The organism is Nonomuraea sp. NPDC049480 (genome assembly GCF_044465905.1).
Lineage (GTDB): Bacteria > Actinomycetota > Actinomycetes > Streptosporangiales > Streptosporangiaceae > Nonomuraea.
Window position 1 is genome coordinate 755,435 of sequence record NZ_JBITMD010000001.1, and the last position, 57,671, is coordinate 813,105.

Annotated in this window: 48 protein-coding genes (2 of these 48 running past the window's edge); 17 read left to right on the forward strand and 31 right to left on the reverse strand. The window is 70.7% G+C overall.

The window, feature by feature from the left end:
- On the forward strand, positions 1-661 hold the 3' portion of the coding sequence (locus ACIBX3_RS03545; RefSeq protein ID WP_397112649.1) for a winged helix-turn-helix domain-containing protein. The gene continues 533 nt to the left of window position 1, outside the view; only the last 661 of its 1,194 coding nucleotides appear in the window; the start codon falls outside the window, past its left edge; it ends in the stop codon at positions 659-661.
- Positions 662-955: 294 nt separating this feature from the next.
- Here the strand turns inward: ACIBX3_RS03545 and ACIBX3_RS03550 are convergent, their stop codons facing one another.
- The 6 genes from ACIBX3_RS03550 to mtrA all read right to left on the reverse strand — a co-directional run bounded on the left by ACIBX3_RS03550 (position 956) and on the right by mtrA (position 8,325).
- On the reverse strand, positions 956-1,654 hold the full coding sequence (locus tag ACIBX3_RS03550) for a response regulator (protein WP_397112651.1): 699 nt from the start codon (positions 1,652-1,654) through the stop codon (positions 956-958).
- Positions 1,655-1,881: 227 nt separating this feature from the next.
- Positions 1,882-2,550, reverse strand: a complete 669-nt coding sequence (gene hpf / locus ACIBX3_RS03555; RefSeq protein ID WP_397112653.1) for a ribosome hibernation-promoting factor, HPF/YfiA family — start codon at positions 2,548-2,550, stop codon at positions 1,882-1,884.
- Positions 2,551-3,177: 627 nt separating this feature from the next.
- Positions 3,178-3,861, reverse strand: a complete 684-nt coding sequence (locus ACIBX3_RS03560; protein WP_397112654.1) for a ComF family protein — start codon at positions 3,859-3,861, stop codon at positions 3,178-3,180.
- 311 nt (positions 3,862-4,172) lie between these two features.
- Entirely contained in the window at positions 4,173-5,900 is a 1,728-nt protein-coding gene (locus ACIBX3_RS03565) for an LpqB family beta-propeller domain-containing protein (RefSeq protein ID WP_397112656.1), read from the reverse strand.
- Positions 5,887-7,629, reverse strand: coding sequence for an MtrAB system histidine kinase MtrB (gene mtrB / locus ACIBX3_RS03570; RefSeq protein WP_397112658.1), 1,743 nt, complete (start codon positions 7,627-7,629; stop codon positions 5,887-5,889). The genes ACIBX3_RS03565 and mtrB overlap by 14 nt, the downstream gene beginning before the upstream one ends.
- 18 nt (positions 7,630-7,647) lie before the next feature.
- A complete protein-coding gene (gene mtrA / locus ACIBX3_RS03575) occupies positions 7,648-8,325 on the reverse strand; it encodes an MtrAB system response regulator MtrA (protein ID WP_026213951.1) in 678 nt (225 codons plus the stop codon).
- A gap of 489 nt (positions 8,326-8,814) precedes the next feature.
- On the opposite strand from mtrA, the gene ACIBX3_RS03580 reads away from it, so the two are divergent.
- Genes ACIBX3_RS03580 through ACIBX3_RS03600 form a run of 5 tightly spaced genes read left to right on the forward strand, consistent with a single transcriptional unit; the run spans position 8,815 to position 14,418 of the window.
- A complete protein-coding gene (locus tag ACIBX3_RS03580; RefSeq protein ID WP_397112660.1) occupies positions 8,815-9,846 on the forward strand; it encodes a glycerophosphoryl diester phosphodiesterase membrane domain-containing protein in 1,032 nt (343 codons plus the stop codon).
- Positions 9,843-10,772: a DUF4129 domain-containing protein gene (locus tag ACIBX3_RS03585; protein WP_397112662.1), complete on the forward strand. Its 930-nt coding sequence runs from the start codon at positions 9,843-9,845 to the stop codon at positions 10,770-10,772. The genes ACIBX3_RS03580 and ACIBX3_RS03585 overlap by 4 nt, the downstream gene beginning before the upstream one ends.
- The gene (locus ACIBX3_RS03590; protein WP_397112664.1) at positions 10,769-12,031 is read left to right on the forward strand and encodes a DUF4350 domain-containing protein; all 1,263 of its coding nucleotides are present in this window, start codon (positions 10,769-10,771) and stop codon (positions 12,029-12,031) included. The genes ACIBX3_RS03585 and ACIBX3_RS03590 overlap by 4 nt, the downstream gene beginning before the upstream one ends.
- Before the next feature lie 13 nt (positions 12,032-12,044).
- A complete protein-coding gene (locus ACIBX3_RS03595) occupies positions 12,045-13,001 on the forward strand; it encodes an AAA family ATPase (RefSeq protein WP_397112666.1) in 957 nt (318 codons plus the stop codon).
- Positions 13,002-13,044: 43 nt separating this feature from the next.
- Positions 13,045-14,418, forward strand: coding sequence for a DUF58 domain-containing protein (locus tag ACIBX3_RS03600; protein ID WP_397112668.1), 1,374 nt, complete (start codon positions 13,045-13,047; stop codon positions 14,416-14,418).
- 33 nt (positions 14,419-14,451) lie between these two features.
- On the opposite strand, the gene ACIBX3_RS03605 is transcribed toward ACIBX3_RS03600, so the two are convergent.
- Entirely contained in the window at positions 14,452-15,444 is a 993-nt protein-coding gene (locus ACIBX3_RS03605) for a stage II sporulation protein M (RefSeq protein ID WP_397112670.1), read from the reverse strand.
- Positions 15,445-15,495: 51 nt separating this feature from the next.
- Here ACIBX3_RS03605 and ACIBX3_RS03610 point away from each other — a divergent pair, with 51 nt between their 5' ends.
- Complete coding sequence (locus ACIBX3_RS03610) at positions 15,496-16,431, forward strand: RDD family protein (protein ID WP_397112672.1); 936 nt, start codon at positions 15,496-15,498, stop codon at positions 16,429-16,431.
- 101 nt (positions 16,432-16,532) lie between these two features.
- On the opposite strand, the gene ACIBX3_RS03615 is transcribed toward ACIBX3_RS03610, so the two are convergent.
- Positions 16,533-17,912 carry an LVIVD repeat-containing protein gene (locus tag ACIBX3_RS03615; protein ID WP_397112674.1) on the reverse strand — a complete coding sequence of 460 codons (1,380 nt, stop codon included), beginning with the start codon at positions 17,910-17,912 and terminating at the stop codon, positions 16,533-16,535.
- A gap of 85 nt (positions 17,913-17,997) precedes the next feature.
- Positions 17,998-19,383, reverse strand: a complete 1,386-nt coding sequence (locus ACIBX3_RS03620; protein ID WP_397112676.1) for an LVIVD repeat-containing protein — start codon at positions 19,381-19,383, stop codon at positions 17,998-18,000.
- Between the two features lie 167 nt (positions 19,384-19,550).
- Here ACIBX3_RS03620 and ACIBX3_RS03625 point away from each other — a divergent pair, with 167 nt between their 5' ends.
- Positions 19,551-20,198, forward strand: a complete 648-nt coding sequence (locus tag ACIBX3_RS03625; RefSeq protein ID WP_397112678.1) for a DUF305 domain-containing protein — start codon at positions 19,551-19,553, stop codon at positions 20,196-20,198.
- Between the two features lie 18 nt (positions 20,199-20,216).
- On the opposite strand, the gene ACIBX3_RS03630 is transcribed toward ACIBX3_RS03625, so the two are convergent.
- Complete coding sequence (locus ACIBX3_RS03630; RefSeq protein WP_397112680.1) at positions 20,217-21,452, reverse strand: adenosylhomocysteinase; 1,236 nt, start codon at positions 21,450-21,452, stop codon at positions 20,217-20,219.
- A gap of 188 nt (positions 21,453-21,640) precedes the next feature.
- Positions 21,641-23,068 (reverse strand): adenosylhomocysteinase, encoded by a 1,428-nt coding sequence (gene ahcY / locus ACIBX3_RS03635; protein ID WP_397112682.1) that lies wholly within the window; start codon positions 23,066-23,068, stop codon positions 21,641-21,643.
- Positions 23,069-23,173: 105 nt separating this feature from the next.
- On the opposite strand from ahcY, the gene ACIBX3_RS03640 reads away from it, so the two are divergent.
- Positions 23,174-23,503: a MerR family DNA-binding transcriptional regulator gene (locus tag ACIBX3_RS03640; protein WP_397112684.1), complete on the forward strand. Its 330-nt coding sequence runs from the start codon at positions 23,174-23,176 to the stop codon at positions 23,501-23,503.
- A 37-nt stretch (positions 23,504-23,540) separates the two neighbouring features.
- On the opposite strand, the gene ACIBX3_RS03645 is transcribed toward ACIBX3_RS03640, so the two are convergent.
- The 6 genes from ACIBX3_RS03645 to ACIBX3_RS03670 form a co-directional block, all read right to left on the reverse strand.
- On the reverse strand, positions 23,541-24,473 hold the full coding sequence (locus ACIBX3_RS03645) for a cation diffusion facilitator family transporter (RefSeq protein WP_397112686.1): 933 nt from the start codon (positions 24,471-24,473) through the stop codon (positions 23,541-23,543).
- Between the two features lie 49 nt (positions 24,474-24,522).
- The gene (locus ACIBX3_RS03650; RefSeq protein ID WP_397112688.1) at positions 24,523-25,629 is read right to left on the reverse strand and encodes an SIS domain-containing protein; all 1,107 of its coding nucleotides are present in this window, start codon (positions 25,627-25,629) and stop codon (positions 24,523-24,525) included.
- Positions 25,626-25,793: a Trm112 family protein gene (locus ACIBX3_RS03655; RefSeq protein ID WP_397112690.1), complete on the reverse strand. Its 168-nt coding sequence runs from the start codon at positions 25,791-25,793 to the stop codon at positions 25,626-25,628. The genes ACIBX3_RS03650 and ACIBX3_RS03655 overlap by 4 nt, the downstream gene beginning before the upstream one ends.
- On the reverse strand, positions 25,790-27,139 hold the full coding sequence (locus ACIBX3_RS03660; protein WP_397112692.1) for a phosphomannomutase/phosphoglucomutase: 1,350 nt from the start codon (positions 27,137-27,139) through the stop codon (positions 25,790-25,792). Before ACIBX3_RS03660 ends, ACIBX3_RS03655 begins: the two co-directional genes overlap by 4 nt.
- 44 nt (positions 27,140-27,183) lie before the next feature.
- Positions 27,184-27,552 carry a DUF3499 domain-containing protein gene (locus tag ACIBX3_RS03665; RefSeq protein WP_397112694.1) on the reverse strand — a complete coding sequence of 123 codons (369 nt, stop codon included), beginning with the start codon at positions 27,550-27,552 and terminating at the stop codon, positions 27,184-27,186.
- A gap of 227 nt (positions 27,553-27,779) precedes the next feature.
- Complete coding sequence (locus ACIBX3_RS03670) at positions 27,780-28,781, reverse strand: NADP-dependent oxidoreductase (RefSeq protein WP_397112696.1); 1,002 nt, start codon at positions 28,779-28,781, stop codon at positions 27,780-27,782.
- Between the two features lie 145 nt (positions 28,782-28,926).
- On the opposite strand from ACIBX3_RS03670, the gene ACIBX3_RS03675 reads away from it, so the two are divergent.
- The 4 genes from ACIBX3_RS03675 (at position 28,927) to cpt (ending at position 34,125) form a co-directional block, all read left to right on the forward strand.
- Positions 28,927-31,863: a BTAD domain-containing putative transcriptional regulator gene (locus ACIBX3_RS03675; RefSeq protein ID WP_397112698.1), complete on the forward strand. Its 2,937-nt coding sequence runs from the start codon at positions 28,927-28,929 to the stop codon at positions 31,861-31,863.
- Positions 31,864-31,999: 136 nt separating this feature from the next.
- Entirely contained in the window at positions 32,000-32,911 is a 912-nt protein-coding gene (locus ACIBX3_RS03680; RefSeq protein ID WP_397112700.1) for a zinc-binding dehydrogenase, read from the forward strand.
- Between the two features lie 116 nt (positions 32,912-33,027).
- Entirely contained in the window at positions 33,028-33,468 is a 441-nt protein-coding gene (locus tag ACIBX3_RS03685) for a metallopeptidase family protein (protein WP_397112702.1), read from the forward strand.
- A 129-nt stretch (positions 33,469-33,597) separates the two neighbouring features.
- Positions 33,598-34,125, forward strand: coding sequence for a chloramphenicol phosphotransferase CPT (gene cpt / locus ACIBX3_RS03690; RefSeq protein WP_397112704.1), 528 nt, complete (start codon positions 33,598-33,600; stop codon positions 34,123-34,125).
- A 57-nt stretch (positions 34,126-34,182) separates the two neighbouring features.
- On the opposite strand, the gene ACIBX3_RS03695 is transcribed toward cpt, so the two are convergent.
- From ACIBX3_RS03695 to ACIBX3_RS03710, 4 genes are all read right to left on the reverse strand, one after another.
- Positions 34,183-35,490: a DUF5719 family protein gene (locus ACIBX3_RS03695; RefSeq protein WP_397112706.1), complete on the reverse strand. Its 1,308-nt coding sequence runs from the start codon at positions 35,488-35,490 to the stop codon at positions 34,183-34,185.
- Positions 35,487-38,348: a glycosyltransferase family 2 protein gene (locus ACIBX3_RS03700; RefSeq protein ID WP_397112708.1), complete on the reverse strand. Its 2,862-nt coding sequence runs from the start codon at positions 38,346-38,348 to the stop codon at positions 35,487-35,489. Before ACIBX3_RS03700 ends, ACIBX3_RS03695 begins: the two co-directional genes overlap by 4 nt.
- 113 nt (positions 38,349-38,461) lie before the next feature.
- Entirely contained in the window at positions 38,462-38,722 is a 261-nt protein-coding gene (locus tag ACIBX3_RS03705) for a WhiB family transcriptional regulator (protein WP_020546325.1), read from the reverse strand.
- A gap of 306 nt (positions 38,723-39,028) precedes the next feature.
- A complete protein-coding gene (locus tag ACIBX3_RS03710) occupies positions 39,029-40,969 on the reverse strand; it encodes a hypothetical protein (protein WP_397112710.1) in 1,941 nt (646 codons plus the stop codon).
- A gap of 249 nt (positions 40,970-41,218) precedes the next feature.
- Here ACIBX3_RS03710 and cofD point away from each other — a divergent pair, with 249 nt between their 5' ends.
- From cofD to ACIBX3_RS03725, 3 genes are all read left to right on the forward strand, one after another.
- Positions 41,219-42,157, forward strand: coding sequence for a 2-phospho-L-lactate transferase (cofD, locus tag ACIBX3_RS03715; RefSeq protein WP_397112712.1), 939 nt, complete (start codon positions 41,219-41,221; stop codon positions 42,155-42,157).
- Positions 42,154-43,464 (forward strand): coenzyme F420-0:L-glutamate ligase, encoded by a 1,311-nt coding sequence (locus tag ACIBX3_RS03720; protein WP_397112714.1) that lies wholly within the window; start codon positions 42,154-42,156, stop codon positions 43,462-43,464. The genes cofD and ACIBX3_RS03720 overlap by 4 nt, the downstream gene beginning before the upstream one ends.
- Before the next feature lie 92 nt (positions 43,465-43,556).
- Positions 43,557-44,294, forward strand: coding sequence for a lytic polysaccharide monooxygenase (locus ACIBX3_RS03725; RefSeq protein ID WP_397112716.1), 738 nt, complete (start codon positions 43,557-43,559; stop codon positions 44,292-44,294).
- Between the two features lie 66 nt (positions 44,295-44,360).
- Here the strand turns inward: ACIBX3_RS03725 and ACIBX3_RS03730 are convergent, their stop codons facing one another.
- From ACIBX3_RS03730 to ACIBX3_RS03760, 7 genes are all read right to left on the reverse strand, one after another.
- The gene (locus ACIBX3_RS03730) at positions 44,361-46,109 is read right to left on the reverse strand and encodes a substrate-binding and VWA domain-containing protein (protein WP_397112718.1); all 1,749 of its coding nucleotides are present in this window, start codon (positions 46,107-46,109) and stop codon (positions 44,361-44,363) included.
- Between the two features lie 81 nt (positions 46,110-46,190).
- The gene (locus ACIBX3_RS03735) at positions 46,191-48,743 is read right to left on the reverse strand and encodes a bifunctional FO biosynthesis protein CofGH (protein WP_397112720.1); all 2,553 of its coding nucleotides are present in this window, start codon (positions 48,741-48,743) and stop codon (positions 46,191-46,193) included.
- A gap of 53 nt (positions 48,744-48,796) precedes the next feature.
- Positions 48,797-49,693 (reverse strand): DNA-3-methyladenine glycosylase family protein, encoded by an 897-nt coding sequence (locus ACIBX3_RS03740; RefSeq protein ID WP_397112722.1) that lies wholly within the window; start codon positions 49,691-49,693, stop codon positions 48,797-48,799.
- 110 nt (positions 49,694-49,803) lie between these two features.
- Positions 49,804-50,895, reverse strand: a complete 1,092-nt coding sequence (locus ACIBX3_RS03745; protein WP_397113385.1) for a sugar phosphate nucleotidyltransferase — start codon at positions 50,893-50,895, stop codon at positions 49,804-49,806.
- 20 nt (positions 50,896-50,915) lie between these two features.
- Positions 50,916-52,031, reverse strand: coding sequence for a glycosyltransferase family 4 protein (locus ACIBX3_RS03750; RefSeq protein ID WP_397112724.1), 1,116 nt, complete (start codon positions 52,029-52,031; stop codon positions 50,916-50,918).
- A gap of 93 nt (positions 52,032-52,124) precedes the next feature.
- Positions 52,125-53,000: a lysylphosphatidylglycerol synthase domain-containing protein gene (locus ACIBX3_RS03755; RefSeq protein ID WP_397112726.1), complete on the reverse strand. Its 876-nt coding sequence runs from the start codon at positions 52,998-53,000 to the stop codon at positions 52,125-52,127.
- A gap of 11 nt (positions 53,001-53,011) precedes the next feature.
- Positions 53,012-53,839 (reverse strand): methyltransferase domain-containing protein, encoded by an 828-nt coding sequence (locus ACIBX3_RS03760; protein ID WP_397112728.1) that lies wholly within the window; start codon positions 53,837-53,839, stop codon positions 53,012-53,014.
- Between the two features lie 109 nt (positions 53,840-53,948).
- Here ACIBX3_RS03760 and ACIBX3_RS03765 point away from each other — a divergent pair, with 109 nt between their 5' ends.
- Positions 53,949-54,908 carry a YbhN family protein gene (locus tag ACIBX3_RS03765; RefSeq protein WP_397112730.1) on the forward strand — a complete coding sequence of 320 codons (960 nt, stop codon included), beginning with the start codon at positions 53,949-53,951 and terminating at the stop codon, positions 54,906-54,908.
- On the opposite strand, the gene ACIBX3_RS03770 is transcribed toward ACIBX3_RS03765, so the two are convergent.
- The 3 genes in view from ACIBX3_RS03770 to ACIBX3_RS03780 are tightly spaced (at most 57 nt apart) and all read right to left on the reverse strand, a layout consistent with a single transcriptional unit that may run on beyond the window.
- Positions 54,809-55,870, reverse strand: coding sequence for a glycosyltransferase family 4 protein (locus ACIBX3_RS03770; protein WP_397112732.1), 1,062 nt, complete (start codon positions 55,868-55,870; stop codon positions 54,809-54,811). The genes ACIBX3_RS03765 and ACIBX3_RS03770 overlap by 100 nt on opposite strands.
- Positions 55,871-55,874: 4 nt before the next feature.
- Positions 55,875-56,804 carry a glycosyltransferase family 2 protein gene (locus tag ACIBX3_RS03775; protein WP_397112734.1) on the reverse strand — a complete coding sequence of 310 codons (930 nt, stop codon included), beginning with the start codon at positions 56,802-56,804 and terminating at the stop codon, positions 55,875-55,877.
- A gap of 57 nt (positions 56,805-56,861) precedes the next feature.
- Positions 56,862-57,671, reverse strand: the final stretch of a protein-coding gene (locus ACIBX3_RS03780) for a hypothetical protein (RefSeq protein ID WP_397112736.1). The gene runs 1,167 nt beyond the window's last position; the window shows 810 of its 1,977 coding nt (coding positions 1,168-1,977); the start codon falls outside the window, past its right edge; it ends in the stop codon at positions 56,862-56,864.

The window sequence follows — 57,671 nt, forward strand, 5'->3', positions numbered from 1 at the left end:
CTACGACCTGGCCGAGCGCGTGGTCCCCGCCGGCCTCCTCGCCGAGGACCTCACGGACGAGGAGTGCGTCATCCGGCTGGCCGGCATCGCCGGGCGCTCGCTGGGCGTGGCCAACAGGACGGACCTGATCGACTTCCTGCGGCTCAAGGGCCGTTACGCGGCGATACTCGACGAGGTCCTGCTCAGCGGCGCGGCGGGCCTGGTCCCGGTGACCGTCGAGGGGTGGCCGGGCAAGAAGGGCCAGGCCAACGCCTGGGCCGATCCCGCCGCCCTGGAGTCGGAGCCGCGCGGCCGCCACCGCACGACGCTGGTGTCGCCGTTCGACTCGCTCATCTGGCACCGCGGCCGCACCGAGCGGGTCTTCGGCTTCGAGTACACGCTGGAGCTCTACGTTCCCAAGCACAAGCGCGTCCACGGCTACTTCACGATGCCGGTGCTGGCCGGCGGCCGCCTGATCGGCCGCGTCGACCCGGCCCGCGAGGGCACCACGCTGGTGGCCAGGCAGCTCAGCCTGGAGCCCGGCCTCTCTCCCGCCAAGTGGGCCGACGCGTTAGCCGACGCCCTGTGGTCGGCGGCGGAGTGGGTGGGCTGCGACTCGGTACGCGTCGAACGCGCCGACCCACCGGAGCTCGTCTCCATGCTGGGAGCGCTCAACAGGTGAACTGAGCACGGTTCCGCGATCAGGATCCATGGCCAGGCAGTGCGTCGCGAGCCGCCTTCCAGGTTGCACCAGAAGGCGGCTCAGCACCTGGCCGACATGCCGGAGCACGCCGCCCGGCGACACGGTGCCGAACCCAGGAATGCCTCGCCTCCGACCCGGCCATCGACGTGGTGCTCTGGGAGTCGCCTCCCGCGCCGCCGGCATCCCGTGGTACTGGATCGTCAGGGTGGACGACCAGGGCGTCTCCAGCGTCGAGATCCTCGCGCTGGATCGTGGGATCGCCGGCAGGTTACGCTACGTGATCTCCAGCATGCGCTCCCGCACCGCGTAAACCACGGCCTCCATCCGCGAGTGCAGCTGCAGCTTGTCGAGAATGTTCCGGACGTGGTTCTTCACGGTGTTCTCGGAGATGAACAGCTGCTTGGCGATCTCGCGGTTGTTCATGCCCTTGGCCACCAGCCGCAGGACCTCCATCTCACGTTCGGTGAGCCGGGGCACGGGAAGCTGGGGCGGGCGTTCGGACTCCTTGCGGCTCATGTTCTGGAACTCGCTGATGAGCTTGGCCGCCATCGCCGGGTTGATTAACGACTGGCCCTCGTGCACGCCGCGCACCGCGGCCGGGACGTCGTTGATCTGGACGTCCTTGAGCAGATAGCCGGTCGCTCCCGCCTTGATGGCCTCGAAGAGGTCTTCTTCCTCGTCGCTCACCGTCAGCATGATGATGCGCGTGCTGGGGACGGAGGCCTTGATGCCCTTCGCCGCCTCGATCCCGTCCTGCCGTGGCATGCGCACGTCCATGAGCGCGACGTCAGGCATGAGGCGATCGGCAAGTACGACCGCCTCCTGCCCGTCGCTCGCCTCACCGACCACCTCGATGTCGGGCTCAGCGGCCAACGCCAAAGCCAGGCTCCGCCTGATCAGCTCGTGGTCATCCACGATCAGCACACGGATCGGCTCGCTCGCTGCGGTGCGAGCCTCGCCGGATTCGCTCACGAGGCCTCCTTCGTCAGCCTCGTAAGCAAGCTGGTTCGCTCGCTCCACTCGCTCACGAGGCCTCCTTGATCCACCTCGCGAACGCGTGCGCCTCGCTTCGCTCGCTCGACTGAACCTGACTGAGCTCGCTCACGTCTCCTCCTCGTCGGGGGCCAGAGCCGTTGAACCGCCATGATGGCACGTATGCCGCGGTTCTCGGGTGGTCGAGAAGATCTTTTAGCGCGCGATCAGGGCTCTACGAGCCGCAACACGCCGTAGTTGTACCCGCGTCTGTTGTAAACGACGCTCGGCTGGCCGCTCTCCTTGTCGCGGAACAGGTAGAAGTCGTGTCCGACCAGCTCCATCTCGAGCAGGGCCTGATCGATGGTCATCGGTTCGGCTCGGTGGAACTTCTCCCGCACGATGAGCGGCCCCTCGCCGTCCATCTCAATGGGGACGATGTCGTCGTAGCGCTTGTTGTCGCGCTGATGCAGTTCGTCCTCGTCGGCCTCGACCGGCTCGGGGACGGCGGGCTGCTTCTTCGGCGCCAGGTCGGCGACGTCAGGGAGCGTCGCGGTCAGCTCCGCCACCGAGGGCGGGCAGTGGCTGCCATGGTGGACCTTGCGCCGGTCGGCCAGCCGCCTGAGGCGGCCTTCCAGCTTGTCGAGGGCTATGTCGAGGGCTGCGAATCGGTCGTCGGCCGAGGCCTCGGCGCGGATGGCCGGTCCTCGAGAGTGAATGGTGAGCTCGACGCGCTCCCGCTGACTGGCGAGACGCGGATTGCGTTCTTTCGACACCTCCACATCAACTCGGATGAGTTTGTTGTCCAGACGTTCGATCCTGGCCAGCTTGGTCGTCACGTGGTCGCGGAACCGGTCACTCACTCCTGTGTGCCGGCCCTTGACGATGATGTCCATGCAACAGCCCCCCTTCCGTCTAACGACTGAGCAAGAGCGCCCGACGACGTGCCTGCCGGGCGGGGTCTTCTGTCTGCCTTTCTGTCACCGTTACCCTCTTCCGACTCATGGTCACCGGGAACTCGGTTGGCACCCGTCCGGCCGACCTGGTCTTCGACCCCACATCCGCCTGCTGAGGATTTCGCAGCTCTGTCGCCACTACTACCCTTCTCTTCTGGCGAGGGGCATCTGACCCCTCGGGAAGGCAGGACTTACCCCTAAGCCGCACCGTGATCGGTCGACAAAGAGTCGCCTTACGTGGACCGTTTTGCCTGCGGCTGGCATCGGCTAGCAGAGCCGGGAACCCCGACCCTGCGCAACCACGGACCCGAACGGGTGCCATGTCAGAACGCTATCCGCATCCTGGGCGAATGTCAGCCGGAGGTTCGACCAAAGGATCACTTTCCGTGATTTCCGCAGGGTGCGCGAAGGCCGCTTGATGTCCTATTCAACCGATCGGCAACCCTTACGAGGACGGGCCTCCCTACCACTGAGCTGCCCCACCGCACTTGCGAGGGAAGGGGCATGTCACCTCCTGGTGAGGACCATGATTTGGATCTTTCTTTACCGACTGTCACGTAATGCTTTTCAAGATCTTCGGCGTGTCGCCGCGACGGTTACGGCCAAGGGCACCTCGACCCCCGCCGACCGCAGGGCTTTGGAAGCTTCCACAAGGGTGGCGCCGGTCGTGACGATGTCGTCCACGAGCAGCACACAGGCCACTGGAGGGCCTTTCGCGGCTCCGACGACCCGGAGTGACCCCGCGAGGTTGGCGGCCCTCTCAGCCGAACTCAGCCCCGCCTGGTCGGCAACCCGCCGCGCCTGCCGCAGCGCCGCCCACGGCTCGGCCGGCAGACCGTACGCCCGCAGCCGGCGCGCCGCCAGCGCCGCCAGCCGCCGGACCGGGTCGTGCCCCCTGGCTCTCAGACTCGCCCGCCCGCTGGGCACGGGCACGACCGCGAACCTCTGTCCCGCCCAGCGCGCCCCGGTGCCGCCGATCGCCGTGACCGCCGTGAAGGCGAGGGCCTCCGCCAGCACGCCCGCCAGCGCCACCGCGCCCCGCTCCTTGTACGCCACGATCGCCCTGCGCACTCCCCCTTCGTAAGGGCTCGCCGACCAGCAGTCAGGCGTCCCCGGCAGTCGCGGTCTGGGCAGGCGCCTGGCCGGATGGGCGGTCAGCTCGGCCAGGCATCGCCCGCAATATCGCGACCCTTTCGCACGGCAGCCCGCGCATGTCCGCGGCAGGACCAGATCGAGTACGGCGCTCAGCACGCGCCCCAGAATGCCGCCCACCACCGACGGTTCCGCCCCGCCGCCCGACGGTTCCCCGTCGACACGCCCCCCGCATCGGGTGCCGTCCGACCGCATCGGCACCGGCACCGGTGAAGCACCTCCGCGGCGGCGCGGACGGGCGGCCATGACAGGGTGCCGGCACTGGGCGACGCGGCTTGGAACGACGGCGAGGCGGAGCGGCGCGGTGCAGGACGACGGCGAGGCGGAGCGGCGCGGAACGGCGTGCCCGGCGGCGCCCACACGGTACGGAAGAGCCGCTGTGCGGCACCGAAGCGACGCCAGGCCGGATCTCAGCCCAGCGGAAAGAGCGGGGACTCGACGTTGGAGTCGATCTTGGCGGTCCAGCTCTGGTCCGCGTTGAGCTCAATGATCTTGCGGCCCTTCCCCTTCTCTCCCTCGGCCTCCGCCAGGACGCGCTCGTTCAACGCCGCCACCGACCAGAGCTTGTCCTTCAGCGGAATCTCGTTGATCTCCCCGTCACCGATGTCGATCTCGTTCAGTATCTGCCCGGCGTTGCTCTGGACCAGCACCAGCAGATGCTCGTCGTCCCGCCACGCCACGTCCTGGACGTCCCCCGCGTCGGTCGCCGTCAGCGGCCGGACGTTGCCTAGCTTGAGCCCGCCCGCGCCCGTCAGCGCGCCGATCTGGATGGTGTTCTTGCGGGTCGTGACCACCACCCGCACCCCGTCCCTGGCGATGCGCAGGTTGGTGACGTCCCACCCCTTCAGCCCGGGCGCGGAGACCCGCTCGGGCCCGCGCCCGCTGGCCGGGTCGTACCTCAACACGACCTTGTTCTTCTGGTCGAACGTCCACAGCGACCCGTCACGGTGCCACGACGGCGGAGTGAGCTCCGCGCCGTGGATGACCTCCTGCCACTGCCCCTCCTGCGTGCGGCCGACCACGGAGATCCCGGTGTCGGTCTCCGCGGCGATGAGGGCGCCGTCCTTGGACATGGCGAAGTGGCGGTAGCCCGCGCGCTGCTCGCCGGCCGGTCCCGCCACGGTGGAGCCCGGTCCCTCCGGCCCCATGCTGTGCACCGCGCCCTTGCTCACGTAGAAGGCGGCGTTACCCAGGTTGTCCAGCAGGTTCTGGTCGGAGTTGGGCCAGAAGATGGAGTACGACTCCCCGTCCGCGATCACCTCGATGCCGCGGCCCTTGGCGACGTCGTTGTTGTTGAGGCTGTACCTGATCTGGGCCATGAGGGCCTGTTCGGTGCTCAGGTCCAGGGGGTCGAGCGGGCCGGACAGGTTGATCACCACCCGCTCGTCCTCGCCCGACCGGACCGACTCGATCTTGGTACCGGGCGGGAAACCCGTGGTCACCGCGCCCTGCAGCGCGGCGGTCGGAGCCTTGAGCAGCCGTTCGAGGATGATCTTCGCGTACGTCTCCGTCGGCTTCAGCCGCAGGCGTACGTTGTCCACAACGAGCCTGTCCTGGGTGCTGCCGTTCAGGTAGTAGAGCTTGGTCGCCCGGTACGCGCGATCCACGTCGGACTTGGTGAGCAGGAGCCCGTCGGGCAGTTTCCGGACGCGGTAGCCGCCGCCCTGCGCCTTGACCAGCTCGATGTCCCGGTCCCAGTTCCCGGCCTGGGGAATGTAGGTGTCGTCCTCGTCGATGCGGGCGATCAGCAGGCCCTTGATCGTGATCGTCCGCACCCCGTCCGTGCCGTCGGATTCACCCGGGACGAACGTCAGCCGGTCGTCGAGCACCGTGACCGCCCCCGAGGCCGTCCAGCTCTCCAGGGCCTCGGGGGTCAGGTATTGAGGCAGGATCGTCGGGTCGTCGGCGTAGGCGGCCATGGCGGCCTGCAGTCCCCTGACGGTCTCCTCCTCGGTCCAGCCGGGCTGCGGCGAGGTGGCGATCATGCGCTGGAACGGCTTGCTCAGCGGATCGCCGCCGCCGGCCTCGCCGTTGACGGTGTACGGCCCGCTCACGGGGATCACCGTGCAGCCGGAGATCGTGCAGGCCACGGCGGCCGCGATCGCGACGACCGCTCCGAACCGCCTAGTCCTCGTCATGGATCGCCCCGTCCCCCGTGGCGGGCAGCAGCACGGGCGTCATGGCCCCGCGCCAGGTGCGCCGCATCTCGATCTCCGGCGGCACCAGCGGCAGCGGCGAGCCCTTCAGGCCGGCCCCGGCCAATCTGGGCAGCGTCAGCCTGAACTGCGAGCCTTCGCCCGGCTGCCCCCATGCCTGAAGCCAGCCGCCGTGCAGTGTGGCGTCCTCGCGCGAGATCGCCAGCCCGAGCCCGGTCCCGCCGATGGTCCGCGCCCGCGACGGGTCGGCCCGCCAGAACCGGTCGAACACCATGGTGTCCTCGCCCTGCTTGAGCCCGATGCCGTGGTCGCGTATGGCGACCGCCACGGCGTCCCGGTCCGCGCCCACGGTCACCACGATCTCCCTGCCCTCGCCGTGCTCGATGGCGTTGAACAGCAGGTTGCGCAGGATCCGCTCGACCCTGCGGCTGTCGATCTCGGCCATGCAGGGTTCGTGCGGCAGCCGCAGCTCGAAGCGGGTGCCGTGCCGCTCGGCCAGCGCCTCTGAGTCCTCGATCGCGCGCAACACGACCTTGGTCACGTCCATGGAGTCCAGGTCGAGTGTGGCGGCGCCGGCGTCGTAGCGGCTGATCTCGAGCAGGTCGGCCAGCATCGACTCGAACCGCTCCAGCTGCGCCTGCATGAGCTCGGCCGACCTGGCGGCCATGGGGTCGAAGTCCTCGCGGGCGTCGTACAGCAGGTCGGCGGCCATGCGCACGGTCGTCAGCGGCGTGCGCAGCTCGTGCGAGACATCCGAGACGAACTGCCGCTGGACCTGCGACAGCTCCTCCAGCTGGTGGATCTTGAGTGCCAGATTCGCGGCCATTTCGTTGAACGAGTTCGCCAGGCGGGCCAGGTCGTCCTCGCCGCGCACCTTCAGCCGCTCGTCCAGCTTGCCGGAGGCCAGGCGTTCGGCGGCCTGGCGGGCCAGGCGTACGGGGGTGACGACCTGGCGGGCGACCAGGTAGGCGATGGCGGCCAGCAGCAGGACGAGCCCGAGACCCACGACGACGATGGCCAGCCGGACGTTGGACAGCAGCTCCTCTTCCTCGTTGAGCGGGAAGAAGTGGTAGACCTCGTAGTTCTGGCCGGTGAAGGTCTGGTGCACCACGCCGCCGACCACGTACGTCAGCCTGGGCTGGCTCTGACCGGCGAACGTGAGCCGCTCGATGGAGACGACGACCTTGTCGTACTCGAGGTTCCGCACGCTGGTCTGCAGCGCGGTCCTGAGCTTGAGCGGCACGTTCGCGAGCACGACGCTGCCGGAGGCCCGGGACCCGCCGGGGCTGGCCACGTTGAGGATCAGCACGTCGTAGCGCTTCTTGGAGCCGTCCTCGCTCGAGCCGGTCACGGTGTCCATGACGTCGTCGAGCGGGTTGGCCGCGCCGCCGCCGTCGACCGGCTTGGCCTGGTCCTCCGTCTCGGGGGTCAGCGCGTCGGCGATCTGCAGGCGGTCGGCGTACGCCTCGCTGACCGAGGAGCGCTGGGTGCTCTCGATGACCGACTTGTTGATCTGCGTGGACAGAAACGTCCCGAGCACGACGACCACGATCACCGAGATCACCAGCGTGCTGGTGACCACCTGGAGCTGGAGCGAGCGCCGCCAGACGCTGCGTGCCCTGCCCGCCGCGCGACGAACCCGCCGGCGGACTCCGCCGAGAATCTGGCGGAGCGTCCGCCGGCGGGGACGCTTCTTCTTCGTCGGGGGCATGTCAGGGGAGGAGGGCGACTACGCGGGGCCGGCCTTGTAGCCGACGCCGCGGACCGTGACCACGATCTCGGGGTGCTCGGGGTCTTTTTCGATCTTGGCCCGGAGCCGCTGGACGTGCACGTTGACCAGCCGCGTGTCGGCCGCGTGCCGGTAACCCCACACCTGCTCGAGCAGGACCTCGCGGGTGAACACCTGGCGCGGCTTGCGGGCCAGCGCGACGAGCAGGTCGAACTCGAGCGGCGTGAGGTTGATGGTCTCCTCGCTCCGCTTGACCGAGTGACCGGCCACGTCGATGGTGATGTCGCCGATCTGCAGGATCTCGGGGGTCGGCTCGTCGGTGCGGCGAAGCCGCGCCCGCACCCGCGCCACCAGTTCCTTCGGCTTGAACGGCTTGACGATGTAGTCGTCCGCGCCGGACTCCAGCCCCAGCACCACATCTATCGTGTCGCTCTTGGCCGTGAGCATGACGATCGGAACCCCCGACTCAGCCCTGATCCTGCGCGCGACGTCGATGCCGTCCGCCCCCGGCAGCATCAGGTCGAGCAAGACCAGGTCCGGGCGCGTATCCCGGAACGCGTCGAGGGCCTTGTCGCCATCGGAGACGAAAGATGGTTCGAACCCCTCGCCCCGCAGCACGATCCCCAGCATCTCGGCGAGAGCGGCGTCGTCGTCGACGACCAGCACGCGACCTTTCATGGCCCCTCATTCGTTCTACGCATTGTGGGACATACCCGCACGATCGCTGAAGGTTACCCTTCGTCGGCCCATGAGTGTGACCTGAGTCCTGCAAAAGGCGAATTTTAGGCCCGCCCCCGCGACCGCTATCTTAAGTCTGCGGTAACAGAGCAACTTTCGGCCATCCCCGGATGGGGACCTTGACCGGATTCGCCCAAGAATGCAGGCAAGATGAGCGGGCGAATCCGCTCCGTGACACCAATGCCCCGCCCAGCGTGCCAGGATTGGGATATGTCAGACGGTCACGGTCCCACGTCCGAGACGCCATCCGGATGGTCGGCCGAACAGCCCCCGCCCTACAGCGCCCCGCCGGCCTCCCCGTGGACCGCGCCCGGCTCACCGCAGCAGGGTCCCCACGGGCAGCCGTACGAACCGCCTCAGCAACAACAACCCCACGGACCCGGGCCCCAAACAGGGTATGCGCCCCAACCGCAACCCGGTTACGGCTACATGCCGCCTCCGCCGGCACTGCGCCCCGGCATCATCCCGCTGCGCCCCCTGGGCCTCGGTGACATCCTCGACGGCACGATCAAGCTCATCCGCTCCAATCCGAAGGCCGTGCTCGGCCTTTCGGCCGTCGCCGCCCTGCTCGCCGCCATCCCCCTGGCCATCGGCCAGGCCTTCGTGCTCAGTTCCATGGGCGGCCTGCTCGCCAACCCCCAGAACACCGCCGGGGCCGAGGAGCTCACCGGCATCTACGGCCTCGCCGCTCAGTACGGCAGCACGCTCGTCTCGTACGCCATCCAGTTCGTCGTGGTCACGCTGCTGACCGGCGTGCTGACCCGCATACTCGGCCGGGCCGTCTTCGGCGGCACCATCAGCGCCGGCGAGGCCTGGCAGCTCGTCAAGGGCCGGATCCCGGCGCTGTTCGGCGTCGTGGGGCTCATGGCCGTCATCATGCTCGTGCCCCTGATCGTCTTCGTTCTCCTGATCGTGGCCCTCGCGCTGAACGTCTCCGCCGACTCCGCCGTCTGGCTGCTCGGGCTGACGATCCTCTTCCTCATCGTGTACATCGGCTACTACCTGTTCTTCAGGAGCCGCTTCGCGTTCGCCTCGCCGGCCGTGGTCCTGGAAGGCAGAGGCCCGATCGACGCCATGCGCCGCTCGTGGCATCTGGTCACCGGCGACTTCTGGCGGGTGTTCGGCATTCTGCTGCTCACCTCCCTGCTCGTCGGCCTCGTGGGAGGCATTCTGACGGTGCCGTTCACTCTGGCGGGAACGCTGCTCGGCATGTTCGGGGCGGGCTCCGCGGCCACCGCCGTCGTGTCCGCCGTGCTGATCGCGATCGGCGCCACGCTCGGCGCGATGATCACCTACCCCTTCGAGGCAGGGGTGGCGGGTCTGCTCTACGCCGACCGGCGGATGCGCAGCGAGGCGTTCGACCTCGTGCTGCAGACGGCGGCCATCGAACAGCAGCGCCAGGGCTGGGTGCACGCCTCGGCCGACGAGCTCTGGCACCCGTCCAACTCCGCCAGGTCGTGAGCCCGATCGGCAGGGAGGAGGCCGCGCGCCGGGCGGCGGGGGAGCTCCTCAAGCCTGAGTACCAGAAGGAGACGTGGATCGACCTGCTCATGCGGCGCGTCAACCAGTTCCTCGGCGACCTGATCGACGTGGCCGCGGGCGGCGGGCCGACGGGCGGGATCGTCGGCGCCGTGCTTATCGTGCTCATCATTCTCGGGGTGATCGTGCTCATCTCGTGGCGGCTGCGCAAGACCTCGCGCAAGAACGCGCTCGCCGCGGGCGGGCTGTTCGGTGAGCGGGCGCTGAGCGCCGCCGAGCACCGGCAGGCCGCCGAACAGCTCGCCGCCGAGGGGCGCTGGAGCGAAGCCATCCAGGAACGGCTCCGCGCCATCGCCCGTGATCTGGAGGAGCGGGCCCTGGTGGACGGCATGCCCGGGCGTACGGCCGACGAACTGGCCGCGGAGGCGGCGGTGGCGCTGCCGGGGTTCGAGGCGGAGCTGGCTACGGCGGCCCGCTCGTTCGACGACGTCACGTACGGCGGCGTCCCGGGCACCCGCGAGGCCTACGACTCCATGTCCTTCCTGGACAACCGGCTACGCCAGGCCCGTCCGGTCCCCATGACGGCTCCGGCGGGAGTCGGCGCCCCGGTCCCGGTCGGCGCCGGCACCGGTCCTGCCATGAGCGCTTCCGGGGAATGGCCCGTGTGTGGCCAGGTCGCCAGGCCGGCGGGCATGCCAGCGGCAGGTCCGCCCATGGGACCGCCGGCCTACCCGCTCGCGCCGCCGCAGGCCGGGCCGATCGCCGGGCCCCCGGCCGGTCCTCCGGCCGGTCCTCCGGCAGGATCGGCCGCAGAGCAGCAGCCCGCAGACCGGCAGCCCGGGGACGCGTCTGGTGACGTGGCGGCCGGGGAAAGACCGGAGCCCGAGTCCGAGGGAGGGTCGTCATGAGTGCGGTCATGCGTCCGGACCCCGGGTCCGGCGGGACTCCACTCGGCGTCGCACCCCCGGCATCCTCGACCGCGCCCGGTGGGACCGCGCTCGATCCCGCGCCCGGCGGATCCCAGCCCACCTCCGCCACCGCCCGCTCCGTGTGGGCCGCAACCCGCATGATCGTGCTCATGGGCGCCGCTCTCGTCCTGGTGGCCATCGTGGCAGTCATGCTCGCCCCGGACCGGGGCCCGTCACGCCGGCTGGACCCGGCGGACACCACGCTGGACGGTTCCAAGGCGCTGGCCGAGCTGCTGCGTGCCCGCGGCGTCACGGTGGACCGGGTCGACTCCGTGGAGGCGGCGACAGAGAAGGCCGCGACGGGCAACCGGCTGCTGCTGATCACGGACACGATGTACTTCGACGAACACGTCCTGGCCGGGATCCAGGGCGATCGGCTGATCGTCGGCAACCTGCCCGGCATCGAGACGCTGGCCCCCGGCCTGCGCCAGCGCTACGAGCAGGGGGCGCGCACCCGCAACCGCGAGCCCGAGTGCCAACTGCCGGCGGCCAAACTGGCGGGCACCGCGTACATGGGCGGCGTGGCGTTCGACGGCCCGGCGGGCGCCACCGGCTGCTACCCGGCCCCCCGTGGGGGATACACGCTGGTCAGCTACCCGAACGCGGGCGGCGTCACGACGGTCGTCGGCGACGGCTCCTTCATGACGAACAGGCGCCTGGCCGAGGACGGCAACGCGGCGCTCGCGCTCAACCTGATCGGCACCGGCAGGCCCGTGACGTGGCTGGTACCCCCGGACAACCCGCCCGCGCTCGACCTGCCCGGCGAGCGCGGCGAGTCGATGTACGACCTGATGCCGGACAACATCCGCTGGACCGTCTACATGGCGATCATCGCCCTGGCACTCGCCGCGTTCTGGCGGGGCAAGCGTCTGGGGCCGGTGGTGGCCGAGCGGTTGCCGGTCATCGTACGGGCGGCCGAGACGGTCGAGGGCCGCGGCCGGCTCTACCGGGCCAGGCGCGCCCGGCAGCGCGCGGCCGACGCGCTGCGCGCGGGCACGATCGACCGGCTGACGCCCAGGCTGGGGCTCGCTTCGGGCGCGGGCGCACAGGAGCTCGTCGCGGCGCTCGCCGCCCGTACCGGGCAGGATGCGCATCAGATCGGCGCGGCGCTGTACGGGCCGCCGCCGGCGGACGACGCCGGCCTCGTCGCCCTGGCCGGATACTTGGACTTCATCGAAAGGCAGGTCAGTGAACTCTGAGGAGACATTCCGCGTGACGACCTCGGCCGACACGGCCAGGGACGCGCTCGGCGCGCTGCGGGCCGAGGTGTCCAAGGCCGTGGTGGGCCAGGACGCGGTGGTGACCGGGCTGGTCATCGCGTTGCTGTGCCGGGGGCACGTGCTGCTGGAGGGCGTGCCCGGCGTCGCGAAGACGTTGATGGTGCGCACGCTGTCGTCGGCTCTGTCCTTGGACTTCAAGCGGGTGCAGTTCACGCCGGACCTGATGCCGGGCGACGTGACCGGGTCGCTGATCTATGACGCGAAGACCGCGGAGTTCGAGTTCCGTGAGGGTCCGGTGTTCACGAACCTGCTGCTCGCCGACGAGATCAACCGTACGCCGCCGAAGACGCAGGCGGCGCTGCTGGAGGCGATGGAGGAGCGGCAGGTCAGCGTGGAGGGCTCGGCCCGGAAGCTGCCCGACCCGTTCGTGGTGTGCGCGACGCAGAACCCGGTCGAGTACGAAGGCACGTACCAGCTCCCGGAGGCGCAACTGGACCGGTTCCTGCTGAAGCTGACCGTGCCGCTGCCGCCGCGTGATCAGGAGATCGCGGTGCTGGAGCGGCACGCCCGGGGCTTCGACCCACGTGACCTGTCGGAGATCAAGCCGGTCGCCACGGCCGAGGACCTGGCGGCGGGGCGGGAGGCGGCTGCCAAGGTGCATGTGGCGCCCGAGGTGCTGGGCTACATCGTGGACGTGGCCCGCGCGACGCGTAACTCCCCCTCGCTGCAGCTGGGCGTCTCACCGCGTGGCGCCACGGCGCTGCTGGCCGCCTCGCGGGCGTGGGCGTGGCTGTCCGGCCGGCACTACGTGACGCCCGACGACGTCAAGGCGCTGGCCAGGCCCGCGCTGCGGCACCGCGTGCAGCTCCGCCCGGAGGCCGAGCTGGAGGGCGCGACCTCGGACGGCCTGCTCGACGGCATCCTGGCCTCGGTCCCGGTCCCGCGCTGATGTCGGCTCTGACGGGATCCGCAGATCCGGCGGTGGTGCGCTGATGGCGCTGACGGGAAGGGCCGGGCTGGTCGCGGCGCTCGGGATCGTGGTGGTGTTGCTCACCCCCCAGCCCGGGGCCACGCTGGCAGGCGTCTGCCTGGTGCTGGCCGCCGCGATCGTCGTGGACCTGGTGTTGGCGGGCGCCGTACGGCCGCTGCGGTTTCACCGCTCCGGAGACACGCTCGTACGCCTCGGCCAGCGGGCCACGGTCGAGCTGATCGTGGAGAACCCCGGGAACCGGCGGGTGCGCGGCGTGCTGAGGGACGCCTGGCCACCCTCCGCGAACGCCACCCCGCGGGTCGCCCAGCTGGACGTGCCCAAGGGCGAGCGCCGCAAGATCATCGTGACGCTCGACCCGGCCAGGCGCGGCGACCGGTCGTCGGTGGCCGTCACGGTACGCTCGCTGGGCCCGCTCGGCCTGGCCGCCCGCCAGGGCAACCACCGGTCGCCGTGGACGGTCCGCGTGCTGCCGCCGTTCCTGTCGCGCAAACACCTGCCGTCCAGGCTGGCCAGGCTCCGCGAGCTCGAAGGCCAGCACCCGGCGCTGGTGCGCGGGCAGGGCACCGAGTTCGACTCGTTGCGCGAGTACGTGGTCGGCGACGACGTACGTTCCATCGACTGGCGGGCCACCGCGCGCCGCAATGACGTGGTGGTGCGCACCTGGCGCCCGGAACGCGACCGCCGCGTGCTGATCGTTCTCGACACCGGCCGCACGTCGGCGGGCCGGGTGGGCCACGCGCCGATCCCCATGGCCGGGGCCACGCCGAACGGCGGCGGACTGCTGGTCAAAACGGATCTCAGGCCCGCGCCCGGCTGGCCGCGGCTGGACTGGTCGATGGACGCGGCGCTGCTGCTGGCCGCGCTCGCCGCCCGGGCCGGCGACCAGGTCGACTTCCTGGCCTACGACCGGGCGGTACGCGCGTGGGTGGGCGGGGCGTCGCGTACCCAGCTGTTGTCGTCGCTGGTCAACGTGATGGCGCCGATCGAGGCCGAGCTGATCGAGGCCGACTCGCAGGGCATGGTGGCGGCCATCCTGTCGCGGGCCAAGCGGCGCTGCCTGGTCGTGCTGCTGACGGACCTGAACTCGGCGGCTCTGGACGAAGGGCTCATGCCTGTGCTGCCGCAGCTTTCGTCGCGCCATCTGGTGCTGGTGGCCGGGGTGTCCGATCCGCGGGTGGCGGCGATGGCCGCGCGCCGGGGGTCGGCCGAGGAGGTGTACGACGCGGCGGCGGCCGAGCACGCCCAGCTCGAACGCCGGCGCATCACGGCGCGGCTGCGGCGGCACGGGGTGGAGGTCGTGGACGCGCTGCCGGAGGACGTCGCGCCCGCGCTGGCGGACGCGTATCTGGCGTTGAAGGCGGCGGGACGGCTTTAGGGCTGTCCGGACTTGTCCCGGTCGGCGAGGGGGTCAGGCGGTCGGGGCGACGTCTGGGGCACGTTCGATGTCGCCGGTCTCGTTCTCGCGCAGGGCCCGGCGGCCGAAGACGATCACATACGCCAGGAAGACCGCCTCGGCGACCACCCCGATGCCGACCCGCGCCCACGTCGGCAACCCCGACGGCGTCACGAACGCCTCGATCAGCCCCGACACGAACAACACCACGACCAGCCCCAACGCCACGCTCATCACGGCCCGCCCCTGCTCGGCCAGCACCTCCATCCGCCGCCGCGTCCCGGGGTCGATGACCGTCCAGCCCAGCCGCATGCCCGCGCCCGCGGCCAGGAACACGGCGGTCAGCTCCAGCAGCCCGTGCGGCGTGATCAGGCCGAAGAAGATGTCGAGCTTGTCGCGCGAGGCCATGAGGCCGCCGGTGACGCCGACGTTCGCGGCGGTGCCGTAGAGCAGGTACGGGATCGGCAGTCCCAGCAGCGCCGAGCAGGCGACCACCAGGGCGGACAACCACGCGTTGTTGATCCACACGAGGCTCGCGAAGGACGTCGCCGGGTTCTCCGAGTAGTAGTCGGCGAAGTCGTGCTCGACGAGCTGCGTGATCTCCTCCGGTGAGGCGATCGACGCCTGGACCTCGGGATTGCCCGCCACCCACACGCCCAGCACCCACGCGAACCCCACGAACGCCACCCCGGTGATCAGCCACCACCACCGCGCCCGGTAGGCCACCACCGGGAACGACACGGTGAAGAACCTCACCAGCTCCCGCCACGCGGGCGTGTGCGCGCCGGTCACCGCTGACCTGGCCCTGGCCACCAGCGCGGACAGCCGGCCGGTCAGCATCGGGTCGCTCGACGAGGAGCGGACGATGGACAGGTGCGTCGCCACCCGCTGGTAGAGGTCGACCATCTCGTCCACCTCGGCGCCGGTCAGCGACGAGCGGTTCTTGACGAGGTGATCGAGCCTGTCCCAGGCCGGGCGGTGTGCAGCGATGAACGCGTCGATGTCCACCTGAACATTCTGGCCGCTCGATCACCCGTACATAGCCGTTAGGCTCCACATATGTCAGAGGTTGTGACCGGCGACGCAGTCGTCGTCGAAGTGCGGGTAGCGCAGATGCCCTCCCGTGCCGTGGCCCTCGTCATCGACATGCTCGTGCAGCTCACCGCTCTCACCGGTGTGAACGCGATCTTAGGTGCCTTTGCGATCATCTCGGATCCCGCGATGTTCGTGGCTCTCAACCTCTTGCTGTCCATCCTGGTGATGGTCGGCTATCCCGTGCTGTTCGAGTCGCTCAGCAGGGGGCGCAGCCTCGGCAAACTGGCGCTCGGGCTCCGCGTGGTCGGTGACGACGGGAGTCCGGAGCGGTTCCGGCAGGCGTTGTTCCGTGGGCTGGCCGGGGTGGTGGAGTTCTGGTTGCTCTTCGGCGCGCCCGCGGTGATCGCCTCGCTGGTCTCGCAGCGGGGCAAGCGGCTCGGCGACGTCTTCGCGGGCACGATCGTGATCTCCGAGCGGGGACCGCGTGCCGCGGGGCAGCCCATCATGATGCCGCCGCCGCTGGCGAACTGGGCGGCCACGCTGGAGCTCTCCCAGCTGCCCGACGAGGTGGCGCAGGCCGCCCGGCAGTACCTGTCGCGGTGGCACGACCTGTCGCCGCAGGTCCAGTACGAGATGGGGGTGCGGATCGCGACCCAGACGGCGGCGTTCGTGTCGCCCGCGGCGCCACCCGGCGTGCCGCCGCACGCGTACCTGAGCGCTGTCCTGGCCGAGCGTCGCCGCAGGGAGGAGGCGCGGCTCGCGCAGCGCACCGGCGCCAACGGCCCACAACCGCAGCCCTCGCCGTACGGGCACCCCGGACCACAGCCGCAGCCGGGGCCGTACGCACAGCCCGGGCCGCGACCAGGGCCGTACGCACAGCCCGGGCCGCAGCCGGGGCCGCCGGCGCCCGCTCCGGAGCCGCCGAAGGCGACTCCGGGCGGGTTCGCGCCGCCGCAGTGAGCGGACGGCGCGCCACGAGCGTCTGAAGTGCCACGGGGACCGTTCAGTTCAACGAGGACCGGTCCCCGTGCCACCAGGACGTCAGCGCGCCACTGGGCCGATCAGTGCCACCAGGACCGGTACGACTCCTGGGTCTGCACGTTCAGCCGGTCGAACCGGACGAACCTTGCGCTGTCCGTGAGCCGGTCGTTGATCTTGATGATGTCCAGGCCCTCGTGGAAGTCGGACCCGTAGATGTATCCGTTGTAGTAGTACGCCGACCAGATGCCGCCTCCGTCACCGGCCGCGCGAGGACCGCGCTCGAAGTAGCCGATCTCCCGCGGGTGGGCGGCGTCGGTGAAGTCCCAGACCGACAGCCCGCCCATGTACCAGGCCTGGACCATGATGTCGCGGCCCTTGACGGGGATCAGCGAGCCGTTGTGCGCGACGCAGTTCTCCGTGTCGGCCTGGTGGCGCGGGATCTTGAAGTAGCTCCTGAAGACGAGCTGCCCGTTCACGATCTCGTAGATCGCGTCCGCGCCCTTGTTCGGCCCGATCGCCTCGTTGCAGGTGGCCGCGCCGCCGCCGCCGAGCTCGTCGGTGAAGACGACCTTCCTGGCGTCATTGCTGAAGGTGGCCGAGTGCCAGAAGGCGAAGTTCGGGTCGGTGGTCCTGGCGGTGACCTTCGGGTTCAGCCGGTCGGAGATGTCGAACAGCACGCCGTCACCCATGCAGGCGCCCGCCGCGATGTCCTTCTCGGCGTAGGCGGTGATGTCGTGGCAGCCTGTGGTCGGCACGAGCAGGCCGGGCTGGGTCTCGTTGCCTCCGTCGGGGAAGACGACCGGGGTGGTCGCGACCGCGGCCGCAGCGGGGTTCCGCAGCGGCACCTTGATGATCGAGATCTTGTCGTGCGGCGGCATGCAGTCGGGGAAGTTATCCGCCGGCAGGTACGACGACACGTAGACGTAGACGTTCTTGTGCCGGTCGTGGCCCTTGCCCGGCACCAGGGTCAGGGTGTGGGAGCCGCAGTTGGTCTCGACGGACTTGATGTACTTGGGATTGGCCTTGTCGGAGATGTCGAAGATCCGTACGCCCTCCCACGACTCCTTGACCGTGGCGGGCTGGCCCGTGCTGGCGCACGAGTCGTTGTTGCGGGAGGAGTCGACGGCGCCGAACAGCAGGTTGCCGTACACGCTGACGTCCATCTGGCCGCCCGGGCAGACCACGGAGCTGACGACCGTGGCCTTCTTGGGGTTCCTGATGTCGTAGATCGAGAAGCCGCCGTAGTTGCCGACATAGGCGTAACCGTCCTGGAAGGCCAGGTCGGTGTTGATGGTGGCGGCGATCGGGGCGGGTTTGGGGATGTTGAGCACGTGGGTCACGTTGGGGCTGGTGACCACGGTGTCGGGGGGCGGAATGTCGGCGGCCAGCGCGGGCACTCCGGTCAGCGCTAAGGCGAAGGCCGCCGCGGCCGCTACGAGGGTACGGCGCGAAATGAACACTCAGGAGCCTCCTTGATCATATTGTCCCGATGAACGTGTACGGCGAGGACCCCGATCCGGGGCCCTCGCCGACCGATGGTGGTGGTCAGTGGCCGTGGCCGTAGGACGCCTGCGTCTGCGCGTTGAGCGAGCGCATCCTGACGAAGTCGGCCTTGTTCGTCCGCCAGTCGTTGATCTTCAGTACGTCCAGGCCCAGGTTGAAGTCGGAGCCGTAGATGTAGCCGTTGTAGTAGTACGCCGACCAGAAGCCGCCGCTGAGCGCCGGCGCGGTGTTGTCCGGGCCGCGCTCGAAGAAGGCGATCTCCTGCGGGTGCGCGGAGTCGGTGAAGTCGACGACCGAAATGCCGCCCTGGTACCACGCCTGCACCATGATGTCGCGGCCCTTGACCGGGATCAGCGAGCCGTTGTGGGCCACGCAGTTCTCCGTGTCGGCCTGGTGGCGCGCAATCTTGAAGTAGCTCCTGAAGACGAGCTGCCCGTTCACGATGTCGTAGTACGCGTTGGCGCCCCTGTTGGGCCCGATGGCCTCGTTGCACGTGGCCCGGGTTCCGCCGCCGAGCTCGTCAGTGAAGATCACCTTCGTGCCTGCGTTGTTGAACGTCGCCGAGTGCCAGAACGCGAAGTTCACCTCGTCGCGCACGGTCGTGGTGACCCTGGGCTGCTCGGGGTTGCGGATGTCGAGCAGGATGCCGTCACCCATGCAGGCGCCCGCGGCGATGCCCTTCTCCGGGTAGGCCGTGATGTCGTGGCAGCCCGTCGTGGCCGACTTGCCGTTGGGGAAGGGCCCCGGGACGCCGCCGTAGCCGCCGTCGGGGAACAGGTTGGGCGTGGCGATCACGCTCGCGGCCGTCGGGTTGCGCAGCGGGACCTTGATGATCGAGATCAGGTCGTGCGGCGTCTTGCAGTCCGGGAACGTGTCGTTAGGCGCGTACGAGGAGATGTAGATGTAGACGTTCTGGCGCCACTTGTCCGGGACCAGCGTGTGCGTGTGCGAGCCGCAGTTGGTCTCGACCGACTTGATGTACTTCGGGTTGGCCTTGTCGGAGATGTCGAAGATCCTGATGCCTTCCCACGACTCCTTGATCGTGGCGCTCTGCGAGGTGCTGCTGCACGAGTCGTTGTTGCGGGAGGAGTCGACGGAGCCGAACAACAGGTTGCCGTAGACGGACACGTCCATCTGGCCGCCCGGGCAGACCACGGAGCTGACCAGCGAGGTCCGCTTCGGGTTCCTGATGTCGTAGATGGAGAAGCCGTAGTAGTTGCCGACGTAGGCATAGTCGCCCTGGAAGGCCATGTCCGTATGGATGTCGGCCAGCACTTCGGGCTTGGGCACGTTGGTGACGTGCTTGATGTTGGGACTCATGACGATTTCGCCGGGAGCCGGGATGTCCGTGGCCTGGACGGGCAGGGTAATGCCGGCCAGTGCCACGACCGCCGCCACGAGGATGAGGGCCCTGCGGGGGGTGAACACCGGTCAACCTCCTATAAAGAGGGCATAAATCTACGTAATCTTCGCCTTTCCATCACCCCGCGGACCAGCGTCCAAGCTGTCAATTTTTGTTCCTGTTCGCCATCTTTCAATCGGTCGACATATCACCTAGAGTGCGCATTCTCCACCGAGTCAGTCAGGGAGGCTGGGTGCGCGCCGCGCTCATCGTCATCGCAGGCCCAATGATCGGCGCTGTCATCGCTCTCTCCGGCTGCACGTCCAGCACGCCACCGCAGGCCCCGCGGGCCGACTCGACCGCACCCGTGATCGCCCCCGGGCGGCCCGGCGAGCAGGCCAAGACGCTCTCGCCCAGCGAGGCCGCCACCGCCGTCCCGTCCGCCACCCCGAACGCCGCCGACGTCAAGTACGTCCAGGACATGATCATCCATCACCGGCAAGCGCTCGACATGGCGCTGCTGGCGCCGAACCGTGCGGAGTCGGCGCCGTTGAAGAGCCTGGCGGACCGGATCAAGGCGGCCCAGGGCCCGGAGATCCAGTTCATGGCGAGCTGGCTGCGGGACCTCGACCAGAAGGTGCCCGAGCACCACGCGGCGCACGCCGGCATGCCGGGGATGGCCACGCCCGAGCAACTGGAGGCGCTGAAGGCGGCCAAGGGCAAGGACTTCGACCGGCAGTTCCTGCAGCTCATGATCAACCACCACCTGGGCGCGATCAAGATGTCCGAGCAGGTCCTGACCAACGGCTCTCACATCAGGATCGAGGAGCTGGCCGGCGACGTCAGCGTCACCCAGGCGGCCGAGATCCGCCGCATGCAGGAGATGCAGGCGGCACTCTGAGGGCGAGTGCGGGACGCTTCAGGACCCCACTCGCCAGGAGTGCAGGTAGTCCTCCTGCTCGGCGGTGAGCGTGTCGATGCCGATGCCGGTGGCGGCCAGCTTGAGCCTGGCCACCTCGTGGTCGATCTCCCCGGGCACGTCGTAGACGCCGGGCCTCAGTCCGGCCCGCTCGCCCACCAGCCACTCCACGGCCAGCGCCTGCGCGGAGAACGACATGTCCATGACCGCGGCGGGATGCCCCTCGGCGGCGGTGAGATTGACCAGCCGCCCCTCGGCGAGCAGCAGCAGGCGGCGGCCGTCGGGCATGACGTACTCGTCGGTGTTGGGCCGCACGCCGCGGTGCACCTCGTGGGCCAGCTCGTCCAGCGCCCGCACGTCGATCTCTACGTCGAAGTGGCCCGCGTTGGCCAGGATCGCCCCGTCTTTCATGACCGACAGGTGCTCGGCCCTGATCACGTCGCGGTTGCCGGTCACGGTGACGAACAGGTCACCGACCATCGCGGCCTGGGCCATCGGCCGCACCTCGTAGCCCTGGAGGGTCGCGTCGAGCGCCTTGACCGCGTCGATCTCGGTCACGATCACCCGCGCCCCGAACCCCTTGGCCCGCTCGGCCACGCCGCGCCCGCAGTACCCGAACCCGGCCACCACCACGGTCCGCCCGGCCAGCATGGTGTTGGTGGCCCGCATGATGCCGTCCAGCGTCGACTGCCCGGTGCCGTACCGGTTGTCGAACATGCGCTTGGTCCGCGTGTCGTTCACGGCCACGACGGGAAACCGCAGCGCGTCCTCGGCGGCCATCTGCCGCAGCCGGATGATCCCGGTGGTGGTCTCCTCGCAGCCGCCGCTCACCCCCTCCAGCAGATCCGTCCGCTCGGTGTGCAGGATGTTGACGAGGTCGCACCCGTCGTCGAGCACGAGGTCGGGCCCGAGATCGAGCGCCTGGTGGATGTGCCGGTAGTAGGTCGCCCGATCGACCCCGGCCCGTGCGTGCACGCCGATCCCATAGGCCCGCAGGGCCTCGGCGACGTCGTCCTGCGTGGACAGGGGATTGGAGGCCGCCAGCGCGATCTCGGCGCCCCCCGCTTTCAGCGTCCCCATCAGGACGGCCGTCTCGGCGGTGACATGCAGACAGGCTGCGATCTTCAACCCGTCCAGCGGCCGTTCGAGCGCGAACCGCTCGCCGATCGCGGTCAACACCGGCATCGAACGAGCGGCCCACGAGATCTGCCGCTCACCGCTTTCACTGACGTCCATGAGGTGCCTTCAACCGAAGAAGACGGCCAAGAATGCGCTCGTCACGGCGAGCTCCCCGTGAGCCTTCACGACCGGCCATGACAGACGGGAAGCGACGTCGGCGAGTGCGGGCAACTTGGCCTGCCGTAAAAGAAGGTGGTCCCAGGCGCTCCGAAGGAGCGACCCCGGAGCGCCTACCTGCGCATTTCCTAGTAACGGTAGTGGTCGGACTTGTACGGGCCCTCGACGTGGACGCCGATGTACGAGGCCTGCTCCTTGGTCAGCTCGGTCAGCTTCACGCCGAGAGCGTCGAGGTGCAGGCGGGCGACCTTCTCGTCCAGGTGCTTGGGCAGCGTGTAGACACCGATCGGGTATTCGGAGGTCTTCGTGAACAGCTCGATCTGCGCGATCACCTGGTTGGTGAACGAGTTGGACATGACGAAGCTCGGGTGGCCGGTCGCGCAGCCGAGGTTCATCAGCCGGCCCTCGGCGAGCACGATGATCGAGTGTCCGTCGGGGAAGACCCACTCGTCGACCTGGGGCTTGATGGTGTTCCTGGTGATGCCCTCGGTGCGGGCCAGCCCCGCCATGTCGATCTCGTTGTCGAAGTGGCCGATGTTCGACACGATCGCTTGGTGCTTCATCTTCGCCATGTGGCCGGCGGTGATGATGTTGAAGTTGCCGGTGGCGGTGACGAAGATGTCGGCGATGCCGACGACCTCGTCCAGCGTCGTGACCTGGAAGCCGTCCATGGCCGCCTGGAGCGCGCAGATCGGGTCGATCTCGGTGACGATGACGCGGGCGCCCTGGCCGCGCAGCGCGTCGGCGCAGCCCTTGCCGACGTCGCCGTAGCCGCACACCACGGCCACCTTGCCGCCGATGAGCACGTCGGTCGCGCGGTTCAGCCCATCGATGACCGAGTGGCGGCAGCCGTACTTGTTGTCGAACTTCGACTTGGTGACCGAGTCGTTGACGTTGATCGCCGGGAAGAGCAGCTGGCCGTTCTTGTGCATCTCGTAGAGGCGGTGCACGCCGGTCGTGGTCTCCTCGGTGACGCCCTTGATGCTCTCGGCGATCCTGGTCCACCTCTTGTCCGCGCCGACCGTGCGGGTGAGCAGGTCGATGATGACGTGCCACTCCTCCGGGTCCTCGGCGGTGGCGGGCGGCACGGCGCCGGCCTTCTCGTACTCGGCACCCTTGTGCACGAGGAGCGTGGCGTCGCCGCCGTCATCGAGGATCATGTTGGGGGCGTCGCCGTTCGGCCAGGTCAGGGCCTGCTCGGTGCACCACCAGTATTCCTCCAGCGTCTCGCCCTTCCAGGCGAACACCGGCACGCCCTGCGGGTCGTCGGCGGTGCCGTCGGGGCCGACGACCACCGCGGCGGCGGCGTGGTCCTGCGTGGAGAAGATGTTGCAGCTGACCCAGCGGACCTCCGCGCCCAGCGCGACCAGCGTCTCGATGAGGACGGCGGTCTGGATCGTCATGTGCAGGGAGCCCATGATCTTCGCACCGCGAAGAGGCTGGGAGGCCGCGTATTCCTTGCGGATCGACATGAGGCCGGGCATCTCGTGCTCGGCGAGCCGGATCTCCTTGCGGCCGAAATCGGCAAGTGAAAGGTCGGCGACCTTGAAGTCCATTCGGGTGTCCCCTCGCGCTGACGGATGGTTGTCGCGGACGAGTCTAGGCGTCCCCGGACGGGGGTCGCATCCGCAGCACAGTGAATTTGACGTAAGAATGTAAGAATGCGCATCACGGAAGCGGCCAAGCGGCTCGGCATGTCCCCACGAATGCTCCGGTACCGAGAGGCGCTCGGGCTGCTGCCGCCCGTGCGGGAGCAGGGGGCGCACCGGCGGTTCGGGCCCGAGGAGCTGGCCGCCGTGGCCCAGGGGGTGGAGCTGGAGAAGCGGTTCGACGTGTCGCCGGCCGAACTGGCGTTCGCGCTGCGGGTGCTGAGCGAGCCGGCGGTGGCGGCCGCCGTACGCGACCTCGGGGTGCGGATCGGGCGCATCCAGGTGCCGCGCCGGGCGCTCGACTTCGAGAAGGAGAAAGCCCTGCGGCTGCTCAGACGGTGAGCCACCGCAGGGCGGCGAGAGCCGGATGCGACGGGGGTCAGCCCGAGGCGGTCGGAGTCCGCTGGCGGTCCAGGTCGGGCTCCAGGTAGATGACCCGGGCGATCGGCACCGCTTCGCGGATGCGCCGCTCGGCCTCGTCGATGCCGCGCGCCACCTCGGAAGCCGTCTCGTCATGGGACACAGCGATCTTGGCGCCCACGAGGAGCTCCTCCGGCCCGAGGTGCAGCGTCCGCATGTGGATGATCCTGTCCACCTCGGGCGCGCTCTCCAGCGCGTGGCGGATCTGGTCCTCCACCTCGGGGGAGGCGCCCTCACCGACCAGCAGCGACTTGGTCTCGATGGCCAGCACGATCGCGATGATCGCGAGCAGCACGCCGATCATCAGGGTGCCGATGGCGTCCCAGACGGGGTTGCCCGTGACGACGGCCATCGTCACGCCGAACAACGCGAAGACCAGACCGAACAGCGCGCCCAGGTCCTCCAGCAGGATGACCGGCAGCTCGGGCGACTTGGACCGGCGGATGAACGCCCACCACGACTGGTTGCCGCGCACGGCGTTCGACTCCTTGATCGCCGTGCGGAACGAGAGGGTCTCCGCGCCGATCGCGAAGATCAGCACGCCGAACGCCCAGGCCGGCGACGTCAGGGGATGCGGATGAGTGAGCTTCTGATAGCCCTCGTAGAGCGAGAACGCCGCGCCGATCGTGAACAGCACGACGGCCACCACGAAGGCGTAGAAGTAGCGCTCGCGCCCGTAGCCGAACGGGTGCTCCCTGGTGCTGGCCCGCTGCGCCCGCTTGCCACCGATCAGCAGCAGCACCTGGTTGCCCGAGTCGGCCACAGAGTGGATGCCCTCCGCCAGCATCGACGAGGAACCGGTGAATGCCGCAGCCACGAATTTCCCCACGGCGATGGCCAAGTTGGCGGCCAATGCAGCCACGATCGCTTTAGTTCCGCCGCTCGTGCTCACGGGTCTTCTCCACTCATAGGGATCACGTATGAAGGCCTGGAAAGGGATCCTATTGCGAAATTCTGGCCTTCAGCTCAGTGATCGCTGACACAGGGGTCGGATCCACGCCGTAGCCCAGCGCCAGGTACGTGCTGGCATAGTCGCCCAGGCTGATCAGCATGGCCATCCGCTCCAGCGGATGCACGCCCTCCGCCGCCAGCTCGGTGACGGGGACGTCACGCTCGCGCGCCAGCCGCAGCGCCGCCTCACGCTGCCGCGTCACCTGCGGGTGCTCCTCGACGTCGCGCAGGACGACGAGGCGCAGCGTAAGCCCGGCCGTGTCGGCGAAGATGTCGCGCTCGGCCAGCGGCCCGTCGAACGCGGCCACCTGGTTGTGCCCGGACTCGGGCAGCTCACCGTAAATGGCGGGATATTTCGCGTTCGCGTTGAGCTGGCAGGCCAGCCGGTACGCCGCCACGGCCGTCGCCGCGGACGACCCCCAGATCATCGGCACGCTCTCGGCCAGATCCATGGCGAGCGACTTGCCCGGATTGATGAACGACTCACTGGACGGCCGGCACCGGTGCGCCATGTCCTCCAGCCCTTTGGCCACCCGTTCGAACAGGTCCGCGTCGGCCGGCACGATCCGCAGCGAGGCGGCGGCCACGATCAGAGGGATCGTCAGCAGCCAGAGGTTGGTCCTGGACTGCCCGCTGACGGGCACGGCCACGTAGACGGCCGATGCCTGGAGGGCGATGGCCTGCAGCGGGGAGCCGGAGGGCCCGACGGCGAGCAACGTGCTGCCGCGCCGCACGGCCTGAGTGGCGACGGCCACCGTCTCCTCGGTGTCCCCGGCGCCGGAAACGGCGATGACCAGGTCCGTGGCGCCGACCCAGCCGGGGAGCTGGTGGGAGCGCACGGTCACGATGGGCAGCGGCGCGCCGTTGCCGGCGACCGCCGCCAGGACGTCGCCGGCGATGCCGGACGCGCCCATGCCGACGACCACGATGGCACGCGGCCGGCCGTGGTCGCCCAGCCGGTCGAGGGGGGCCTCGACGGCGGCGCGGTAGCCGGTGCGTACGTGGGCCGCGGAGGCGGCGACCGCAGGCAACATCCCGCCAGGGTCGCCTTCGCTGAGGTGAGCCTGGTCGTCGATCCGCCCCGGCTCCCAGGTCACGGCTTCCTGGCCTCGTCGACGAGCAGGACGGGGATGTCATCCCGGACCGGGTAGATCAGGCCGCAGCCCGTGCAGGCCAGCTCCTCCGACTCGTTCTCGGCACGCAGGGGCGCCTTGCACTTCGGACAGGCCAGGATCTCCAGCAGCCAGTCGTCGATCTTCACACTGACACCCTTCCCACGATCGCGAGGACCTCGTCCTTGATCGCCGTCATCTTGCTCTCGCCGGCCGCCTCGGCATTCAGCCTGAGCAGCGGCTCGGTGTTGGACGCCCGCAGGTTGAACCACCAGTCGGGCCCGGTCACGGTCAGCCCGTCGAGCTCGTCGAATTCGCCCCTTCCCGCGAAGGCCTCGCGCACCCGCCGCAGCGCCTCGCCCTGGTCGGCGACCGCGCTGTTGATCTCCCCGGAGGCGTGGTAGCGCGAAAAGGCCGCCACCACCTCCGACAGCGCCCGATCCTGCTCGCCCAGGGCGGCCAGTACGTGCATCGCCGCGAGCATGCCCGAGTCGGCGAACCAGAAGTCGCGGAAGTAGTAGTGAGCCGAGTGCTCGCCGCCGAACACCGCGCCTGTGCGGGCCATGTCGGCCTTGATGAACGAGTGCCCGACCCGCGTCCGCACGGGAACGCCGCCGTGCTCGCGCACGATCTCGGGAACCCCGAGCGACGTGATCAGATTGTGGATGATCGTCGCTCCCGGGTATTTGCCCAGCTCGCGTACGGCGACCAGCGCCGTGATCGCGGACGGCGAGACCGACTCCCCGCGCTCGTCGATCACCCAGCACCGGTCGGCGTCGCCGTCGAACGCCAGCCCGATGTCCGCCCCGCTCTCGACCACGGCCCGTTGCAGATCGACGAGGTTCTGGGGCTCCAGGGGGTTGGCCTCGTGGTTGGGGAAGTTTCCGTCCAGCTCGAAGTAGAGCGGGACGAGGTCGATCGGCAGCCCGTCGAACACGGCGGGCACGGTGTGTCCCCCCATGCCGTTGCCCGCGTCCACGACCACCTTCAGCGGCCTGATGCCGGACAGGTCGACGAGCGTGCGCAGGTGATCGGCGTATCCCCGCAGCAGGTCCTTCTCGATCAGCGACCCGGAGGGCGTGGCGGTCACTCCGACCAGCTCGGCGGCCCGGTCGCGGATCTCGGCCAGCCCCGTGTCGCCGCCGATCGGCACCGCGCCGGACCTGCACATCTTCATGCCGTTGTAGCGGGCGGGGTTGTGGCTGGCGGTGAACATCACGCCCGGCAGCCCCAGGCTGCCGCTGGCGTAGTAGAGGAGATCGGTCGAGCCCAGCCCGGCGTACACGACGTCCGCGCGGCGCGAGCGGGCCCCGCGCACGAACGCGTCGGCCAGCGGCCTGGACGATTCGCGCATGTCATGCGCGACGACGACCGACTCCGCCCCGGTCATCTCGACGAAGGCCGCACCCACGGCCTCGGCGGTCGGCTCGTCGAGCTCGTCGGGCACCACCCCGCGAACATCGTACGCTTTGAAGATCTTGGCGAGGTCGCCCACTCTCCAGCTCCGCCCCTAGGTCGTTTTCTCCACGTAAAACGAGCCTACCGGTCGCGGTGCTGCTGGGCCGACCTCAGAACGCGCAGGTGCCCGCGGCGGCCGACCTCGACGCCCTGACCCACCGGCTCGCCCCCGCCGGACGGGTTCGGCCTGGCGGCCTCCCTGACCGCGTTGGCCAGCGCCTCGAGATCGTCGGAGCTGGGCGAGGCGCCGTCCGTCGGCAGGCGAACCACCTCCCAGCCGCGGGGGGCGGTCAGCCGCTCGGCGTGTTCGGCGCACAGGTCGTAACAGTGTGGCTCCGCGTACGTCGCCAGGGGGCCGAGAACAGCGGTCGAGTCGGCGTATACGTACGTGAGCGTGAAGACGGCAGGCTGGCTGCAAGCGGTGCGGGAACAGCGGCGGACGGGGCTCACGGAGGGACCGTATCTGGTAAGAGTGCGAGGCGCCACTATCTGAGCGCTCTTAACGAGCGTGTCGCCACAATTCGGACACCTGTCGCAGCCTTTCCACCCACATGCCCCGATGGCGCCGCCACCCCCACCGCCTCGCTGGACCCGCACTTCGCACCTGCATCCATTGACGTCTCATCTGGCCTCCGGGAGGGCGCCGTACGCCAGAGGGACGGTCACATCCTCGACGCTCAGAGCCTCACCAGCATCTTGCCGACGTTGCCGCCGCGCATCATGTCGAGGAAGGCGCCGGGAGCCCGCTCGATGCCCTCGGCCACGGTCGTCTCGGTACGCAGGGAGCCGTCGGCCAGCCAGCCCGCCGCCTTGCCGATCCACTCCGGGAAGAGGTGGAGGTAGGAGTTGATCAGCATGCCGCGCAGCGTGGCGTCCTTGGCCGCCAGCTCGAACAGGTTCCCGGGGCCGGGGACGGGCCCGGTGGCGTTGTAGGAGCTGATGGCGCCGACCATCGCGATCCGCCCGTCGTGTCGCAGCGCGTCGATGGCGGCCGTCAGGTGGTCGCCGCCGACGTGGTCCACGTAGACGTCGATGCCGTCGGGGGCGGCCGCGGCGAGCTGATCCGCGACGGCGCCGGCCCGGTAGTCGATGCCCGCGTCGTAGCCGAAGTCCGCCACGATCTTCTTCACCTTGTGCTCGCCGCCGGCCGACCCGATCACGCGGGAGGCGCCCAGCTTGCGGGCGAGCTGCCCGGCGACGCTGCCCACGGCCCCGGCCGCCGCCGAGACGAACACCACGTCACCCTCCCGTACCGGGGCCACCTCGGTCAGGGCCGCGTAGGCCGTCAGCCCGGTGGTCCCCAGCGCACCCAGGTAGGCGTCGGCGGGGGCGAGCGCGGTGTCGACGACCGTCGCGGCGGCGGCGTCCAGGACCGCGTACTCACGCCAGCCGAGGAAGTGCACGACGGCGGCGCCCACCGGCACCAGCGGGGAGCGCGAGGCCACGACCTCGCCGACCGCCGAGCCTTCCAGAGGCGCTCCGAGCTCGAACGGGGGCATGTAGGACTCGCGGTCGTCCATCCGCCCGCGCATGTACGGGTCCACCGACATCCACGTGTTGCGCACCAGCACCTGGCCGTCGGCGGGCTCGGGGATCGCGGTGACGGCGAGTTCGAAGTCCTCCGGGCGCGGCTCCCCGGAGGGGCGGGCGGCCAAGCGGATCTCACGGTTGACGGACATGGTGTTCTCCCTGGAACTCAGAGGACCGGCCGGGAGATCACGAGTCTCGTCCCGGCTTCGCGTTCGTGACGAGACCGACTGTGCCGGGGGTCGCGCACGACGGGCTGAGGGTCGGCTGGGGGTTCGCTGGGGATAGCGTGGCCCGGTGCGATTCGGAGTTCTAGGACCGCTCGCCGTGTGGGATCCGGACGGGCGGCTCATACGCGTGCCCGAGCTGAAGGTGCGTGCGCTGCTCGCCGACCTGCTCCTCCACGAGGGCCGTCCGGTGCCGGCCGACCGGCTCGCGTACGACCTGTGGGGCGACGATCCGCCCGGCAACCCGGCCAACACCCTGCAGACCAAGGTGTCCCAGCTGCGCCGCGCCCTCGGCCGGGACACGGTGGTGCTCGAGCCGACCGGCTACGTCCTGCGCACCGGCGAGGTCGACCAGGTCAGATTCGCCGCGCTGCTCGACCGCTCCCGCGCGGCCACGGACCCGCACGAGAAGGCCGACCTGCTGGCGGACGCGCTGGCGCTGTGGCGCGGGCCCGCCTACGCCGACTTCCGCGACGAGGAGTTCGCCCGGGCCGCCGCCATGCGGCTGGAGGAGCAGCGGCTGACCGCGCTGGAGGAGCAGGCGGAGGTACGCCTGGCGCTCGGCGAGCACAGCCGGCTGGCCGACGAGCTGGGCGAGCTGGTGGCCGCTCACCCGCTGCGCGAGCGGCTGCGGGCCGCGCACCTGCGGGCCCTCTACCGGTCGGGCCGGCAGAGCGAGGCGCTCGCCGGGTACGCCGACCTGCGCGAGCGGCTGGCCGACGAGCTGGGGCTGGATCCCGGCCCGGAGCTGGCCGCGCTGCACGAGGCCATCCTGAGACAGGAGCCGGAGCTCGCGCCCGTGGCCGCGCCGGTCACCTCGGCCGCGCGGCGCCGTACGAACCTGCCCGCGCCCCTCACGGATCTGATCGGCAGGGAGGAGGCCGTCGCCCAGGTCCGCGACCTGCTCGGCTCCTCCCGGCTGGTCACCCTGACCGGACCGGGCGGAGTCGGCAAGACCCGGCTGGCCATGGCCGCCGCCGCGGATCTGGCCTTCGCCGACGGCGTGTGGCTCGTCGAGCTCACGGGGACCACCGGCTCGGTGGCCGAGCCGGTCGCCGCCGAGCTCGGCGTCCGTGACGAGACCGCATCCGGCCCTGCGGGGCCGGCCGCCGCCGGCCTGGCGCACCGGCTCACCGATGCCCTGCGCGGGCGGGAGCTGCTGCTGTTGCTGGACAACTGCGAGCACCTCGTCGAGGAGGTCGCCGAGCTGGTGAGCCTGCTGCTGCGGACCGCACCGGGGCTTCGCGTGCTGGCCACGAGCCAGGAGTCGCTGGCGATCCTGGGCGAGGCCCTCTATTCCGTGCCCCCGCTGGCCCCCGCCGACGCGGTGCGGCTGTTCGAGGCCCGCGCCGCGCCCGGACTCACCCTGGACGCCGAGAGCCGGCCGTGGGCCGAGGCGATCTGCGCGCGGCTGGACGGCCTGCCGCTGGCGCTCGAACTGGCCGCCGCCCGCGTACGCGCACTGGGCGTGCGCGGGGTGGCCGAGCGGCTCGACGACCGCTTCCGCCTGCTCGCCACCGCGGGCCGCGGCCTGCCCGCCCGCCAGCGGACCCTTCGGGCGGTGATCGACTGGAGCTGGGAGCAGCTCACCGAGCCGCAGCGGACGGCTCTGACCGCGCTGGCCGTCCACCCCGGCGGCTGCACCGTGGAGGGCGCCGAAGCGGTCGGCGTCGACCTCGACCTGCTGGACCAGCTGGTCAACAGGTCCATGGTGGTGGCCGACCCGCCCCGCTACCGCCTCCTGGAGAGCATCGCGGCCTATTGCCTCGACCGCCTCGACCCCGCCGACCCGGTGTTCCGGCTCAGGGACGACTACTACATCGGGCTGGCCGAGCGGGCGCGGCCGCACCTTCACGGTCCCGCCCAGCGGGAATGGCTGCGCCGGCTCGACGACGAGGTGCTCAACCTGCGGGCCGTCACCGGTTCCCGGCGGCTGGCCGATGCCCTCGTCTGGTACTGGTACCTGCGTGGGCGGCACACGGAAGGACACCGCTACCTCGCCGCGGTGAGCCCGGGATCGGCGTACGAGGTCGGGTTCGCCATCCTGACCCGGGCCCCGCACGGCGGGGTGAAGGCGTTCCCCGACGCCAGGTCACGCTGGTTCCTCGCGCACGCCTACCTGCATCGCGGCGACGTCGCGGCGGCCGGGCCGCTGCTGGACGAGGCGCTGGCCGAGTTCCGCGCCCTCGACGACCGCTGGGGCGCGGGCGCCGCGCTCGCCGCACAGGCCAAGCTGGTCATCTTCCAGGGCGACTTCCCGGCCGCCGAGCGCAGCGGCACGGAGAGCCTGGCCATCTTCGACCGCCTCGGTGACCGCTGGGGACGGCTGCAGGCCTCCGACCAGCTCGCCTACCTGGCCGAGATCACCGGCGACCACGCCCGCGCCGGTCGGCTGCACCGCGAGGGGCTGAGCATCGCCGAGGAGCTACGGCTGTGGACCGACGTGTCGTACCGGCTGTCCAGCCTGGGCAGGATCGCGCTGCTGAGCGGTGATCTCACGCGTGCCAGGGAGTTCCACGAGCGCGGCATGCGGCTGGCGGCCGAGCAGTCCAACCGGTTCGCCGAGGAGTTCGCCCGCGTCGGGCTGGGGCTCGTGGCGCGGCGCGCCGGCGACCTCGACGCCGCCGAGCGGCTCTTCCTCGAGTCACTGGACTGCAACCGGCGTCTGGAGGCCGACTACGACGTGCCGTTCTACGGGGTGACACTGGTCCTGGCCGAGCTGGGGTTCGTCGCCGAGCAGCGGGGCGATGCCGTACGGGCCAGGGCGCTGCACCTCGAAGGGCTCGCGGTCGCACGCGAGATCGGTGATCCGCGCTCCATCGCCCTGGCCCATGAGGGCCTGGCCGGGGTCGCGGCGCTCGAAGGCGCGACCGGGGAGGCGCTGCGGCTGCTGGCGGAGGCGAGCGCGCTACGCGAGTCGATCGGCGCGCCGTTGCCGCCGGCCGAACGCGGCGACGTCGACCGCATCCGAGCCCGCCTGGCCACGACCGACGACACCCCGCTCTGACCCGAACGCCCCCTGCCCGGCCACCATGCGCCGGCCGTCAGCCGCCCCGGCTGCCATGCGCCGGCCGTCAGCCGATCGTGCGCGCCGCTTGCCAGAGTCGTCGTCACACCGTGAGGAACGACATGAAGGAGCGACCATGCGCGCCTTGATCTACGACCCGGCCGCAGCACACCGGCTACGGCTCGGCGAGGCGGAGGATCCGGCCCCCGCGCCTGGCCAGGCGCTCATCCAGGTGACCGCCGTCTCGTTCAACTTCGGCGAGATCGCCTTCAGGCCCGCGGACGGGAAGCCGGGGCACGTCTCCGGCTGGGACGCCGCCGGCGTGGTCGTCCAGGCCGCCGCCGACGGATCGGGCCCCGCCGCCGGCACCCGCGTGGCGACGTTCGGCTGGTCCGGAGCCTGGGCCGAATCCCGTGCCGTGGACACGGGCAATCTGGCCGTCGTACCGGATGACGTCGATCTCGGCCGGGCCGCCGCCCTCCCGGTGGCCGGCGCCACGGCGCTCCAGGCGCTAAGGCGACTCGGCCCGGTGATCGGCCGCCGGGTCCTGATCACGGGCGCCTCCGGCGGCGTCGGCCGGTACGCGGTGCAGCTCGCCGCCCGGGCCGGCGCCCACGTCATCGCGTCTGTGGGCGGCCCGTCCCGCGTGGGCGGCCTGCGCGAGCTGGGCGCGGCAGAGATCGTCTTCGGGCCGTCCGCCGTGTCCGGGCGGGTGTACGGCGTACTGGACAACGTCGGCGGATCCCAGCTGGCCCAGGCCTACAACCTGCTGGAGGACGGCGGAACCGTCCAGGCCGTCGGCATGGCCTCACGCGAGCCGACGTTGATCGACTTCGAGGAGGCCCGCACCCGCGTCGACCGGGGCCGCCTGGAGACCTTCAATCTGTCGGCCCCGCTCGGCGACGACCTGACGTACCTCGTGGACCTCCTGCGCAAGGGTGAGCTGGATCCGCAGATCGGCTGGCGCGGCCCCTGGGAGCGAGCCCGTGAGGCAGCCGAGGCGCTGCTGGCCCGCCGCGTAGCCGGCAAGGTGGTCCTCGACCTCTGACAGAGGAACCCGCCCTGATCGGAGAAACCACCGGACGAACCCGGACTCGGCAATCACCCGGAGACCCGGCGCCACCACTCCCGGAATTGACTGCGCCTCCCCTTAGACTTGCCCATGTGACTCCGAAGCGCGGTCCCAGACGGCGCGATCGCCACGGTCGCGGCCTCCGCGGCCCGCTCGCCCCCTCCCACGTCCCCATGGCCAAGTCGCGCAGCGAACGCTTCGACGACCTCGTCCTCGACGCCGTCGACCGCCTTCGCCCGCGCTGGGAGCGGCAGCTGTCGGCCGTGGAGTTCGCGGTGGAGGAGGTGCCGCCGCTGAGCGAACTGGGCGACGGCCCGAGCCTGGGCACCGACCCGATCCCCTTCGGCCGCGCGGACGCGGCCAGCGGCCAGAATCCCGCGTCGGTGGTGGTGTACCGGCGTCCGCTGGAGGCCCGGGCCAGGGACCGCGACACGCTGGGCGCCATGGTCCACGACACGGTGGTGGAACAGGTCGCCACCCTGCTCGGCCTCTCCCCCGAGACCGTCGACCCGGGGTACGACGACCGCCGCTGACCGGCTTCCCGCGACCCACCACCCCCTGACGGGGCCTGACCACGGCGGACGCCGCGTCCCTGCACAAGCAGAAAAAACCGTTTCTGCCCTGGCGAGTGCGGCCTCTAAGGTGGCGCGGTGGCTACTCAAGTGATCGTGGTGAACGGCGGCTCCAGCTCGGGCAAATCCGGGATCGTCCGATGCTTGCAAGCGGTCCTGCCGGATCCATGGCTGGCCTTCGGCGTCGACTCGCTGATCGAGGCGATGCCCGCCTCCATGCAGGCATCCGATGCCGGGATCGAGTTCGCTCCTGACGGCGGGGTGAGTGTCGGGCCGGAATTCATGGCGCTGCAGACGGCGTGGATGGAGGGGGTCGCCGCGATGGCCCGTGCGGGCGCTCGGGTGATCGTGGATGACGTATTCCTCGGTGGAGTGGCATCCCAGCAGCGGTGGCAGAAGGTTCTCGCCGGACTGGACGTGCTATGGGCCGGTGTCAGGTGCGAGAGCGCGGTCGCGGCGGGCCGCGAGATCGCCCGGGGGGATCGGGTCCAAGGAATGGCCGTGTCCCAGGCCGAAGTGGTTCACCAGGGCGTGTTCTATGACGTGGAGGTGGACACCACGCATACCGAGTCCCTGGTGTGTGCACGGAATATCGCCGGCCGAGTGCGGCGCCCGTGAGACGGCTCTGGCCCGGCGTTCGAGGTCGCGTCTCGGCCTACGACAATATCGGGGCACCTACGGAAGAACCACGCGCGGCGTGTCCGTGAGCGGCGGAAGCAGCGTCCACATCCGTGCCGGGGCCAGCGGTTGCGCCGTCATGAGCAGCCCGTTCTTCAGGCGTTCCTCCACCATCCGCCCCCCATACACCTCCCCGGACACAGGCGTGACGACGATCGCGAATTCGCCCTTCGCCTTGAGGGGGACGCTCCTCGTCCGTCCCGCCGGCACGTCCACGTCGAACGACGGCTCCGCCGCGCCCTTCTCCCGGACCATCTGCACCCGCACCTTGCCGCCGTCCTCGCCGAGCGCCGTGAGGATCAGCCGGGAGCCGGCGCCGTTGCGGGCCACCGCGCTGCCCAGGTCCAGGGAGGGCGTGCCGGCGGTGAAGGCGACGTCCTGACGCTCGCCGGTTCCGGTCATCACCACGCCGGCCACGATCGGGGTGGGCGAGGTGAGGACGAGCGCGGCGGACGAGCCGCCCACGCCGGTGGTCACGTCCACCGAAACGACGCTCCCGGCCGGTACGTCGATCGTCTCGCGGCCGCGCATGGAGTATTCGGCGTCTTCGCTCACCGCCTTCACCCGCACCTGGGCGTCGGTGTCGCCGGGGGCGGCGACGAGCAGTTCGCGGCGGCCGCCCCCGCCCGCGATCCCGGGTACGACGACCCGGGTGGCCGGCGGGGCGGCGGCCGGGAGCCAGTCGACGCCACCGGTGTCCAGCGTGGTGCGGGCGGCGACGGCGACGCGGCCGAACGTGGTGGTGACGCTGACGGCCATGATGTCGGCCGACGGGGCGAGCGTCTTCAGGTCGATCTCCCGGTGTTCACCGGGCGCGATCTCCAGGCCGACCCCCTTGTCGCCGGAGACCGGCCCCTCGGCCGCGTGGACCTGGACGTCGGCCAGCGCGGGCACTTTGTCGGCGTTCGCGAGGTGCAGGATCACGCTCGCGTTCGCCGGTCCGGGGCCGATCAGCCAGGTCTCGGGGGCGGGCTCGGTGCAGCGCACGCCGGCCAGACCGCGTCCGGCGCCCCGCGTGGCGCGGGTGGTGTAGCCGGCCTCCAGCGCGGCGGGGCCCTTCGTCACGTACGGCTTGCCGTTCGCCATCGTCTCGTGGGACAGCAGGCCGGGAAGGTACACGCCGGCCTTCTCCCCCTTCGTCCCGGGGCATACGGCGGTGACCGACTCGACCGCCACCTTGCGAGGTTCGGCGGAAAGTGGGGCGATGGGGGCAGGTCTGGTGGCGTACGCGATTCCGTACATGGACGCCAGTGCGACGATCACCAGCGCGAGCAGGCCGAACCTGTTCTCCACGAACGACTTCACGACGCCCCCGCCAGGACCGCGGCGGCCGGAACCGGCTCCACGGCCTCCTGCGCGGCCTCGCGCCGCCCCGGCGCGGCCAGCACCGCGACCAGCAACACCAGCAGGCCCTGCGCCCACAACCACGGCTGGTGGAGAGCGCTCACCGGCTGGGCGGGCACGCGGGTGACGGGTTCGGCCAGGCGCCACAGGCCGCCGGCCTTCGACAGGCTCATGCGCTGCAGCGACGGCTGCGAATCGAGCGTCCTGGCCAGTTGCGGCGCGACGGGGGCCGCGGCGGCGACCATCGCGATGCCGTTCTGCGCCAGCGTGGCCGCGTCGCCGCCGCGCCCGCCGACGAGCCCCTGCGCGGCGGTGGCGACGCGGGCGCGGGCCGCGGTCGCGACGGGCAGCTCCGCTTCACCGAGGAGCGGGCCGCGCCCGTGCAGCACGGTGAACGAGGAGCCCCTGATCAACAGCGTCCGCTCGCCCTGGACGGTACGGGAGGCCGCCAGGGCGGGCAGCACCTCGGGCGCATTCCCCACGAGCGGTCCCTGTACGCCGCCGGCCACCCAGTATCCGGCGGCCAGCAACGGCGTGCTGAACGCCACCGCCACCAGCACCGTCGCCCCCAGCCGCCGGAGCCCGCCTCCGGCGCGAAGTTCGGTCAGGCGGTGCGCGGTCAAGCCCACCAGGATCACCAGCCCGGTGCCCGCGACGGCCAGCGGCACCCCCGGCCAGGCCCGCGAGCCCTCGACGGTGATCCGGCTGACGAGGAGCGCGGCCAGAACCCCGTACAGGGTGACGCCCCAGCCGATGGCGACGATCATGCGCTGGCGGCGCATGAGGAGCGCGGCCAGCGCCACCGCCACCAGGCCTGCGGTCACCCAGAACGGCGGCAGCCCCGGCCCTCCCGGGCTCAGTGCCAGCAGCGACTGGGGACCGAGCGCGGCGTCCGCCAGAACGGGATCGTGCAGCCCGGCCTCGAGCAAGATCTTGCCGGGGTCCGTCACCAGCCCGGCCAGCCACGGGAACAGCAGCGCCACCGGTACGAGGAGCGCGATGGCCATGGACGTCGCGACGCCGTCCCGCCGTGCCACGCGGCCGCGCCGCCGTACGACACCGCCACCGCGTCCGAACGCGACCGCGACCAGCACCCCCAGCACGGCGACCATCGGGTAGACCAGCGGCACGAACGCCGTCCCCACGGCCAGCAGCAGCCCCAACGCCCAGGCGGCGCGGCGGGCGCGGCGGCGTTCGGCGGACAGCAGGGTCGTGCCGAGCGAGGCGTAGACCGGCACCAGCACGAACACCACGGCCGTGCCCAGCCGTCCGGCCGCGATGGCGCCGGTCGCGACGGGCAGCAACGCGTACGTCCCCGCCGCCCACGCCCGCGCGGGCACCGCCGGGATGACGTGCCGGGTGGCCAGGTACGCGGTGGCGCCGGCCAGCGGCACCGAGCCGAGCAGCAGCACCGAGACCGCCAGCCAGGTCTTGCCGAACGCGAGCGTGGACAGGGCGGCCACGACCGCGACGTACGGCGGCGCCCAGGCGTCCGAGCCGAGCCCGATGTCGTGGAAGCCCTCGGTGTAGAACGCCCAGAGGTCGCCGGCGCCGCCGATCACGGGGACCAGCGCGCCCCCGCCGAGCCGTTGGCCACCGAGCAGCGACCGCTCGGCGACCAGCGAGATCGCGGTCAGCGCGAGCATGAGGACGACGCCGGGGCGGGCGAGGAAACGCTTGACCGCGCCGGTGTCGGGCGCGGCCGGGATCTCCTCGTCTTCCTCGACGGCCGTGTGATGGTGACGCCCGGCCGAGTCGACGGGGGCGTCGCCGGCAAGGAAGCTCTGCACCATGTCGACCAGCCGCCGGTAGGCCGCACCACGAGGCGTCATCAACCGCTTTATATGGATATATCCCTTTTTGCGGTCCTGCCTACTTCCGGCGGGACGGCGGGCGCGGCGCGCCCTGAGCAGCCGGAACGGGTGCACCAGGATCGAGCCCATGGCCACCATCTCGTCCAGCGCGTTCGCGGGCTGCTTGCCGACGATGAACAGCAACGTGCGGAAGGCCGAGCCGAGCACGTTCCGCAGCAGCGCCCACAACATCGCGCCGAACGGCAGGTTCACCATGACCACGAAGATCGCGTTGCGCCGGTCCAGCCTGCGCGGGTGGTCGCCGCTCACCGTGATGCGCCGCCGCCGGCGGGCGGCCGCCTCGGCGTGCCAGGCGACGGCCGAGGTGACGACCAGCACCTTGTGGCCGGCGTTGCGTACCCGCCAGCACAGGTCGAGGTCGTCGCGGAACAGCGGGAAGAACGGATCCAGCCCGCCGATCTTCTCCCACACGTCGCGGCGGATCAGCATCCCGGCCGTGGACACCGACAGCACCTCGCGCGTGCCGTCGTGCTGCCCCTGGTCGAACTCGCGCGGCTCCAGTCCCGTGTCCCTGCGCCCGGTACGGCCCACCGTCACGCCCACCTCGAGCAGGCGCCGGCGGTCGAGCCAGTCGCGCAGCTTGGGACCGAGCACGGCGGCCTTGGGATCATGCTCGGCCGCGGTGAGCAGGAACTCCAGAGCGCGTCTGTCGGGGGCGCAGTCGTCGTGGAGCAGCCAGATCCACTCGTCGCGCCCGCGCGCGGGCAGCTTCTCGAGCGCCTCGGCGACGGACTCGGCGAAGGCTGCCGAGCGGGGCAGAGAGATGACGTTACCGGCGCCCAGCGTCCGGGCGAGCAGATCGGCCGAGCCGTCCCTGCTGCCGTTGTCGACGCCGGCCACTCGGTCGGGCCTGCGGCTCTGGTTCACCAGCGCCTGCAGTGTCTCCCCGAGCCAGCGCGCGCCGTCGTGGGCCACGACGATCACGGTGACATAGGGACGTGACATGGGTGGTGACTCCTGGGGGGATGATCAGGCGCGCCCACCATACATGCCGAAGCGGTTCAGGAGATGCGAAAAAGGGTCACACGGCGGTCCGCGTGACCCTTTCGCCCATATAACTAAACGGCCTGGCGCTTGATCCGTCTGCGCTCCCGCTCGGACAGCCCACCCCAGATGCCGAACCGCTCATCGTGCTCGAGTGCGTATTCGAGGCACTCGGCACGGACCTCGCACGATCGGCAGACCTTCTTGGCCTCTCGGGTGGAGCCGCCCTTCTCCGGGAAGAACGCTTCCGGATCGGTCTGCGCGCAGAGCGCGCGCTCCTGCCAGCCGAGTTCTTCAGCGTCAAGCTGATCCTGTGCGATGACCGGATCGGTCACTGCACACCTCCCTGCCGCCCGCCCGCAATGGAGCCCCCCATGGACGCCTTCCTTATTACCCACCCACTGGAAGGCGTAACAACATGGTTGTAATTACACGCGTGTGCCGTAGCTGACGTCAAGCGGCATGCGGGTATCCGGGGAAAGACCAGGTCTCGCCCCGGTGTGCTTGGCATGTGATGTTCTCGCCCGGCGCGACGGTCTGCGACCGGGCTCGTTCGACCTGTCAGCGGTCGGAACCGTACCAGGGCGGGATAGACGCCCGCCCGTGGCCCACCTTCTCTCTAGCCGTTCATTGCCGGTCCGTTACCTGCGCGGCTCGTTGGGGGTGTATATGGCGGTCGGGTCGATGGGATCGTCTCCCGGCCGGCGCTGGTCGCCGCCGAGAGCGTCCCCTCTCATCGACGACGGGTCGAGCCGCATCGTCGACTCGCCCTGACCGTCGTTCCAGCCGGTGGGAGCCTGGTGGGTCGGCTGGTAGGGGCGCGACTCGTACGCGCTCTGCTGGGGCTCGTACGCGCTCTGCGGGGAGTGGCCGAACAAGTGGTCGTCGTGCGGCCCGGGGCGGCCGGCGTAGTCCGGGACGCGCAGGTCGGGCGCGGTGCCGGCAGCCGATGAATGCTGATACGTCTCCGCCTGCTGGTAGGCGTCCATGAGCTGCTGGGAGCGCGGGTCCACGGGCGGGTCGGGCTCCTGGTACGCGGGGGTGGCGAACTCGGGGCCCGAGTAGACGGCGAACGGGGTGCCGCCCTGCTGCGACTGGTCGAACGCGTTCTGGCCGTAGTACTGCTGCTGCTGTGCGGGCGGCTGGAACGGGACGTCCGGGGAGGTGTCGCCTGTCGGGTATGCCTGGTCGGCGGGGGCGGAGAAGGCGTCCGGGGGTGCGTACGGGTTCGGGCCGGCCTGGCCGTAGAGGCTCGGCTGGCTGTCCGCCGGGACGTACGGGGCCGGCTGGTACTCACTGGCGGGCGGGGTGTTGTACTCCTGCGGCGCCGGGGTGTTGTACTCCTGGGCCGGCGGGGTGTTGTACTCCCGGGCTGCGGGACGATCGACGCTCGGCGCCGTGTCGGCGGGCGTGTAGGTGGACTGCCCGAAGCTCGAATCCTGTCCGAACGCCGGATTCTGCCCGAAACCGGAGTCCTGGCCGAAGCCCTGCGGCTGGTAGGCCCGGTCGGCGGCCTGGGGCTGGAAAGTATGGTCAGTGGGCCGGGGCTGGTAGGCCTGGTCGGGCTGGCCGGGCTGGTACGGCTCCGACTGCTGCGGCTGGGGGTAGCCGGGCTGCGCGGCGGGCTGTTCCGGCTGGCCGAACTGCTGTTGGAGGTCGGTGCCCGACGTGTAGGCGGACTGCTCGGCCTGGCCACCGCCACCGAAACTCGGCGGCTGGTGCCCGTAGGCAGGCGGCTGTTCCGGCTGCCCGGGGGCAACGTGCTGCCCGGACGGCGGCTGCTGGCCGTAGGCGGGCGCGTGCTCGGGCTGCCCCGGGGCCGGCTGCTGCCCGGACGGCGGCTGCTGACCATAGCCGGCAGGGGGCTGCTGCCCGGACGGCGGCTGCTGACCATAGCCGGGAGCGGGCTGCTGCCCGGACGGCGGCTGCTGACCATAGCCGGCAGGGGGCTGCTGCCCGGACGGCGGCTGGTGACCGTAGCCGGGAGCGGGCTGCTGCCCGGACGGAGGCTGCTGACCATAGGCCGCGGGGGGCTGCTGACCGTAGCCGGGAGCGGGCTGCTGACCATAGGCCGCGGGGGGCTGGTCCTGCGGGCCGCCGGCGAAGGGCGGCTGCTGGCCGAACTGGGGGTGCGGGTAAACCTGCGCGGCCGGGCGCTCGGGCATGACCTGCGGGATCAGATACACCAGGGCGATGGCCGTCAGTGCCAGCGTGGGAACCCCCAGCAGCACGAACTCCGCGATCGCGCGGATCTCGCCTCCCGCGAAGAGGCCGAGCAGCAGCGCCAGCATGCCGAACACAGCGCTCAGGAGCAGCCCGCCGGCCGCCACGTACACGATCGGCTTCCCCTTGGGCGACGGCTGCCCGACCTTGGTGACCAGCAGCACGGCCCCTAGCAGCAACGCCGTCACAACCGGGTTCGTCACGTTCGAGAAGTTCGAGCTCGCACGGTCCATGAGGGACGAGCCGGCTGTCCAGCCGATCAGGATGTGCCCGATCCCCAGCAGCACGTTCACCAGCCCGATGACGAGCATGATCCAGGCCGCCGGCTCCCGCAGCCGGGCCACGTCCAATTTGCTCATAACTACCCCCATGGGACCCTTTAGCGCCCGAAGGGAGTTTGCCACATCGTCAACTGGCACGGCGGGAGTCCCAGGAACCCCCTACATCTCAATTCGGCCTATACCGTGCCTTTTGGCCGAGCCCGCTCGGCGGTGCTGCGATGGATGTCCTCGCCACGCTGCGGATCCATCGCAGCGAGTACGTCCTCCCGAGTGGTGAAGACCACTCCCCCGGCAGGCTTGCCGGAGGCCGGTGGAAGACTGGACCGCATGCACATCGTGTCACTCGCCGGCGGCATCGGCGGCGCCCGCTTCCTGCGCGGCCTGCGCGCGACCGAACCAGACGCCACAATCACGGTCATCGGCAACACAGGTGACGACATCACCCTGTTCGGCCTGCGGGTCTCCCCCGACCTCGACACCGTGATGTACACCCTGGGCAACGGCATCGACGAGGAGCAGGGCTGGGGCCGGGCCAAGGAGTCCCACGTCGTCAAGGAGGAACTGGCCGCGTACGGCGCCGAGCCGCAGTGGTTCGGGCTCGGCGACCGCGACTTCGCCACCCACATCCTCCGCTCGCAGATGCTGGAGGCCGGCTACCCGCTCTCCCAGATCACGCAGGCGTTGTGCGCACGGTGGCAGCCGGGTGTGCGGCTGCTGCCGATGAGCGACGACCGCTGCGAGACCCACGTGGTGATCGAGGACGAGCGCGGCAAGCGCGCCGTCCACTTCCAGGAGTGGTGGGTACGCCTGCGCGCCTCCGTCCCGGCGCAGTCGTTCGCGCTGGTGGGAGTGGACAAGGCCAAGCCGGCGCCGGGTGTGCTCGAGGCCGTCGAGCAGGCCGACGTCGTTGTCCTGCCGCCGTCCAACCCGGTCGTGAGCATCGGCACGATCCTCCAGGTCCCGGGCATCCGGGACGCCCTGCTCCCCAAGACCGTGGTCGGTGTCTCGCCGATCATCGGGGACGCGCCGGTGCGGGGCATGGCCGACGCCTGCCTGACGGCCATCGGGGTGGAGACGACGGCCCAGGCCGTGCTGGAGCTGTACGGCTCGGAGCTGATCGACGGCTGGCTGGTGGCCGAGGAGGACGAGGGGGTCGCGCTCGACGGGGTCCGGGTCGTCGCCCGCCCGATCCTCATGCACGACGCGGAGGCCGCCGCCGACATCGCCCGCACAGCCCTCGACCTGGCACTGGAGCTGGCCCGATGACCGCCGCCGAACACCCGGACGCCCCCACCAGCCCGGTCACCCCTCACCGCATCGAGGTGATCGCCGTGGACGGCATCGGCGAAGTGCGCCCCGGGGACGACGTGGCGGGCCTTCTCGCGGAGGCCGGCCTGCGCGACGGCGACATCGTGGTCGTCACCTCCAAGATCGTGAGCAAGGCAGAGGGCCGGATCCGCCAGGCGCCCGACCGCGGCCAGGCGATCGAGGACGAGACCGAGCGCGTGGTCGCCAGGCGCGGCGACACCGTGATCTCCCAGACCCGCCACGGTTTCGTCATGGCCGCCGCCGGGGTCGACGCCTCCAACACCGAGGCCGGCACCGTGCTCCTCCTCCCCGAGGACCCCGACGCCTCGGCCAGGCGCATCAGAGCGGGCCTGGCCGGCAGGGTGGGCGTGATCGTCTCCGACACGTTCGGCCGGCCGTGGCGCAACGGGCTCACGGACGTGGCCATCGGGGTGGCGGGCGTGCGCGCGCTGGACGACTTCCGCGGCACCTCCGACGATTACGGCAACCGGCTCAGCGCCACCGTGACGGCGCTGGCCGACGAGATCGCGGGCGCGGCGGAGCTGGTCAAGGGCAAGCTGGCCGGCGTTCCTGCGGCGATCGTGCGCGGGCTGTCCCATCTGGTGACCGACGATGACGGGCCGGGGGTCAGGCCGCTGGTACGAGCGGCCGACGACGACATGTTCCGCTACGGGTCGCGGGACGTCGTGTTCGCCCGCCGTACGATCAGGGAGTTCTCGGACCGCCCCGTCCATCCTGAGGCGGTGCGCAGGGCGGTGGCGGCGGGCATCGCCGCGCCGGCGCCGCATCACACGACGCCGTGGCGGTTCGTGCTGGTGGAGTCGCCGGAGACGCGGACGAAGCTGCTCGACGCGATGCGCGCGGCGTGGATCGAGGACCTGCGCGGCGACGGGTTCGGTGAGGAGTCGATAGCCAAGCGGATCAGGCGCGGGGACGTGCTGCGCAACGCGCCCTACCTGGTGGTGCCATGCCTGGTGATGGAGGGATCGCACACGTACCGCGACGCGCGGCGCAACGCCTCGGAGCGGGAGATGTTCGTGGTGGCGACCGGGGCCGGGGTGGAGAACTTCCTGATCCAGCTCGCCGTCGAAGGGCTCGGCTCGGCCTGGGTGTCGTCCACGATGTTCTGCCGCCCGGTCGTACGCGAGGTGCTCGATCTGCCCGATTCCTGGGACCCTATGGGCTGCGTGGCCGTGGGACACGCGGCGGCCCCGCCCCGCGACCGGGCGCCCCGCGACCCGGCGGACTTCATCGTGACACGCTGACCGCGTTGCGAAACCACTGTCAACTCGCCATTTACCGTTAGGAAAGTTTCCTTTACATTTGGAGCATCCCCCCATGTAAAGGAGCCGCTTTCATGAGAAGGATGCTCACGTTCGTCGCCGTGGCGGTGATCGCCGTCGCCGCCACGGTCTTCAACACCACCCCGGCGTCAGCGCACGGGTACGTCAACTCGCCGCCGAGCCGGCAGGCCAACTGCGCCCAGGGCAAGGTGCCCGACTGCGGCAACATCGTCTACGAGCCGCAGAGCGTGGAAGGGCCGAAGGGGCTGCGCAGCTGCAACGCCAACCTGCCGCAGTTCGCCCAGCTGAGCGACGAGAGCAAGCCCTGGCCCGTCGCGTCCGTGGGCAGCACGGTGACCTTCACCTGGACGTTCACCGCCAGGCACGCCACGCTCAACTTCCAGTACTACATCGGCAACACCAAGGTGGCGGAGTTCAAGGGCAACGGCCAGCAGCCACCGCCGACGCTCTCGCACCCGGTCAACCTGTCCGGCTACTCCGGCCGCCAGAAGGTCCTGGCCATCTGGAACATCTCCGACACCACCAACGCCTTCTACTCCTGCATCGACCTCCGGATCGGCGGCGGTGGCGGCAACCCGACTCCGACGCCCACCCCGACCGTCACCCCGACGCCCACACCGACCCCGACACCGACCACCACGACCCCGTCGGGCACATGGCGGGCCGGTGTCGCGTACGCGGTCGGCAACACGGTGACCTACAACGGCGCCACCTACCGCTGCATCCAGGCGCACACGTCCCTCACAGGCTGGGAGCCCCCGAACGTCCCGGCCCTGTGGCAGCGGATCTGACCCGCACGGGAAGAAGGGGGCGCTCCGGCGCCCCCTTCTGCCACGCGGGTGGAGTCGCGGAGGGCCTCAGGCCGTGGGTTTGCAGGTGGGGTGGCAGAGGCGGCGCGCCAGGGCCGCGAGGAAGACGTCGATGATCTCCCCAGGCTCCTGGGCCACGTGCAGGGAGCCGTTCGTGGCGCCCGCGATCTGCGACAGCCCCGCCCGGTCCACCCCCGTCCCGAAGGCGATGACGACGATCTGCACCGGCCGGTCCGGCTTCCACTCGCGCCGCAACGTCTCCACGAGCTGCGTCAGGCTGGTGCCCTTGCCGTCGTCCTTGCCCGCCGTGATCACCAGGAGCGAGTTGTTCATGTCCTCCCGGTACACCCCGGTCATCCTGCGGAAGCCGCTGAGTATCGAGTCGTACAGCGAGCTGTCCCGATCGGGGTGGGCGCTGATCGTGGCGGTCATCTCACTCAGCCGGCTCCTGCGGATGACCTGCCCGGTCTCCGGCTCATTGATCGGCCCGAGCCCGACGCGTTCCTGGTAGCCCCTGATCCGGCCCAGCCCGTCGGCGAACTCCCACAGCCCCATCTGCGTGGAGTCGGGGAAGAGCTGCAGCCCGATCTTGGCCGCCTCCAGCGCCACCCGGACCCGGGTGCTGCCCTTCAGCGGCTCGGCCATGTGCTTGGAGGTGTCGGCCAGGACGAGGATGTTGGTCGGCGGCGCCAGCCGGCTCCAGGCGCGCAGGGCCTCGTCGATGTCCTGCTGCGACACCGACGACCGGGTCTTCGGGGCCGCGGTGGGGATCTGGGGCGCCGGCGAGAGCGGCCCCTGGGCGCCGTCGCCCGACCGGAACCCGGCCCGCCGCACGATCTGCTGCGCCTGCGATCCCTTCAGCCACTCGGCGAAGATCGTGGACGCCTCGGCCACGGCGGGGTCGGCGGCGGTGACGACGTACGGGTAGTCGAGGTTGATCGTGCCCTCGCGCGGATGCAGCGCCACGACCGGGTCGGGGGACGGGCGCAGGTTGTGGTTCCACACCGACTGCTCGGGGACGATGACCACCGGCCGCTGCCAGAACGCGCGGTCGTCGACCGCGTCCAGCATGCTGCGGTAGTCGGGCGCCGAGCCGGCCTGCGCCCACCGGACGAACGCGGTCAGCGCCTTGTCCGCCTCCTGCCCGGTGCCGACGACGTCCCTGGCGGCGGCCACGGTGGCGATGCCGGCACCGGCCAGCGAGGGATCCGGCACGCGTACGACGTCGGGCTCGTTCGAGGTCGGCGTCAGCCGCCCGCGCACGGTGGCGGGGAAGACCATCCGCCAGTTCATCTCGGTCTTGCCCACGGAGAAGCGCTGCGCCAGCGACGAGCGGGTGGCGAACACCAGCGGCGACGTCGCCACCACGGTCTCACCTGCGGGCAGCGCACGGGCACCCTGCTGGCGGGCCAGCCTGATCCAGGCCGACGAGTCGGCGATCCAGCCGTCGGGCCGTTCGCGCAGCACGCCCGCCCGGTCGCCGATCAGCGTGCGCAGGACGGTGGCCGGCGGTTGCTCGGTCACCTGGACCAGCACGCACCGGCGGCCCACCGACGCCTTCGTCTCGTTGAAGCGCCCCGCGGCCTCCATGACCGCGGGCGCCACGTCGACCGCCGCCGCCACGTCGACCAGAACAGGCTCTCGTGTGGAGCACAGTGTGCCGAACCCGCCGAACACCACGACGAGGGCGCCGGCGGCGATGGCCACGGCCGCGAGCCCCGCCAGCATGCCGCGCTGGAGCGCCTTCCTGCGTCGCTGCTCAGCGGGCAGCGCGGCGCGGTGTCGACCCAACCGCACGGTGAACCTCTCTCCAGGGGAGTGACGATTCTCCCAGCCTCTTCCCCAGCGGGCGCAAGGCGTTGTTAGAACATGTTACAACTACGCCATCGGCAGCACCCGCCGGACGCTCTTGCACACGCCGTCACTGGCCAGCGAGGCCTGGAGTCGTTCCGCGGAGGGAGTGCCGTACTCGGTGGTGCGCTGCCTGACCGGCCGGCCGCTGATCTCGACCATCGCGCGCAGTTCGCCGATGGTCTTGTACGAGCCGTTCTCCGAGCCCGCCATCCTGCTGATCGTCTCCTCCATCAGCGTGCCGCCGAGGTCGTTCACGCCGCCCTGGAGCACCTGGCGGCACAGGTCGTCGCGGAGCTTCACCCAGGAGCACTGGATGTTCTTGATCGCGCCGTGGAGCAGGATCCTGGCCAGCGCGTGCACGGCCCGGTTCTCGGGGGCGGTGGGGCCGGGGCGGGACACGCCCGCCAGGTAGATCGGGGCGCTGGTGTGCACGAACGGCAGCAGCACGAACTCCGAGAACCCGCCGGTCTCCTCCTGCAGGCGCCTGATCAGCTTGATGTGCCTGACCCAGTGCAGGTGGGTGTCGACGTGGCCGTACATCATGGTGGAGGTCGTGGGGATCCCGACCTTGTGCGCTGTCGTGATCACCTCGATCCACTCCTTCGTGGGCAGCTTGCCCTTGGTCAGCACCCAGCGCACGTCGTCGTCGAGGATCTCCGCCGCCGTCCCGGGGATCGAGTCGAGGCCGGCCTCCTTGGCCGCCTCCAGCCAGTCCCGGATGGAGAGGTTCGTCCGGCTCGCCCCGTTGATCACCTCCATCGGGGAGAACGCGTGCACGTGCATGTCCGGGGTCCTGGCCTTCACCGCCCTGGCGATGTCGAAGTACGCGGTCCCGGGCAGGTCGGGGTGGATGCCGCCCTGCATGCACACCTCGGTCGCCCCGGCCTCCCACGCCTCCTGCGCCCGGTCGGCCACCTGGTCGAGGCTCAGCGTGTACGCGTCGGCGTCGGTCCGTCGCTGGGCGAACGCGCAGAACCGGCAGCCGGTGTAGCAGACGTTGGTGAAGTTGATGTTCCTGTTGACGACGTACGTCACATCGTCGCCCACGGCATCCTGGCGCAGGGCGTCGGCGATGGCGGCCAGCTCGTCGAGTGCCTCCCCTTCGGCGCCGAGCAACGCCACGGCCTCGTCATCGGTGAGCCCGGCGGGGTCCGACTCCGCCCGCCTCAGCGCCTGCCGCACGTCGCCCGGGGTGGTGGGGAAGGTCACGCCGAGACGGTCCTTCAGGGCGTCCCAGTCGCCGTACACGTGGTCGAAGTCATCCCGCCGGTCGTTCGTCCGCCCCGAGGTGTCCACCTCGACATGCAGATCGACGCGCCCCGACGGAGCGAACCCGCCGTCGGGCTCCTGCCACGGCCGGCCCTCCAGCACCGCGTCCTCGCGGGCCAGCCCCGTCTCGGGGTCCATCAGGGCGGCCACGTGGGCGGTCAGACGCGGGTCCAGCCAAGGCTCCCCGGCAAGCACGTACTCCGGATAGATCGTCAGCCGCTCCCGCAGCCGGAACCCGGCCTCGCTCGTACGGGCCGCCAGATCGTCGATCTGCGGCCACGGCCGCTCCGGGTTCACGTGGTCGGGGGTCAGCGGCGACACGCCGCCCCAATCGTCGATCCCGGCGCGGATCATGAGCTCGTACTCGGCGTCCACCAGGTTCGGCGGCGCCTGGAGCCGGACGCGCGGGCCGAGGACGAGGCGCGCCACGGCGATGGTGGCGGCCAGCTCCTGCAGGTCGGCGTCGGGCAGCCCGCGCATGGCCGTGTCCGGCTTGGCGCGGAAGTTCTGGACGATGACCTCCTGGATCCCGCCGTACTCGCGGGCCACCCGCCGGATCGCGAAGATCGACTCGGCCCGGTCCTGGACGGTCTCCCCGATCCCGATCAAGATCCCCGTCGTGAACGGCACGTTCGTCCGCCCCGCGTCCTCCAGCACGCGCAGCCGCACCGCCGGGTCCTTGTCCGGCGAGCCGTAGTGGGGCTGCCCCTTCTCCTCGAACAACCGCCGCGACGTCGTCTCCAGCATCATCCCCATGGACGGCGCCACCGGCTTCAGCCGCTGCAGGTCACGCCAGCTCAGCACCCCCGGGTTGAGGTGCGGCAGCAACCCGGTCTCCTCCAGCACCCTGATCGCCATGGCCCGCACATAGGACAGCGTGTCGTCGTAGCCGTGCGCGTCCAGCCACTCGCGGGCCTGATGCCAGCGGTCCTCGGGCCGGTCCCCCAGCGTGAACAGCGCCTCCTTGCACCCCATCGCCGCCCCCTGCCGGGCGATCTCCAGCACCTCGTCGGGGCTCAGGAACGGCGAGTCCAGCTTGTGCGGCGCGGTCGCGAACGTGCAGTAGCCGCACCGGTCCCGGCACAACCTGGTCAGCGGGATGAACACCTTCCTGCTGTAGGTGATCACCCCGGTCCGGCCGGCGGCCTCCAGGCCGGCGTCGCGGACACGGGAGGCGTGTTCCAGGAGGGAGTCGAGGTGGTCACCACGGGCGTGCAACAGTACGGTCGCCTCGGTGACGTCGAGGGTCTTGCCGTCGCGGGCGCGGGCGAGAGCGCGGCGCAACGCGGAATCACTGACCAGATCCATGAAGGCACAGTACGACGGCCTGGGTTCACCGCTTGCACCCAGGGGCCCCGGAGTCAGAAGGACCGGTAGTCGCGGACCGGCATCCGGGGACCCCGCGCCGGCGGGCGCAGCCCCGAGAGCCAGACGAGCACCGTCGCACGGTGCCGATGTCCCTGGTACGGCTCCAGCAGCCGCAGCATCCCGGGATCGTCGGTCTTCTCCCCCGTCAGAGCGTAGCCGACGAGCTTGGCCAGGTGGAAGTCGCCCACGCTCACGGCGTCCGGATCACCGAACGCGCGCTGGCGCACCTCGGCCGACGTCCACACCCCGATCCCGGGCAGGGCCCGCAGCAGCCGGTCGAGCTCCTGCGTGGTCGCGGCGGCCTCCAGCTTGTCGGCGTGCCAGGCGGCGTTCGCGATGGTCCTGGCGCGTACGGCCTCGGCGCCCGAGCGGTGCCAGTGCCAGATCGGGATCTGCCGCCACACCGCCGCCTCGGGGATCACCCGCATGCCCTCGGGCGCCGGGCCCGGCGCGGGCTCGCCGTACCGGGTGAGCAGCCACTTCCAGGCCCGCCACGCCTCCCGGCCGACGACCTTCTGCTCCAGCACGGCAGGTACGAGGGCCTCCATGACGCGGCCCGTCCTGCCGATCCGCAGCCCCGGATGTTTCCGGGCAACGTCCACCAGGACCTCATGTTTAACGGCAAATCCGGAAATGTCATCGTCGGCCCCGAGCAGCGCCGGCAGCGACTCCAGGGCCCACTCCGCCCCCGGGCCCCACGCCTGCCCGTGCACGCAGCCGTCCTTGACGCCCACTCTGAGCGTGCACGGCCCGCCGGGCGTCCTGGTGGTGCGCCACACGGCCCCGTCGGGGGTCTGACGCCAGGCAGGATCGCCGCCGCCGCGCCGGTGGGGCAGCAACGCCAGCCCCACGTCCAGCGGCCCTTCGGGCGTCCACCTGCGCTCCCTCACCGATCCAGTGTGCACCACTCGCTCACGCGTTCGGTACGAGAGGCCGGGAGAGCGTCGGACGCCGCCGGAATCCGGGAGGACGTGGGACGTCGCCGGAATCCGGGACAACGTCAGACGTCGCTGGAATACCGCATCGCACGCTCGGGCAACTCGATCCCGGGCCAGATCCGCACGCCGTTCTGCAGCTCGTTGCCGGGTCCCACGATGGCTCCGTCGCCGATCACGGCGTCGCGCACCACGGTGCCCACGCAGACCCGCGCTCCCTTGCCGACCACGGAGTCCGTCACGGACGCGCCCGCCTCGACGACGCAGTCGTCGCTCAGCACCGAGCCGGCCACCGAGGCCCCGGCCTCGACGACCGCCCGCGCGCCGACGGTCGTTCCGCCCAGGACCTTGGCCTCCGGCGACACCCGGGCTCCGGGGAGCGCCAGGTATTCGCCCGTCGGCCCCGGCAGCGCGGGCGAGTGCAGCCGTCCGAGCACCAGGTCACGCGAGCCCTGGACGAACGCGGCAGGGGTGCCGACGTCGAGCCAGTAGGTGCGGTCGGCGTACCCGAGCACGAGCTCGCCCGACTCGATCAGCCCGGGGAACGTCTGCCGCTCCACGGACACGACCTCGCCCTCCGGGATCGTGTCGATCACTGACCGGGTGAAGACGTAGCAGCCGGCGTTGATCCGGTTGGTCACCGGTTGGGGGGTCTTCTCCAGGAAGGCCGTGACCCGCCCGCTCTCGTCAGTCGGCACGCATCCGAATCGAGTGGGATCGTCCACTTCTGTCAAATGGAGCGTTACAGAGGCCTGCCGTGCGAGGTGCATGCGCACTTGGTGGCCGATGTCATGTCCAGAGAGAATGTCCCCGTTCAGGATGAGTACGGGGTCGGACGGGCCGGACGTGAGCGCCTCGGCGGCGTTGCGGATCGCCCCGCCGGTGCCGAGCGGGGTCTCCTCCGTGATGTATTCGAGAGAGAGCCCGAACGCCGCCCCGTCGCCGAAGGCGGGCTCGAACATGGCCGCCTTGTACGAGGTCGCGAACACGATCCGGCGCACGCCGAACGATCGCGCGCGAGCGAGTTGGTGGGCCAGGAACGGCACTCCCGCAGTCGGCAGCAGCGGCTTGGGCGTGCCCAGTGTCAGCGGACGCAGGCGCGTGCCCTGCCCCCCGACCAGGAGGATCGCCTCGAGGTCTGGCAAAGAGCTCTCCATCACTTCGTGAGGTTACCGAACTATTCGATTGCGCGTTGATAGGAGCTGAGGTGCGCCTCGGCCGAGGCGTCCCACGTGAACTCGCGTGCTCTCGCCAGCCCGGCCTCCTGCAGTTGCCGTCTCCGTTCGGAGGAGGCGAGCAGATGACCGAGCGCCGCGGCGATGCTGTCGGCGTCCGGCTCAGTGTAGGCCACGGCGTCGCCGCCCACCTCGGGGAGAGAGCTGCGATGGGTGGTCAGCACGGGGGCGCCGCAGGCCATGGCCTCCAGCACGGGCAGCCCGAACCCCTCGCCGCGCGAAGGGAAGGCCACCACGAGCGCCCCGCCGAGGAATCCGGGCAGGTCGGGCGCCCGCAGGTAGCCGGGCCGCACGACCCTGACCGTGGCCTCGACCTCCCGGCAGGCGGCGTCGACGTCGTCCTCGTGCACGCCGCCGCCGATCACCAGCGCCGGCGGCTTCTCCAGCCGCTTCACGGCGGCGGCGAAGCCGCGGATGAGGTTGGGCACGTTCTTCCGGGGATCGAGGTTGCCCAGGAACGCCACATAAGGCTGTCCGTGCAACCCGCAGCGCAGGGCGGCCCGGCGGATCTCCTCCTCGCTCGGCGGGTGGAACTGCGCCAGGTCGACGCCGTGGTAGGCGACGTCGATGCGAGTGGGGTCGGCGGAGAGCACGCGGATGAGCTCGTCCCTGGTCGCCTTGGACGGGACGATCACGCGCCGCGCGTGGCGTACGGCGGTGCGGGTGGCCGAGCGGAAGAACGACGCCCGCGGGCTGTGCTGGTCGGGCTCGGTGAACCAGGTGGTGTCGTGCACCGTCACGACGGTCGGCAGACCGGAGCTGAGCGGGATGGAGTAGTAGGGAGCGTGGATCACATCGGCGCCGACCTGACGGGCGAGCAGCGGTAATCCGGTCTGCTCCCAGGCGAGCCTGGCCGCTCTGTTGGTGATCTCGACGGGACCGGGAATGATGTCGGCGGACGGCGCCAGCTGCCGGTATCGCTCCGCTTCGGCCCGCTGGCAGACGACGGCGAGATCGGCGCCGGCGCGGTGGAGCGCCGCCACGAGACCGTCCACGTATCTGATCAACGCGCCGCGGTCCGCGGGCACGGCCGCCGCATCAACGAGCACACGAGGCATACGAAGATCTTCTCCCCTCAAGATCAACGTGGGACTCGGCGTCCCCCTCTGAACTTCACCCTACGACCAGCCTCCCCTAAATCGTGGTCCAAATCACATCGAGGTGCGACGCGCCGCAATTCCCGCCAGGCCAGCACAGATCAGATCCCCCACGATGATGACAATCCTGGACGAAAGGGCGACCGCAATTGCGGAGCCCTGGTCAAGCTGGGGCGCCAGCACCGCCACCATGGCGAGCTCCCGCACGCCCGCGCCCGCCGGGACGACGAAGGTCATGATGCCCAGGCACCACGACAGCGCGAAGGCCCCGACGGCGAACAGCAGGCCGCCCTGCGGGGCGACGAAGTAGAGGTGCACGCCGTACGCGGTCCAGCCGGCCAGCGCCCAGCCGAGCGCGGTGAACATGCCGCGGCGGGTGAGCGGGCGTTCGAGCGGCTCCCGCTTGAGCCTGCGCAGCCCGAACGTGATCAGGGCGTTGATGACCTTGGGTTCCAGGAGGACCAGCAGGAGCGGGATGAGCAGCAGCAGCCAGCCGTACCGGTCCCAGCCGAGCGTCCCGAGCGTGACCAGCAGTCCGGTGGCGAGCTGGATGGGCATCATCAGGAAGAACGCCGCCGCGCTGCGCGAGCGCGGCACGCCGAGGTCGCGGCCCATCTCCATCTGGGCGAGCATGGGCCAGACGGCGCCGGGGATGTACTTGCCGAGCTGGCCCACGAAGAACACCTTGGCCGCCGGTCTGAGCGGCAGCGGCGAGCCGAGGTCGGCCAGCAGGGTGCGCCAGGTGAGCATGGCCCCGAGCAACGCGGCGACCACCGCGACCAGGGACGCGGCCAGCGCGCCCCACGACAGCCTGGCGAACCCGGCGACCACGGCGTCCCACTGCTTCGCCACCGCCCACGCGCCGAACCCGAGCGCGACCAGCAGGAAGGCGACCCGGAGGAGTTTGCGCGCGGTGCGGGGCCGTCGCACGGTGTCCTGGTTCACAGGGGCCGGACCCGTTCGGGGGGCTGCGGCAGCGCCGCGCCCACCGGACGCTTGGGGGTCTTGGTGGCCACCCACAGGTACGTCGGCACCACGGGAAGCAGCAGCTTGAGCACCTCGCGCGGCGTCCTGGCCAGCACGGCCTTGACCACCTTCCCCAGCAGGCCGGGGAACAGCTCCCCTCCGGCGAACGTCGTCGGCGTGGCCAGCACGGGGAAGGTGTAGTCCCACACGTGGAAGGCCCGCAGCATCTTCCGCAGCCCGCGCCGCGTCCTGAACCGCTCGTAGTAATGATCGGCCCGCCCGAACGCCCGTACGTACCGGTCGGCCAGCGCGGGCGGCAGATAGGACAGGAAGGGCAGCTTGTAGTGCGGCTCCATCACCCCGAGCCGGTTGCCCAGCCCCAGATAGAGCACGCCGTCGTCGGACAGCACCCGGCGCATCTCGGCCACCACCGCGTCCGGGTCCACCACATGCTCGTAAATGTGGTTGAACACCAGCACGTCGATCGACCCGTCGGGGAACGGCAGCGCGGTCCCGTCACCGCACACGAACGCCACCCGCTCGCCGAACCGGTCGGCCGCCTTGCGCAGCCCCGGCACGTCGATGTCGATGCCCAGCGTGTGCTTGGCCCCGGCCCGAGCCAGCTCATCGGCGATGAAGCCGGCCGAGCAGCCCACGTCGCCCACGGTCAGCCCGCCGAGCGGCCCGTGGAAGTGCTCCAGCACAGCGATGATCTTCGCCGCCTTCCGCCGCCGTTTCTCCTCGTCGAGCATGGCGGACTGGAATTCCGAGTATTCGAGCTGCGCGACCCTTTGCTTCCCCACGGAGCCCCACAGTACCCACCTCAGCGCCGATACGGCGCCCCGCTGCGCCGGCGCACTCGTCTCGGGCGTCGTCTGGCTCTGGCAGGCAAACCGCGCGTAACCTGAGCCAATGCTCCGTCGGCTGCTGCGCATCGCCCTCGCCCTGCTCGCTGTCGGTTTCCTCGGGTACGGCCTGGCCAGGAACTGGGAGGAGACCACCGGCGCCGTGGCCGCGATGTCGCCGTGGGCGGTGCTCGGGGCGTTCGTCGCGGTGCTGCTGGGCCAGTTCTGCATGCTGGTGGCCTGGCGCGAGATCCTGGCGGGGCTCGGCACGCGGGTGCCGCTGCGGATCGCCGGGCGGATCATGTTCGTGGGGCAGCTGGGCAAATACATCCCGGGCGCGGTGTGGGCGTACGCGGCGATGATGGACCTGGGCCGCGACCACGGCAGCCCGCCGCGGCGCACGTTCGCGACGATCTCGCTCGGGCTGGTGATCAACATCGGGGTCGCGATCTCGATCGCCGCGGCCACTCTCTGGACACTGGACGCGGTGCGGCAGGCCTGGTACCTGGTGCTGCTCGTGCCGGCGATCATCGTATGCCTGCATCCCAAGGTGCTCACCTGGGGTCTCAACCTGGCGCTGCGCATCGCGCGCAAGGAGCCGCTGGAGAGCGTGCTGCCCGGCCGTACCGTGGTGGTCGCGGTGGCGTGGACCGCGCTCGGCTGGTTCGTGTACGGGGTCCACATCTGGCTGCTCGGCGGACGCCCGGACCTCTACATCGTCGCGACCGGCGCGTACGCGTTCGCGTGGGCGACCGGGATCCTCACGGTCGTGGTGCCGGCGGGCGTCGGGATCAGGGAGGGCGCGCTCGTGCTCGTACTGGGCCCGATCCTGGGCACCCCGGCGGCACTGGCGGTGGCGATCGTGTCGCGGCTGGCGTTCACGCTGGCGGACGCGGCCGCGGCGGGCATCTCGTTCCTGCTGGGCCGTCAGGCGTCGAGGAGCGTCCCCGCGTACGCCGACCAGAACGGCTCGGGATCGACCGCCTTGACGCCCGACCGCAACCTCTCGGGCTCGCCCGAGGCGTAGAAACGCTCGATCGCGTCCCGGAGCGCGCCGGCGTCGCCCGGCTCGACGAGCAGCCCGTCCACGCCGTCGGTGACGTGGTCGGCGAGCGCGCCCACCCGGGTCGCGATCACCGGGACACCGTGCTCGTGGCCGAGCCAGACGTTCTGGCTGGCGGTCGCGTTGCGGTAGGGCAGCACGAGCGCGTCCGCGGCGGCGAACAGCTTCGGCACGTCCTCGGCGGCCACGTAGCCGGGCCGCAGCTCCACCCGGCCGGCGATGCCCAGCTCGTCGATCAGCGCCTTCGTCTCGTCCAGCCCGCCCCAGAACTCCCCGGCCACGGTCAGCGAGACCCCCTCGGGCAGCGCCCTGAGCAGCAGGTCGAGCCCCTTGTACGGCCGGACGATGCCGAAGAACAGCAGCCGCCGGTGCACTTGCGAAGACCGCTCGGCCGTGGTGGAGGGCAGGTGCGGCGGCAGCGCCGCCACGCTCACCGGCCTGTCCGTGAGCCCTCTGGCGAGCCCGGCCTGCTGCTCGGAGTGGACCAGTACGCCGTCGATCCGCTTGAGCAGGGCCTTCATGAGTGGCTCGTCGTAGGGCTTGCGCTCATGGGGCAACACGTTGTGGCAGAGAGCGATTGTCCTGACTTTTCGCCCGATCCCGTACAAGATCCCCAAATAGGCGGGGACCTGCACCGGGCTCAGCACCGCCAGCACCACCAGGTCGGCCGACCGCAGCCGCCGCCCGGCCGCCACCCACCCGTCCGGCCGGCGCCAGTCGAGCCTGCGCACGGTCCTCGGATAGGGCGTGCCCTCGGGCGCGGAGATCGTCTGCTGCCCCGGATAGAGGAACGACGGATACTGCGCCCGCCACGACTCGATCACCACGTCGTGCCCGAGCGCCGACAGGCGGTGCGCCAGCTCGGTGGTGTGCTGCGCCCCGCCGCCCTTGTACGGATAGGTCGGCCCGACGATCGCGATCCGCACGCGCCTACTCTCCCCGCGAGCGCACGATCAGGTCGGCCAGCAGTGCCACGGACCCGATCAGCATCCCGGACAGGAAGATCATCACGGTGTTGGCCGGGAAGTAGAACGGGTGCTGGATCATGTCCCAGACGCCCTTCACGAACCCGATGCCGACCAGCCAGAGCGCGGGCGGCATGAGCACCTTGAGCGGGTTGAAGTACATGATCATCCGCAGCACCTGGAGGATGTAGCGGTAGGCGTCCGACACGAAGCTGAACTTCGACTTGCCGGCCCGCTTGGCGTAGTCGATCGGCAGGTAGTAGATGTCGTGCTGGTTGGACAGGAACGACAGCGTGATCGTCGTCACACACGAGAACCCGGGCGGCAGCAGCCGCAGGTAGGGCTTGGCGACTGTACGGCGGAAGGCCCGCAGCCCCGAGTTGAGGTCCGGGATCTTCTGCCCGGCCAGCTTCTCCGCGACCTTGCGGATCACGAACTTGGCGGGGACCCGCAGCAGCTTGTGCGAGCCCTCCTCGCTGGTGCGCGCGCCGACCACCTGGTCGACCGTCTGGTCCTTGTCCAGGATCTGCACCAGCTCGGGAATGCGCTCGTTGGGGTAGGTCATGTCGGCGTCGGTCCACACGACGATCTCGCCTTTGGCCTCCTGCGTGCCGATGCGCCGCACGGTGCCGGCGCCGCCGTTGCGGTGGAAGGCGCGCACGCGCAGGTGCGGATAGCTGGGCGCGGCCTCCTGGAGCCGGGCCAGCGTCAGGTCGGTCGAGCAGTCGTCGATGGCCACGAGCTCGTACGTGTAGCCGCTTGAGTCCATGGCCTGCGTGATGCGCTCGACTTCGTCGATGACGTGATCCTGCTCGTTGTAGCAGGGCAGGACGATGGTGACGTACGGCGCTTCTTCCACGGCAGGTCCACTCTTGGGGGTCTCAAGCGTGCTCACGGGGGTCGAGGTTACTCTGCCCACCTTAAGGCCGACTCCACATCGAGTCAGATCCGTTCACCGTGTCACGGCCATCCACACCTCTATCCCCAGCCCCCACGTGCCGTTCGGCGGGTCGACGAGCGAGCGCTCGTCCTGGCGGGTGACCAGCGCCATGACCTGCGTCGCCGGCCCGTACGGCGAGACCTGCCCGGCCTCGGCGCCCAGCACGACGGGGACGCGGCCGGCCGCGCGCACGCGCGCGATCAGGCGGCGCACCTCCGGCTCGGGCGCGATGTCCGAATCGGCGACCCGCTCGACCTGCGCCGCCGGGCGGCCGCACATGCCGCGGACGAGCTGGGTGAACCGATCCCCGGTGACGCGCTCCACGATCAGCACGGACGCCTGGGGCGGGATCTTGGCGCACATCGCCTCGACGGCCACCGCCTCGCCGCGCTCGACCGGGGTGAACGCGGTTCCGATCGAGGTCACGGCAGGTGGCACCAGCACGAGCAGGACGGCGACGGCCGCCACCCAGCGCCGCTTCGGGAGCTCGCGCAGCGCGTACGCGGCGAGCAGGATCAATCCCGGGATCACGATGGGGACGAGGCGGCGGGCGGCCCAGGGGTGGTCGGGCGTGATCTCGGGCCGCAGCAGCGTCGTGACGGTTGTCCAGCCGATCACCGCCAGCGGCAGCAGCCAGGCGAACGGCGTGCCGTCGCGCAGCAGCCTGCGGACGAGCAGGGCGGCCGCGATCGTGGCCAGCACGACCACGGGGAGGCCGACGTACCAGGCGACCCAGTGCAGGGAGTCCTCGAAGTAGAGCCGGGTGCCGTCCAGGGGCAGGCCGTTGGCTCCCTGGATCTGCTCGATCATCGTGAACGTGCG

What these genes read in the sequence shown, in the direction of transcription:
- hpf (WP_397112653.1), bottom strand. Translation starts at nt 2,550, where the DNA reads ATGGACATCATCGTCAAGGGCCGGCACACAGGAGTGAGTGACCGGTTC.
- ACIBX3_RS03565 (WP_397112656.1), bottom strand. Translation starts at nt 5,900, where the DNA reads ATGACGAGGACTAGGCGGTTCGGAGCGGTCGTCGCGATCGCGGCCGCC.
- mtrB (WP_397112658.1), bottom strand. Translation starts at nt 7,629, where the DNA reads ATGCCCCCGACGAAGAAGAAGCGTCCCCGCCGGCGGACGCTCCGCCAG.
- mtrA (WP_026213951.1), bottom strand. Translation starts at nt 8,325, where the DNA reads ATGAAAGGTCGCGTGCTGGTCGTCGACGACGACGCCGCTCTCGCCGAG.
- ACIBX3_RS03580 (WP_397112660.1), top strand. Translation starts at nt 8,815, where the DNA reads ATGCCGCCTCCGCCGGCACTGCGCCCCGGCATCATCCCGCTGCGCCCC.
- ACIBX3_RS03590 (WP_397112664.1), top strand. Translation starts at nt 10,769, where the DNA reads ATGAGTGCGGTCATGCGTCCGGACCCCGGGTCCGGCGGGACTCCACTC.
- ACIBX3_RS03600 (WP_397112668.1), top strand. Translation starts at nt 13,045, where the DNA reads ATGGCGCTGACGGGAAGGGCCGGGCTGGTCGCGGCGCTCGGGATCGTG.
- ACIBX3_RS03610 (WP_397112672.1), top strand. Translation starts at nt 15,496, where the DNA reads ATGTCAGAGGTTGTGACCGGCGACGCAGTCGTCGTCGAAGTGCGGGTA.
- ACIBX3_RS03630 (WP_397112680.1), bottom strand. Translation starts at nt 21,452, where the DNA reads ATGGACGTCAGTGAAAGCGGTGAGCGGCAGATCTCGTGGGCCGCTCGT.
- ahcY (WP_397112682.1), bottom strand. Translation starts at nt 23,068, where the DNA reads ATGGACTTCAAGGTCGCCGACCTTTCACTTGCCGATTTCGGCCGCAAG.
- ACIBX3_RS03640 (WP_397112684.1), top strand. Translation starts at nt 23,174, where the DNA reads ATGCGCATCACGGAAGCGGCCAAGCGGCTCGGCATGTCCCCACGAATG.
- ACIBX3_RS03670 (WP_397112696.1), bottom strand. Translation starts at nt 28,781, where the DNA reads ATGTCCGTCAACCGTGAGATCCGCTTGGCCGCCCGCCCCTCCGGGGAG.
- ACIBX3_RS03680 (WP_397112700.1), top strand. Translation starts at nt 32,000, where the DNA reads ATGCGCGCCTTGATCTACGACCCGGCCGCAGCACACCGGCTACGGCTC.
- ACIBX3_RS03700 (WP_397112708.1), bottom strand. Translation starts at nt 38,348, where the DNA reads ATGTCACGTCCCTATGTCACCGTGATCGTCGTGGCCCACGACGGCGCG.
- ACIBX3_RS03710 (WP_397112710.1), bottom strand. Translation starts at nt 40,969, where the DNA reads ATGAGCAAATTGGACGTGGCCCGGCTGCGGGAGCCGGCGGCCTGGATC.
- cofD (WP_397112712.1), top strand. Translation starts at nt 41,219, where the DNA reads ATGCACATCGTGTCACTCGCCGGCGGCATCGGCGGCGCCCGCTTCCTG.
- ACIBX3_RS03720 (WP_397112714.1), top strand. Translation starts at nt 42,154, where the DNA reads ATGACCGCCGCCGAACACCCGGACGCCCCCACCAGCCCGGTCACCCCT.
- ACIBX3_RS03725 (WP_397112716.1), top strand. Translation starts at nt 43,557, where the DNA reads ATGAGAAGGATGCTCACGTTCGTCGCCGTGGCGGTGATCGCCGTCGCC.
- ACIBX3_RS03735 (WP_397112720.1), bottom strand. Translation starts at nt 48,743, where the DNA reads ATGGATCTGGTCAGTGATTCCGCGTTGCGCCGCGCTCTCGCCCGCGCC.
- ACIBX3_RS03745 (WP_397113385.1), bottom strand. Translation starts at nt 50,895, where the DNA reads ATGGAGAGCTCTTTGCCAGACCTCGAGGCGATCCTCCTGGTCGGGGGG.
- ACIBX3_RS03750 (WP_397112724.1), bottom strand. Translation starts at nt 52,031, where the DNA reads ATGCCTCGTGTGCTCGTTGATGCGGCGGCCGTGCCCGCGGACCGCGGC.
- ACIBX3_RS03765 (WP_397112730.1), top strand. Translation starts at nt 53,949, where the DNA reads ATGCTCCGTCGGCTGCTGCGCATCGCCCTCGCCCTGCTCGCTGTCGGT.